Source organism: Prevotella sp. LCP21S3_D2, from assembly GCF_052118345.1.
Classification (GTDB): domain Bacteria; phylum Bacteroidota; class Bacteroidia; order Bacteroidales; family Bacteroidaceae; genus Prevotella.
Genome location: NZ_JBQKHJ010000003.1, coordinates 115,344 through 172,364, shown reverse-complemented (window position 1 = coordinate 172,364; position 57,021 = coordinate 115,344). Strand labels below are relative to the sequence as shown.

Below are 57,021 nucleotides of genomic sequence, written 5' to 3'. Positions count from 1 at the left end.
GACCAATCTGAGGTGCAGCCAGTCCGATACCATTGCTGGAATCAAGCGTCTCATACATATTGTTAATCAGTTCCTTCAATTCAGGATAATCGGGAGTAATATCTTCAGCCACTTTTCTCAAAACGGGCTGACCATATATATAAATAGGTAAAATCATCTTCTTGACTCTAAATAATCTTGTAAAATAATGGTGGCGCTGATCTCGTCCACCAATCCTTTGTTTTCTCTTCTGGTTTTCTTCTTCACCCCACCCTCTATCATGGCACGATGAGCCAGTACCGATGTAAAACGCTCATCATAATATTCGATAGGAACCTCAGGATGAGCCTTGCGCCAGCGATTGAAGAAGTTCTCCACTCGCGCCAGGTTCTCGCTAGGCTGCCCGTTGGGCTGGGTTGGCTTTCCGATGATAATACGCTCCACCTGCTCCTTTTGGATATACTGTTCCACAAAGGCGAAGAGTTCGGGTGTAGCAACAGTGATCAACCCATTGGCAACAATCTGCAATGGGTCGGTCACAGCGATACCGGTACGTTTCTTACCGTAGTCTATAGATAAAATTCGCATGAATCTACGAAAAATCCTAGTCTTTATCTTTAATATCAGAAGCTGGGATTACTTCTTGAGAAGCAACCAAGCATCAGGATACTTGCCAGCACGGAGCTGATTACGGCTCTTTACAGCACCAGACTTATCTGCGAATGTAGAAGCTACAACACGATACATGTTACGTGCGCTGTTGAATACAATCTGAGCCTCATAACCTGCGCTCTTCAATGTATTAGCCAAACCCTCTGCGTTAGCCTTGAGAGAGAAAGAGCCTACTACTACGCTGTAGTTAGAGAGACCTGAACCCATAATGAGGTCAACATTCTCCTGACGAACAGTAGCATTATCAACCTCTGTATTTGTTGACTCAGAAGGAGTAGTTGTCTCCAAAGGAGTAACAACTGGTTCCTGAGCAACTGGAACCTGCTCCTGCTGCTGAGCCTTCTCGAAAGCCTTCTTATAGGCACTTTCCTTAGAAGTACCACAACTAGCCAATGCTAAAACTGCGCACATACCTGCGCACAAAACTGATAATTTCTTCATAATTTTGAAAATGTTTTTATTGATAAATTCCTTATTAATTGCTTATTCTTATGACGCAATACGCCCCATCTTGTAATCGATTCCAACGCAATTGCACTGCGAAAATACAAAATATTTGGCAAATATGAGCATGAAAACCGCATAAAGTTTGTTAATACAGCATATTTAAATAAAAATTAAGACAAATTCACGCGGTTTTTGGAGAAAAATTAGTATATTTGCATTTGTAAAGCAGCAAAAGAGAATGGAAAGTTTACTTTCCTATCCATCATTTGCTTCGACTTTATAGGTATAAAATCGTATAACGTTTAAAACTTAAGAATTATGAAGGCATTAGGTTACATTGGTGCATTCCTCGGCGGTGCAATCGCCGGTACAGCACTCGGTTTGATTTTTGCTCCAGAAAAGGGAGAAGATACACGCAGCAAGATTGCTGGCGCAGTAGATGATTTTTGCAAGAAGCACGACATCAAGTTGAGCCGCAAAGACGTAGACGACCTGGTAGACGATATCAAGGAAGCTGCTCCTGAGGTATAATTAAAGAGGTATAAAATAAATATCTCAAGATGTTCTCTAACGATAAAAACGTAGAAACCATCGGGCAGCTCGTAGAGGTGCTCAAACATTACATCGGGCTTCAGTCAGAGTACATGAAGCTCGATGTTGTGGATAAAGTGGTAAGGCTGCTCACTGCCATCACCATGACAGTGGTGCTCCTGGGGCTCTTCCTCATCGCCATCATCTACCTTTCCTTTGCTGCGGCTTACGGATTGGCAGGCCTGACAGGAAGCACAGCCCTAGCCTTCTGCGTAGTGGCGGGTGTATACCTATTTATATTAATACTATTCATCATTTTCCGCCACCAATGGATAGAGAGACCGCTCGTCAAGTTTCTTGCCAGCATTCTGATGCAATAACTTTTTTCATTCACCTGAAAGAGCTCAGCCCTCAAGGCGAAATTTTTTCATTCATTCCAAATATTCAAAGAGATGATAGAACAAGATGAAATCATAGAATATAACTCGCTGAACGAAATTCGTCTACGCAAGGAATTACTACGCAAGGATATACAGGCTGACGATGCCAAGATCAAGGCTTTGTGGAAATCGCTTTTCACCAAGCCCGAAGCACTATCCAAGAATGCGAGCGCCAGCAAGCGTTTAAGCAGCATGATGAAAATCGGAGCTGGAGCCTTTGATGGTGCTCTACTTGCATGGAAACTTTATCACAAGTTCAAGAGAAAAAGATAAGGCATAATTGCTGAAAACAAAAGAAAGCACATCATTTTCTTCCTATAACAAGAGGAAAATGATGTGCTTTTTTATGCTGGAATTCAGACTTTCTTCCAGACTTTCGGACACAAAAAAGGGCCACCGCCGTGGCCCAACCTTGTTAACCTTAAATCTAATACTATGAAAAACACACGTGCAAATATAGAAAGAATCTATGAGTTTCACAAGCTTTTCCGTGAAAAAACTCAAATTCTAAACCATATTTAACTATTTGTGTCTTAATTTCTTATTTATTTAAATGTTGTTAAACCTATTCTATTTAGAACTTAGACAGTTATATTTAGAATAGAAATCTAAATTTCAAAGCTCATCTGATCATAACCAAAGACGAATCCCTGAGGCAGGCGCGCATTGGCATCATCATGAAAACCTATCTGATGAGTAACATGCGTGAGAATCGTCTTCCGGGCTCCTATCCGGCGCGCAACCCGTATGGCATCCTCTACCAGTTGATGACTATGATGCGGCTTATCGAAGCGGAGAGCATTGATAACCAGCGTTTCCACTCCTTCCAGATACTGATATTCCTCCTCGCCCATCGTCTTCATATCCGTAATATAGGCAAATTTGCCCAAACGATAGCCCAGGATAGGCATCTTATCATGGAGAATACGGATAGGCATGAACTCAATATCGCCAATCTGATAAGAGCGATGAGGCTCTATGGTATGGAGTTTGAGCTTCGGCGCTCCCGGATAAAGCTGCTCTACATCCTTAGGAAAACAGTAAGGCATGGTATGCGGCAAGGAACGGGTAACCAGCTCATCGCCATAAATATGAATATCACCAAACACGCAGAAGCCACGCAGGTCATCTATACCTCCAACATGGTCGTAATGAATATGCGTAATCAGCACACCATCCAACTTGCGGAACGGTTCCCTGAGCAACTGCATCCTTATATCCGGACCCGCATCTATCAGAATACGGGTTTTCTCCGTCTCAATCATCGCAGCACTTCTAAAGCGCTTATCCTTAGGATTATTGCTGCAGCAAACCTCACAATTGCATCCCAAAACAGGAACACCACTCGATGTTCCTGTTCCCAATAAAGTAATCTTCATTAATAATCAAATATTTCCTGAAAAACAAACGAATTCTTCACTCTTCGTTCTGCTCTCTTCACTTAACATTCACCTCCGGATGGATATCAATGCCAAACTTCTGCTTCACATCCTTACAGATTGTTTCACAGAGATTTACGATTTCCTGCCCCGTAGCTCCACCACGGTTCACCAGTACCAGCGCCTGCTTGTCATGCACGCCTGCACGTCCCAGACTCTTGCCCTTCCATCCACACTGGTCAATCATCCAGCCTGCAGGAATCTTCTCGTGTCCAGCATCAAGCGTATAATGAGGCATCCCCGGATACTGTGCAGCCAGCTCCTCATATTTTGCCTTCTCCACGATAGGATTCATGAAGAAACTGCCCGCATTGCCCTGCACCTTCGGGTCAGGCAATTTGGCATTGCGGATCTCGATGATGACATCACGGAGCTGCTGGGCTGTAGGATTTTCTATTCCCTTTGCAGTCAGGGAAGTACGGATGTTACCATAATCCAGGTCTGGCACAAAGTGCTTGCTCAGGCGATAGATGACATGAGTAACAAGATACTTATCCTTCCACTCATGCTTGAACCTGCTCTGACGATAGCTGTACTGGCAGTCCTGGTTGTCGAAAACCACCACTTTTCCGGTAGCAATCTCCACAGTTTCCACCTTATATATAATATCCTTCGCTTCCACGCCGTAGGCTCCGATGTTCTGGACCGCGCTCGCTCCCACTTCTCCCGGAATGATACTGAGGTTCTCTGCACCATGATAGCCATGCTCTACAGCGTATGCCACCACGTCATCAAACACTTCACCACTGCCGCAGTTCAAGAAAACAAAGTCGGGATTTTTCAGATTCTCACCACCAGCAGCAGCCAGGGTTTCATTATCAAGCACCTCGATGCCCTTGATGGCAGAATGGATCACCGTACCCTCGTAATCGCCTGTAAGCAAGAGGTTACTGCCACCACCCAGAATGAGCAGAGGCTGATCGGCAGCAGTAAGCCCAGCCACAATCTGCTGCGCCTCTTCTACCGATGAGTATTCCAGGAATCGCTTGCACCTGGCATCAATTCCAAACGTATTGTGAGCCAAAAGGCTATAGTCTCGAATATCCTTCATATCCAGCTATTTCTAAAAAACAATTAATCACTAAACAGTAATCACTAATCACTATATTTACATCTCCAGCTTGGTCAGCATCCACTTCCCTCCTATCTTCTTGAAGGTAAGCAGCGTTTCCAACCCATTGGCGATGCCACGAATCACGAATATCTTCTGGCTGCTCTCAGTATATTTCTGACCGTAAATGATGTTGTAAATCATGCCAGAAGGCAACTGAGGCGCAAAGGCAGGCCATGTCTCCGGTTCGATATCGCCCGTCATCGTACTGAAATCATCATCAGGATCAGGACCGATAAACTTCACCGGATTATGCAGATGCTCTGCCTGAAAGGCTGAATCGGTAGCAAACGAACCGTAAAACTTCAGGAAGCTGGCATTCATGTTGGCATACATCGGCTTATAGTTGATGCTGGTCATCAACCACTGACCGTTGATACGGTTGAAGAGGAACTGCTGAACGGTATTGGTCTTATAGAACACCTTTTCTACCACCACATGGTCGATGGTAGTATCCTTCACCAAATTCATCTGCTTCCGGTTGTCAAAGATCAGCGTATAATAATCTTGACGCATAAAGAAATGTTCCATCTTCCACCGGCGTTTTTCTATCTGCTTGATCACTTTTCCGTTACGATAGACAGGCAACGGGAAGTGTACACGCTGCCTCTGAAGCTTACGACTGGCAGCAAAATTGAACAGGAAGTCGTCAAACAACTCGTCTGCAGCCTTAGGCATAGGAGTCTCCTCTATGAGCTTTTCGGTAGAGTCCATAGCCTGCGTGTCAGCGACTATCGTATCGGGAGCCACTGAATCAACAAGAGTAGCAGGCTTCTTATCGTTGCACCCCACAGAGGTGAAACAAACGATGGTAAGGACCGCTAACATTACTGTTATAAAAGATAGTTTCTTCATAAACTTATTAAATTTCTCAAATTTTCATTGCAAAAGTACAACTTTCTTTTGAGATATTTCATATTTTAAGCAAAAAATATTATCTTTGCACTCAAAATAGACAATTTAATAAGATATGTTATTAGAAAAAATAGAAGAACTCTTGAAAGAAGTGGATTCTTTGACTGCTCAGAACGCAGAAGAAGTAGAACAGCTTCGCATCAAGTATCTCAGCAAAAAGGGTGAAATCAATGCCCTCATGGCCGACTTCCGCAATGTGCCAGGCGACCAGAAAAAAGAGGTTGGTATCAAAATCAACGAATTGAAGCAAGCTACCCTTGCCAAGATCAACGGACTCAAGGATCAGATGGAAGAGGCTGACGCAAGCAGCGATGACATCGACCTGACCCGTACAGCTTATCCTGTGGCTTTGGGTACACGTCATCCATTGACTGTCGTAAAGAACCAGATTATCGACATCTTCGGCCGCATGGGATTCACTCTCTATCAGGGTCCAGAGGTAGATGACGACAAGCACGTATTCACCATGCTGAACTTCGCTGCCGATCATCCAGCCCGCGACATGCAGGATACATTCTTCATCGAGAAGACCGACTCCGACGATGTTACCAAGAATGTACTTCTCCGTAGCCATACCTCTAACGACGAGGCTCACTATATGGAGACCCACGAGCCACCTATCCGCGTATTGTGCCCAGGACGAGTATATCGCAACGAGGCTATCAGCGCACGTGCTCACTGCTTCTTCCACCAGGTAGAAGGTCTCTATGTAGATAAGAACGTAAGCTTCACCGACCTCAAGCAAGTGCTCCTCACCTTTGCTCGCGAGATGTTCGGTGCAGATACAAAGATTCGTCTGCGCCCAAGCTACTTCCCATTTACAGAGCCTAGCGCTGAGATGGATATCTCATGCAACATCTGCGGCGGAAAAGGATGTAACTTCTGCAAGCATACAGGATGGGTAGAGATTCTGGGTTGCGGTATGGTAGACCCTCACGACCTCGAGGCTTGCGGCATCGACAGCAATGTCTATACCGGTTATGCCTTCGGTATGGGTGTAGAGCGCATCACCAACTTGAAGTATCGTGTCAGCGACCTGCGTCTCTTCTCTGAGAATGATACTCGCTTCCTGCGCGAATTCGAATCAGCTAAGTAACAACACATATTTTAATATAGTATATAGGTTTATATGCTAACTCATCATTAGCGTATAGACCTATTTATTTTTAAACCTCAAAACATAAAGTTATGAAGAAATTTATGGTTAATGCAGTCATTGCAGTCTCTTTAGGCGCCATGACTCTCAGCTCTTGTATCGGCTCATTCTGCCTTACCAACAACGTTTTGGATTGGAACAAGCGTGCTACTGACAACAAGTTCGTCAACGAACTGATTTTCATCGTCATCAGTCCAGCCTACGCAGTATGTTCTGTTGCAGACTTGTTCGTGCTCAACTCTATCGAGTTCTGGACAGGCGAAAAGGTGATTGCCAATGTCGGCAAGACCAAGGACGTAATGGGTAAGGATGGTCGCATGTACGCCATCAAGACATTGAAGAACGGTTATGAGATTACCGACCCAGAGGGTGAGAAATCATACTTCGTATTCAACAAGAAGAAAAAGAGCTGGTCATACAGCAAGGACGGCGATATCCGTGAACTCTTCAGCTTTAATGAGGATGGCAGCATCCAGGCTTGTCTGCCAAACGGCGAGAAGATGAACGTTCCTGCCGACGGGAATGGCCTTTTCCAGGTTCGTATGGCAATGAACGATGGCTTCTATTACGCATTTAATAAGTAAACTATAGAAAATCGATAAAGGGGTGTGCAGATATTCAAATCTACACACCCCTTCATTATTTCATATTTCCTTAAACTTTAAAGAGTTAACCTAATCCCCTCACAGCTTCTTCCAGCTGCAGAAGCGCCTGCTCCAGCACGCTTCTAGGCTCTGCCACATTCAGTCGCATGAAGCCTTCGCCACCGGGACCAAACATCTCACCGTCGTTCAAGGCAAGATGAGCCTTGTCGATGAACAGATCCTGAAGCTGGTCATGAGAGAGATTCAAATCCCGGCAATTCAGCCATATCAGGAACGAAGCCTGCGGACGGAGCGGACGGATGGCCGGAAGATTCGCCTTGCAGAAGTCCTCTACGAAGCGGATATTATCTTCGATATACGCCAGCATCTGCCTGCGCCACTCCTCCCCTTTCCGGAAGGCAGCAACTGTAGCAATAGGAGGATAGCAGCCATACCCGAATTGAAGGCTGTAACATGCTGTGCCCCGGTCAGTGCCTCGATGCGGCGTTCCAGGTTGGTAACCGTAGGATTCTCCACATGCGAATAGTCCGGAGCCTTGATCTTGTCAGTAAAGGCATCCGACATGATGGCTGCGTTGTCAAATTCGTAAGCCTGCGTATTATATACCGGAACGCTCAGCGAATCATAAGCGTCTCTGCGTTCGTATGCCACATGAATGGCCTGAGTCTGTTTCTTCATTTTCTATTAATCTCTCTTTTAATTTTGTATTTGCTATATTTTGGCTGCAAAAGTTCTAAAAAAATGCGATATAGAAATACCAAAGATTAGCTCTTTTATAATAAAAATCAACTTTCTTCGTTAAATACTACATGAAACAGAAATTTTTTATCATTATAATATGCCTGATTGCCACCCTGAAGATGATGGCACAGGAATTCACGCTGCAGGGTAGAGTCACCGATGATGACAACAACCCCGTAGAACTTGCCACGGTTTCCGTCGTAAGTCAGGGAAAGGTGGCTTTCACTTCGCTCAAGGGTGAATTCAGTATGAATCTGCATTCTGCCGACAGCGTAGCCGTCAAATTCTCGATGATCGGCTACAAGACCAAGGTGCGCGTCCTGAGAAAGCCTAGAGGAAAGCAGACCCTCCAGGTGGTGCTACATACCGATGCCACGATGCTAGGCGACGTGAACGTGACAGGCGAGAAGATACAGTCTGACCAGACGCAGGAAATCAAGATCAAGGACATCAAGATGGCTCCTTCTGCCAACGGCAACGGCGTGGAAGGCATCATCCAGCAGCAGGCTGGCGTCAGCACCCACAGCGAACTTTCCTCGCAGTACAACGTGCGTGGCGGTGCCTTCGACGAGAACTCCGTATATATAAATAATGTGGAAGTATACCGTCCGTTCCTCGTCCGAAGCGGTCAGCAGGAAGGCCTTTCCGTCATCAATCCTTACATGGTAGACCAGATTGGCTTCTCTACCGGAGGCTACGGAGCGAAATACGGCGACAAGATGAGTTCTGCACTCGACATCACCTACAAGACGCTGAAAGCCAAGGGCAAGAAGCCTGTGGTGGAAGGAAGCTTAGCAGCCAGCCTGCTGGGTACCGATGCCTATATCGGAATAGGAACCCGGAAGCTGTCATGGCTCAACAGCGTGAGATACAAGACCACCTCCTACCTCCTCGGTTCGCTGGAGACAAAGGGAGAATACAAGCCGAATTATCTTGACTATCAGACCTATCTGAGCTATCAGCCCAACAAGCGATGGAAGATAGACTTCATAGGATATATCTCTGACAATCATTACAACTTCGAACCGTCCGACCGCGAGACATCGTTCGGAACGATGGAGAACGTGAAGAGTTTCAGAGTATATTTCGACGGACATGAGAAAGACCGCTTCCTCACCTATTTCGGAACCCTCGGCATCACCCGGAACATCACCCGGAACACCAGTCTCTCGCTCCTGGGAAGTGCCTTCTACACCAAGGAACAGGAGAAATACGACATTCAGGGACAGTACTGGCTCGACCAGACAGAGACATCAGAGAACCTGGGCGTGGGAACCTATTTCGAGCATGCCCGCAACTACCTCTCTGCCCGCGTGATGAGTGCCAAGCTGATGCTGCGCCACAAGGTACAGAAGCACAACGTGGAGGCGGCTGTTACCCTGAAAAGGGAACATATCGAAGAGAATTCCATCGAATACGAGATGCGCGATTCTGCCGGATACAGCGTTCCCCACACCGGAAAGGACCTCTATATGATTTATTCCATGAAAGCCCGTAACGAGCTGAATGCCAACCGTATGGAGACCTACATACAAGACACCTACCGATTCTCAAGCGGTATTGCCGACAGCACCGGAAACGGACAGACGCATTACACGCTGAACTATGGTGTGCGCATGAGTCACTGGAACTTTAACCGCGAGACGATCCTGAGTCCACGTATCTCTCTCGCCATCATTCCGGCAAACCACGAGAACACCACGCTCCGCCTGGCAGCCGGACTATACTATCAGGCACCTTTCTTCAAGGAGCTGAGAGATACGACAACCGTCAACGGAGTGACCGTAGCATCGCTCAACGAGAAGATCAAGAGCCAGCGAAGCATCCATTTCATCGCCGGTTACGACTACCGTTTCCGCATGAACGACCAGCGGTTCAAGTTCTCAGCCGAGGCTTACTACAAGGCATTGAGCAACATCGTACCTTATTCCGTCAGTAACGTGAAGGTAGTATATTACGGTCAGAACGAGTGCAGCGGTCATGCAGCCGGACTTGATTTCAAGCTCTATGGCGAGTTTGTACCGGGTACGGATTCCTGGCTCAGCCTCTCGCTGATGGATACGAAGATGAAGCTCAACGGCAAGAGCATCCCTCTGCCTACCGACCAGCGCTATGCGGTGAACCTCTTCTTCACCGACTACTTCCCTGGCAGCAGGAAATGGCGCATGTCGCTGAAGCTTGCCTTTGCCGACGGTTTGCCTTTCGCAGCCCCTCACAAGGAGTTGGAGACCAACAGTTTTCGTGCCACCGCCTATCGCCGTGCCGACATCGGCATGAGCTATCAGCTGCTCGACAACAGCCGTCACGAGAAGAAGACCTTCCTGAAGAACGTAACGCTGGGCGTAGACTGCCTCAACCTCTTCGGCATCGACAACGTGAACAGCTACTACTGGGTAACGGATGTAACCAACCAACAGTATGCTGTGCCTAATTATCTGACAGGCCGCCAGCTCAATGCCCGTGTTCTCTTGGAATTTTAGAACCCAAAAGTGGAGATTTTTCACAATATTCTAAATATTTAACCGTAGATAGTTCGCTATCTGCGGTTTTTTTCGTATCTTTGCGGCCGAATTATGTGGTGACGGCCCGTTCCCCACCCCATCTATTCAGAAATACATTCTATAAAGAATAAAGAAATAATACATAATAATCAATTATGAGCAAACAAGTAGAAAAGATTAAGGAGCTGATCGCTAAGCGCGAACAGGCTCGTCTTGGCGGTGGCGAGAAGGCCATCGAGAAGCAGCATGCACGTGGCAAATATACCGCTCGCGAGCGTATCGAAATGTTGGTAGATGCCGGCAGTTTCGAGGAGTACGATATGTTCAAGTTGCATCGTTGCACTAACTTCGGCATGGAGAAGAAGCAGTACCTCGGTGATGGTGTGGTAGCCGGTAGCGCTACTATAGCCGGCCGTCTGGTTTACGTATATGCTCAGGACTTCACCGTAAATGGTGGTTCACTCTCTGAGACTATGGCACAGAAGATCTGCAAGGTAATGGATATGGCTATGACTATGGGAGCACCTGTTATCTGCATGAACGATTCAGGTGGTGCCCGTATTCAGGAAGGTATCTGCGCCCTCGCTGGTTACGGTGAGATCTTCGAGCGCAACATCCTCGCTTCTGGTGTCATCCCACAGATTTCTGCCATCATGGGCCCTTGCGCCGGTGGTGCCGTTTACTCTCCAGCCTTGACCGACTTCATCATCATGAAGGAGCAGACTTCTTACATGTTCCTGACTGGTCCTAAGGTTGTAAAGACCGTAACTGGTGAGGACATCGATGCAGAGCACCTCGGTGGTGCATCTGTACATGCAACCAAGAGTGGTGTAACCCACTTCGCTGCAAAGACTGAGGAAGAGGCTATCGAGATGATCAAGAGCCTGCTCTCTTTCATCCCTAGCAACAATACAGAAGAGGCTCCACGCGTTGAGTGCACAGACCCAATCGACCGTATGGACGATACTCTGAACGAGATTATCCCAGACGATCCAAACCAGGCATACGATATGTATAAGGTGATTGGCGCTGTAACTGATAACGGAGAGTTCTTCGAGATTCAGCCTAAGTTCGCCAAGAACATCATCACTGGTTTCGCCCGCTTCAATGGTCAGAGCGTGGGTATCGTAGCCAACCAGCCTTCAGCTTACGCTGGTGTACTCGATGTTAACGCTAGCCGCAAGGCAGCCCGCTTCGTTCGTTTCTGCGATGCATTCAACATTCCTATCGTATCTCTCGTTGACGTACCAGGATTCTTGCCAGGTACAGGTCAGGAGTACAACGCTGTCATCCTCCACGGTGCACAGTTGCTCTACGCTTACGGCGAGGCTACCGTGCCAAAGATCACTATCACATTGCGTAAGAGCTATGGTGGTAGCCATATCGTAATGGGTTGCAAGCAGTTGCGTGCTGACTTGAACTTCGCTTGGCCATCTTCAGAGATTGCCGTAATGGGTGCCAGCGGTGCCGTTGCCGTTCTCTGCGGTAAGGAAGCCAAGGCAAAGAAGGAAGCTGGCGAGGATGTAAAGGCATTCCTGGCTGAGAAGGAGCAGGAATACACCGACAAGTTCGCTAATCCATATCAGGCTGCTCAGTATGGCTACATCGATGATGTCATCGAGCCACGCAATACCCGTTTCCGCATCTGCCGTGGTTTGGCTCAGCTCGCAACCAAGCGCCAGAGCTTGCCAGCTAAGAAGCATGGCTGCATGCCAATGTAATATAGAAATGTTGAATGTTGAGTGTAGAATGTTGAGTTATATACAGACTCAACATAACAGAAGGGCGCAAGCCTAATTCAACACTCAACAATCAACACTCAAAATTAAAGTAAAAACGAATGGATAAGAATATTTATGCTGCGATTGCCATGGCACTCTATGAGTACCAGGGCAATAACGTACACGACAAGGAGCCTGGCATCATTACGATCAAGCCACGTCAGACGATGTGGAACGCCAAGTTCTTGAGTTTAACAGCCAAACCATAAAGATAAAGAAATGAAAGAGTTTAAATATACAATTGACGGAAAAGAATACAAGGTTCAGATTGACGCTGTTGAGGGTAACATCGCAAGCGTGAACGTAAATGGCGAAGCTTACAAGGTTGAGATGGAACAGGAAGCTGAACCAGAGAAGAAGAAGGTAGTGCTCGGTCAGCCTGCTGCTGCATCTGATGATGCTGAGGCTACTCCAGCTGCCAACGTAAATACAGCCAACGCTGTAAAGGCTCCTCTCCCTGGTACTATCACCAGCATCGAGGTGGCTGTTGGTCAGGAAGTAAAGGCTGGCGATACAGTCGTCGTTCTCGAGGCTATGAAGATGCAGAACAACATCGAGGCTGAGAAGGATGGCAAGGTTACAGCTATCTGCGTAAAGCCTGGTCAGGCTGTACTCGAAGAGGATGCTCTCGTGGTTATCGAGTAAATCAAGAATTCGAGAATTATACTTCCTGATTCGGGAATTGATGATTCGGGAATTTATAAAGAATATCAAAGGTCGCAAGCTGTTAATTGTTTGCGACCTTTTTCTATACTGCTGTATGAGCATAAACTGCTATACAAAGTATTTTTTTTACTAAAGAAAAAAGACATAAAGTACAATAAAATGATAGATTTAACAGAAGAACAGATAAAAAGATACAGCCGCCACATCCTCCTTCAGGATGTAGGCCTCGAGGGACAGGAAAAGCTCCTCAACGCCAAGGTACTCATCATTGGTGCCGGTGGCTTGGGCTCTCCGGTAGCCCTCTACCTTGCTGCGGCAGGCGTGGGACATATCGGTATCGTGGATGCCGATGTGGTTGACCTCAGCAACCTGCAACGCCAGGTAATCCACCAGACCAAGGACTTGAACACCCCTAAGGTGAAAAGCGCCAAGGAGAAGATGATTGCCATCAATCCTGATGTGGAGGTAACAACATATCATACTTTCCTCGCCTCAGACAATGCCGAGGAAATCATCAAGCCATGGGATTTCATCATCGATGCCACAGACAACTTCCCTGCGAAGTTCCTCATCAATGATGCCTGTGTGCGCTTGGGCAAGGCATTCTCGCATGGCGGCATCCTGAGATTCCAGGGCCAGACCTTTACCCACCTGCCAGGCACGGCATGTTACCGTTGCTTCTTCAAGGAACCACCTCCAGCAGGCACTGTTCCTACCTCTAGCCAGGCAGGAGTCCTTGGTGCCATCGCCGGTATGCTCGGAACCATCCAGGCTGCCGAGGCTTTGAAGTACTTCCTCGGTGTAGGCGAACTGCTCACCGACAGATTGCTCACCTTCGATGCCAAGACGATGAACTTCCGCACCATCAAGGTAAAGAAGCGTGCATCCTGCGAAATCTGCGGCGACCACCCTACCATTGATCATCTCATCGATTACGAGCAGGCAGCCTGCGATTTGAAGCACCACTAAGATTCACCTCAATTCCTTCAAAGTATTGAAAGTTCAAGGCGGGCGAGATTCAGGCGGGTCAGTTGAAGTCAAACTGCGTGCCTATGGGCATCTACGTAAGTCCATCGCAGTTTGAGGGCAATTTCATCTCCCTCTGCCACACCGATGAGATTCTCGACTATGTATTGAAGTCGATAAAAGAAAACATCGAATAGAAAAGATTTGTATAACAAAAAAGTAAAGTCACAATACTCAGCACCATCTGCCGGATATTGTGACTTTTTTTTAGAAACACCCCAAGCCCAATAAAGAGCAAAAACCATGATTATAAGATACTTTAAAAACTTTTCTCCCATTTTTCTTGCATGATTCAGATAATAATCGTATTTTTGCAGCAGATAAAATACGCAAGCTTATGAAAGAGAAAAGATATAAATTGCCAGAAGAACAGAAAGATGCAGCTTTCGCAGCAGAGCCAGCACCAGCCTATCACGGAAATGCCGCCATAGCACTTCCCGAGGATGAATGTGCAGAAGAAGATATTGACTGGAATAAGATTCCTGTTGGCTGGCATCCGGCTAATGAAGAAGAAGCCGTGGCTAGGATTGAAGCTATTGAGGCGGAGTATGAGAATGGGCAATATATTGATGCTGAAGATTTTGAAAGAGAACTAATTGCACAATATCCATGGCTAGCATAAGATTAACACTTTATTTCAAAAAGGAATTAAAGACTGTTATCGACTATGGATTAGTTGAATTCGGCAAAACCACAGTAAAGCGATTCCATAAAGAATATAAAGACATCAAGCATCGCCTGATGCTTCATCCTCTTTCTTCACCCAGAGAGCCATTGCTTAAGCGATTCCACCGCCCTTATCATAGTGCGATTATCAAGGAGAATTGGAAGATTATCTATCGTTACGACGAAGCCAACGACCTCGTCATTTTCGTAGATTTATGGGATATGAGAAGAAGCCCCAGATATCTGATCAGACAATTCAAAAGAAAACTATAAAGGAAAAAGCTTATGAAGATGAAAAGATATACATTGCCAGAAGAGCACCCGATTCCAGTTGGCTGGCATCCGGCCAATGAAGAAGAAGCCGTGGCTAGGATTGAAGCTATTGAAGAGGAATATGAAAGGACAGGTGAGGCTACAGATTTTGAAGAATTTATAGAAGAATTAAAGGCAGAAGGATTATGGCTCATATAAATTATCTATCGCGATGATGAAGCCAACGACCTCGTCATTTTCGTAGACTTATGGGATATGAGAAGAAGCCCTAGATATCAGATCAGACAATTCAAAAAAAAAACTATAAAGGAAAGAGCTTATGAAGGAGAAAAGATATCCATTACAAGAAGAGCAGCCGACTCCTATTGGCTGGCATCCGGCTAATGAAGAAGAAGCCGTGGCTAGGATTGAAGCCATTGAAGCGGAGTATGAAAGGACAGGTGTTAGCTATAATGAAGAAGAGTTTTTCAATAAACTAAATGAAGAACGAACATGGTCAAATGCAGATGACTTTGAAAAAGAACTAACGGCACAAGACCCGTGGCTAGAAGATTGGAAGCGTTCTATCAGTATAGAAGATTTTAGAAAGAACTGCAAGAATAAACTGAATAAGCTTTTTCCGTAACTTTTCTCCCGTATTCCTTGCACTATTTTTGCAGCGACATAAATAACAATATAATTAATAGGAGGATAAAATTATGGCAAGACCAATTAGAGAAACGCCAATATTATATGGCAAAGACGCAGAACGCTTTGTTGAAGAAATGAAGCGGGTAGAGAGTTTAACTCCTGAACAGCGCAAAGCTAATAGAGAAAAGCTACAAGCTGAAATCGCTGTTCTTGACAAAGAATGGAATTTAACCTATAATGCACTTCGAGGATGAAAATAGAACATCTTTCCTTGGAACACCAAGTAAATACATTCGACTGTGGGGACTCTGACTTAAATGATTTCTTACAGAATGATGCAATTCTATTTTTTGAAAAAAGAATTGCATCAACTTATGTTCTAGAAGACATGTGCCCTGCAAGGGCAAAAGCTTCGTATAATATTTTTACTCCTAGCAAGCATTCATAAATACTTCGGGATTAGTTTATACGAGTTTCCGAAGCTTACACTCCAGTATTACAGCAGACTCTCTATTAACCATTAAATCATATAATTCCTGGTCTATTTCTGCATAAGCAAAACCATCGCGCAAAGACTTTAAGCTAGAATAAAACTTCCTTTCTTTGCCGTTCTCATTTTTTACCAATCGCCAAAAGGATTCATGCTGCAAATGATAATAGGGATTCTCTATGCTACATTTAAAAGGATAACTATGAGGAATATCCATAGCCAATCCCTCTGCAACAAAAATACTACCACCTGTATTCTGTTCACCAATATACAATCTCCATAACCTTTTAAACTCCCCAACCAACTCACTTGAAAGAACGATATGATTATCTTTTATGGTACCTCGCTGGCAAAGATTTAAAATAGCCAAGAGCAAAAGGGGCTTATGCGGAGCTTTTACGCCCCGCATAAGCGCTCTTTTCATCTTTTCAAAAACACCCAGATAATAGTCTATATCTTTATCCATTATCAAATAAGATGAGTAACCTTAATTTTCTTCCAATGTTTGCCGATACCAAGGGTCATAGCCTGGGTATCCTTGGTTATCAGTTCTCCCTTCTGCAAGCCAGCAATAGTTTGCTTCAGCTCCTGGAGAGCCATGCCACTCACACCAAACAAATCCTTCAACACTCCATCATTCTGTTGCTGTTGCTTCATAATGAGAGGATATTGGGCATTGGCATAGAAATCAAAAGAGGCTTTCTTAAACGAATCCATATTCTGTGTAGCAAGGATGATGCTCATGCCCTTGTTTCTACCCACAGCTATCAAGTTCTGCAAAGGCTTGTTCTCGAAACCAAGCATATAGTGAGCCTCATCGATTATGGTGAAATGGCGCAGCTCCACCCTATCCTCATTCTTTGCCTGTGGAGGCAATTGCTCATAGATATTGTTCAACTTCGATGTCACGAAATATACGATAGCCTTTGCCATGATACCTTCCTTGTCAAACTTTCCTAAGTTGATAATATAACAACCTTTCACCAAATCTACCTTGTCTTCCTCTGCAAAAATATTATTCAGAATCAACTGGTTTAAGACTGATTTTACACTATCCATATCACCCTGTTTCTTCTCGGGCATCAACATCGTATAATGATCAAAAACTTCCTGAAAGGTGATTGGTTTCTGGTTCTTCGCCTTGTAGGCTTTGATGATAGCTTCGCTCAGTCTGTTATCCATCAAAGCACCAATCTTAGCGGAAGATATAGCACAGATGGCATTTGCCAAGGTCGTGGAATACAGGTGGATTTCATTGACAGGTCTGCCAGTAAAGTCCTTGAACGGAGTAAACGGCAAAGGTTTCTCCATCGGATTCAAGATGGCAGAGGAATCGGTCTCAAACTTCGACAGCCAATCGGCATGGGCAGGATCAGAGAACTCCCCCTTGTAATCGAACAAGAGAAAGTTGACAGGATAGTAGGTATCAGCCGATGCCATTCTGATTTGATTGATGAGGACAGCTAATAAGTTTGACTTACCCGAACCAGTAGTTCCTGCTATCAATATCTGTGTATTTGAAATAGCAGTACTGTTGATGTCTAAAGCCGCATCCATTCCATCCTCATACTGACCGATATAAAGATTCAACTCAGGAATATCCATCAACGACTTTCCACCTCTCAACGGAGAGAAGTGCAGCCATTCATCAATACCACCTTCTTCCATCAAGATACTCTTACCCCTCATCATTTCGCTAAAAAGCACCTTGCTCAGAAAAGTAGAATTCTGCCAGTCGGCATCAATATCACTATAACGCATCTTGATAAGAGCCACGAAGACCTCCTTTATATTTGACTTGGTAAAGAAAGAACCACCCAATGGCTGCATACCTGCAGAGGTTTGCAATTTCTCTACCTTTGACTTACTTCTTGGTGTCTTATCGCTCAATCCAACAAGAAGACAGATTCGCATAACCGTAGTAAAGTTCAATACTACAGGGCGAACCATATCTGAGTAATCCGAAAGGTTCAGTTTCTGCTCGATAGCATATTTCACTTCTTCAAGCAAATCATGAGTTTCTTCCAGAATTCTCATTCCCTCAAGTTTTATATCTTGTACATTCATTTCTACTAGAATTCGTAAGTTTGTAATCCAAAGTAATCATCGCTGACAGTAGTACACTGCCTTTCCTGGTCTCTATGCAAAGTATAGGTTCTTGCCACATAAGCCACTATCTTCTTGAAATCAGTCTCTGTCGTTATTTCCGTATCAGTACTTAACAGGATGGTTTGATGAGCCAAATCCGGGAAATAACGATTGATGATAACTTCACGACTCTCCTTGTCAAGAACACCCATTACAGTATCTATCATTACAGGAGGGTCGTAATCACCCAGTTCATACAGGACTTTCAGTAACACCTGCATCACAGTTTGCTTGGCACCAGCATTCAGCTGACTCAGATAAATTTCATTACCATTCTTGTGGAATATCTTGAACGAGATTTCCTCCGAATCATCTGCCGAAAGCTCTACCCTACCGATGTAACCAGCATAAATCACCAAGTTGATGTTCAACTGCTCCTTCATCATACGCTCGATACTTGCCTTCTTCGACTTGAGTAACTTACAGGAAAGCGACTTGAAGAAGCCAGGCAGTTTGCATAACATATCATACTGAGGATCTGGAACTTGTGGCATATCATAATCGTAAGTAGAAATCTTCCTCTCCATTTCCTTGATAGCATTCTTCTGTTCCACGATTTTTGCCTTCAATTCCTCTATCTTCCTGTCATTTTTTTCATAGAGTTCGATGATGCTGTAATCGTGACCTGTCAAGGCGCGTTTATATTCTTCCAATTGTTCCTGTTTCTTTGGAATATCCGCCAACTCTAAGTTTAAGCTTTCACGTCTCTCATCCAGCGAAAGATAAGGATTGGAATATGATTGCTGAACCAGGTTTCTCAACACATTGACATCAGCATCACTCAGAAAACCATATTTGTCATTATAATCATCGCTGTTGTCTTGCTCACATTTGATTTCTTTAATAATCTCGGCAATAGAAACCTCGCCTACCTGCGGATATTTCTCCTTAAGCAATCGTATTACATCCTGGGTAACCTTTTCTATCTGTTGGTCATTGAGGATATTACCCCTTGCAGAAGCCACCACCTCCTTCTCGTTCAGAATAAGTTCCACCTCTGTACTGATGCTATTGGCAACCTTTGGCATGATTACTTTCCACTCTAAATCTTTGGAGATAGCCTCAGCATCCTGTCTATAGTCCTTTTCCTTCTGATAGAAGCTGTTGATGTTCTCCTCTATCTGATGCATTTTGTCACGAATCACATCATCCGAGTTCCGTCCCTCCTTCAGTTGCTCATACTGCTGCTTATGTTCATTGGCATAGTTCAATGCCTGATTATAGGCATCGATCAGACTTGCCACATCCCTTTCCATCTCCACCTTCTGTTTGGTCAGTTTCAAGTATTCGGCACGCAGGTTTTCGTTCTCCAAGCGTTCTGCCTTCTTCTCATCAAGATAAGCCGAGGCTGCATTTTGCAACTGAGTGTATTTATTGAAACCCATCACCGAATTGATGTTCTTCATGATGAGCTTGTTGATTTGTTCTTCCTTCACGAGGTCGGAAGTCTTCATAGCATCAAAGAGGAAATAGTTGCTCAATTCAGCAGGCAGATTGGCAGAGATAATCTTGTTGACTATCGCTTCATTGGTGCTGCGTTTGATAGCCGTTGAACCAGAACCGTAAGGATAACTGTTACCATTCATATTGAGCACGTTGCTCTCCTGTATCCTGCCATCCACAAACCGATAGGCACGACGCAACCGATAAGGCGTTTCTTGCCCCAAAACCATCCCAGAGAAAGTAATCTCCAGCATGATGGTCTTGCCTTCTATACCGCTCTCGTTCTTTACCCCCGAATTGAAGATTTCCTCAAACTGTCGTTTGTTGGATATCTTCAATCCATAGAGTGCAGAATAGATGGCATCGAAGAGCGTAGTTTTTCCACAACCATTGGCACCACCTATCAAGATGATGGGACGGTCGCTCGTTACCTCTAAGTTTAAGTCCAACTTTCTGTAGGTCTTATAATTCTCTATGTAGATACGCTTCAGTTTCATTACTTCTTAATTTCTTTGAGAGCCTTCTTGAGTATTTTCGTCACCTTCTTTTCCTCAAGACTTGACTCATTTTGGTTATTACGCTCTTCATGGAAAGGCTTGAGGATATAATCCTTGAGCCATTCCGCATCTATACCCTCCGATTGGCATGCACTCTCTATGAGTTGCATGTCTTCCTGCCTGATTCCATAGTTCAGGAATGTTCTGTCCAAGCTTTTCTTCATACCTTATTATATATGATTACCTTATTATATTATAGGGTTTCAAGATGCAATGCCGACCACCCATCTATATTGTCTGTGTTCTCGATAATGCCTCCAGGATAATACCAGTTGCTCGTACCCTCGTCTTTGATGAGCACGCCACCCACAATCTTCTTGCCTGTAGCTTGATAACTGGAGATGTAATCCAAGAGGGCATTGTTCTTTTCTGGCGCATCCGCATCGCTGCCCTTGGTTTTGGTGTCGAAGAGGCAGATGGTACCCGACTTCAATCTGACGATGAAATCCACATAGAAACAACGTTTTCTACTCCCCGAATCCGTATAAGGCACGGCGAAATGCTGCTTTCCCTCGTCTCCATTCTTGTACCACCACTCCACATATTCCATCTTGTCATCCAACCAACGTGCAAACTCTTGCTCAGGTCTCGATGCCGTAATCTGCTCAAAATAAGGATACAAGGCATGGTTGAAGATTTCGCCTTCCGTAGTTCTCACCATTGCCGCATTATAGAGACGAGTCTCCGGCACTTGCCATACAGACTGCTGATATTCCATCGATACCTCCTTGGCATTTCTCTTCAGCGTAGCCTCGTAGGTAACCAACGCCTTGCGTATCAATTCCTCGAAGCGCGGACGGTTCTGATGATAGAGCACCACCTTAGGCACATCCATCGAAAAGACTTGCAGGTATTCCTCCAAGGCACTCTCGATGGCTCCTTGCAAGACTGGCGTACTGTCAAATTTGGAGAACCCACCCACATTCTTACGGCAGAAGAGCGTAAAGAGATTCTGCAATTCTGAAGCGTTCAGAGCCAGCCTTGCCTTGTCTGTTATCTCCACGATGCCCGAATCACCCGTCAATGGGGTGTCCTTCGGGATAGCCACCAAGATTCTTGATACATCGGTCTGCACACCATGTCGCTTGGCATTGTAGCGATTCAACTTGATTTTGGCATCCATGTCTGCCTCCTTTTTTTTCGCCTCGTCCGCATTCTCAGCCTCACCATCATCCTCAAAGAAATCTTCTGCAGAGAAAAGCAACAACGGGTTTTGTTCCCATTCCCGTTCCATGGTCTTATAGAAGATGCTGCGGAACTGGGAGCCCAAGCGGTTTCTTGTTGCCCCATGCTTATCCGTATAATAGGAACGGAGCGTGATGTTCGGCAAGTCTTTCTTGCGATTGGCGTAGAGGGTGCTGATATAGTTCATGTCATCTCCCACAATGCTAATCATGTCAGCCGAAAGGTCGGTATAAACATAACCGTAGTTCAGAATGTCGTTCTTATAAAAATGCTGCTCTGGCATTCGGAGTATTCGTCCCACGGTCTGAGTGGTAAAAGTCATACTCTGCAATTCTCTGAATATCAGAAGAACGGATGCACGAGGACAATCCCAGCCCAAGGCTATGGCTTGCTTGAACAGCAACACCTCCATAATATCATCAGGCTGAGTGATATTCTGAAGATTGGGCGATTTATCCTTTGATAGCCATACAGCCAACCTGCCATTTGCCACGCTGATGTCGCAAACCTGTTCTAAGTAGGCTTGCATCTCCTCGGCGATAGTCTTGTCCTTCGACGACATAGACTCGCTGCTATCATTAGGCAACTGAATGAGCAATAACGGATTGATGCCATATTCCTTGTAAGCCTCAGCCAGTTCCTTTCGCTTTTCGAGAGCCTTCTTCAAGAGACGCTGGTTCACCGTAAGCTCCGACTGTTCCTTACTGCTCTTTACATTCGGATTCAGTTCAATGCCCTTCTTAATCATCTCTTCATTGATTACATCTTGGCGTTTCACAAGAACCGCATGATAGCTTTGGGTGACTGGTGTTGCTGATACCCGAAGTTCTATGTGTGGCTGGATAGCTTGCAATACCATCTCGCTTTTCTTGGCATTACGTCCGGCAAACATGTGTTCCTCGTCTATGATAACCACCACTGGCAGATGCTGCTCTATCTTGGTCTTCCGTATCAGTTCATAGAGCGTGCGGTTCTGCTCATTGTCACGAATCATGACGGCATTATCCTTATTGATACTCTCCCAGTTTAAAAAGAGCACATCGCCAGGATGCAGACCATCCACATGATCACACTCATCAAACATAACAGGACGCAACGACCTTCGTTCACTAAAGAAATTGCGCATGGATCGATAACTCTGCTGATGCAACTTGTTAGGAGCAATCCAAACCCATGCTACACGAGAATATCGGCACTGCCCATTCATAGGTAGGTCACGAGTCAGCTCATCCAGCAAGGTACTCACCATCACCGTTTTTCCTGCTCCTGTAGGAGCCTTGAATATCAACTTTTGGCGGTCTTCAGAATCATTGAGCATGTCAATCATCTTCTGTTTCAGTTCACGCACCGCCTTTTTCTGGTAATCTCGTAGTTCTATCATTTTCGTTACCTCCTTATTCTATTATGTCATTAGTAACATTATCTTCTTTCTCCTTTGGCACATAATCATAGTCATCGCTGAGAGCTTCTTTCACAACCTCCTCGTTTTGCATGGCGAGTGCCTCGTTTTGCTGAAACTCTTTCATCATAGCCTCACTATACTTTTGCTTTGGCAGAATATCCGTTCCACCTTCTAAAGCTTGCAAGAAAGCATCTGGCATGGCACACAGTTCTATAACAGGCATGACTTTATGGAATTCGTCCTCATAAGCGTATGCGCCATCACTATAAACATAAACCTTCAAAGGATTCTGCTTGGTCGCAACCTCAGCTATCATCGGAATGATAATACTGACTACACGCTCGTCGAGGACAACAAGCATCTGTCCAGCCTCATCCTTAAAATAGCGCAATACGTTCTTCTTAAATTTCTTGCCTCCAAATGTTTCTTGCTCTTGATAGATATTGTTCTTGATGCAGAGAAGGTCAACAAGAGAAGCCATCAAGGCTCGACGACTTTTGAAGTTGCTTTGGTCACGAGGCACAAACTCCGTCTTATAATAACGAAGATTATTGCGAGTCAAGCCAGGGACTTCTTCACCCTTCTGGTTCGTATAACCATTAATGACTCGTTTGTTTCGCTCGTAGGTTACTTTTTCGCAGATGTTATTCTCGTTGTTGGTCACTAAGATACATTTGCGATGACCTCCGTCTTCTGAGTTCAATTGCATCGTTGCATGAAGAGTGGTGCCTGAGCCAGCGAAGAAGTCGAGGATAGTGGAGTCTTTAAAAGCAGATATTCTTAAGAAATCGATTATCAAATTCAACGGCTTAGGATAACCAAAAAGATTCTCCCCTAATACAGAAACCAATTCAGCCTTTCCATTACCACTACTATACTCTGGTCTATAAAATACTGATTTTGGTTTCTTTGAAGGCAAATCTCCCAACTGCGGACGTTGTTTTTTGTACAAACTAACATCAATGCCATTAATATTTACAATTATCTCATCCGCTTCCTCTTTTACTTTTTGCCATCCCCAACGCCAAGACATACCTTTTCCACCTGTTATTGGCAAAAGAAAAGTATATCCCAAACTTTCATATTTTTCTTGAAGTTGAGACAAGTACACTTCATCATGCAGTTTTAATTCCTTGTCATATATGCGCACATACTCATCTTTAGATATTGTCGAAACAACTTTTGTCTCAATATTTACTAATATCGGATAAAACAGATAAGGGCGTTTTTCCTTCGGTGCATTTACTCCAGTACTTTTCAAATTTGCTCCTTTCTTATAAAAACCTTTATCATCACTTAACCAATCATCAAGTTCCTCATCTTCTACAGGCAGATAACCTATTGAGCAGTTTTCACGAGACAAGCAATAAACGTGTGTATATTCATGAGTACCAGCAAAACCAAACTCGTCTTGATTACCTTTCAAGTTCATAATTGTTGGCAATGTAGCTATATGATTATTTTCCCCATATATTTTATCACACAACATTTTTAATTGCGCCTCTTCATTTTCATCAATTGAAATAAACATTACTCCCTTTTCCGAGAGCAACTTCTTGGCGATTCTCAATCGTCTATCCATAAAAGACAACCATTTGGAATGGCGAAAGCTATCATCTTTATCTACAAAAGAGTCATTGTAGATAAAGTCCTTATTACCTGTGTTATAAGGAGGATCAATATAAATTACATCAATCTTCCCTGCATAAGCATAAGTAAGAGCAGCAAGAGCATTGAGGTTATCACCTTCTATCAATATATGATTAGGCGAACCTTCTGGCGCAGAATCCAAACGTTTACTTTCGTCTTCAACAAAAACAGGAAGTTGGTCTTGCATGTCGTTCCAAGCCGCTTCTGAGCTTTCTTCCCATACAAGTCCATAATGCCTCTTCTCATTGATAACCTCCAACAAATCATGCTTTAACTCCTTATCTATCTGAAGTTCTAATATCTGTTGGCGCAAAGCACCCAAATCCATTTTCTTCGCCATAACGGTGTACCTTCCTCCCCTTTTCCGTGCTCCACCGACTCCCTTAGTAGAGAAGATTATTAGAAACTGGATTGCTATTATAAAATGATGGCGTAGGAATCTGATTACCTTTAGCCCCATCCTTGCCTGTAGCGGCCCTGGAAAAGCCTTTCATGTCAAAGATAAGAAGCAACAGAAGCCTACGCCAAACAGGTATATATATGATAGCACAGAGCGTACCCCCTCAGTCGAAGGGGCACACCTATGCCATGTGTATATACACAGTGGGTAGACGCCCACCGCAGTCTCATTCTGAACATGATTTGAAATTTTCCAGGTTTCTACAGGTCAGAAGAAACGTCAAGCAAACGTCTTCAATTTAAAATAGGCCAAGCCATGGACTTTTACTTAGCCAGCGACTCATCGCCAGCCATCCACGGCAAGACAACTGCAAAAGTACGAAAAAGAATTGGGATTTGCAAGAAAATCGGAAAGTTTCTTGCAAATCCCAATAAAATTGGTTATAAAGTAGCATATATTCAAGGCTTTTGCCCTTACAGGGCGCAGGGGGACAACGTCTTAATACCCAGGGTGTTGCCCTGGGCTAGGAGCTTTTGGGCCTTCAGCCCGTGCTTGAACCACATGCAAAAGTTCAATGATTTACTTCTTAACCAGGCATTTTATACTCATATCTAAGCTTCCAGATAGTTCATCATATCCTCCAATGTATCGAAGTTCTTGACATTCCCCTCCTTTACATTGAGAATAGCCTTATCTAACTCTGATTGTAACTTTTTCTTTTGTAATGTTGCATTCATAATACGATTAAACTATTAAGTTTGATACATTTATTCAGAATAAGGCGTTCTCATATGCTCATGCTTCCATTGCTCAATAGTATTTTCATCTATCAAGCCCTCATCCCACAATGCATTTGCGGCATTTATCGCTTTTTGCGCAAAATAACGGCTATCTGTCGTCATAATACTATCATTTTAAATATTTACACATGTTTTACTTATGAGTAATCAACGCTTCCATATCTTTGATAAAATTCTCTACTTTCTCAAAATACGGCAAGACCTCTTCTTCTGTAGCATCAAAGGTATCATCATAATCACCAGACTGCCGAAGTTCATATAGACGAGAGAACAACTTTCCATAAGTGCGATCCAACAAACCTGTAGCAATAAATTTCTCTCCAACTAAATGTATTACACCGGCATGAGTCTTTGCAGTAAAGCCCTTGTCAAGTAACAAAGCAGAAGCCATATGGAATACAGTATAATACAAACGATTTCCCGTCAAATTCCAATACTTCAATTTTGCCACACCCTTAGCCTCATCAAAACTCTTATAAGCTTTTTCTATCCTGTAGTGTACAAGATCTCTACGTTGTTGACCCTCTAGCATAGCATCACCCCTTCCTCTTCTACATTATTATAAAAAGGACTGCCCTTTTTGCTCTGCCAATCCTTCATCGAATACACTATCGGGTGAATCATCTGATTGATTTGCCATCCCAATTCCCAAAGAGGATAGGTGTAATTATCATGATCCTGCTCATCTATCTTATCCTTGTTCAGAAGCACAAGGATGTCCCAGTCGGAATCTGCTTTAGCATCCCTTCTAGCCCTTGACCCGAAAAGGATAACCTTGGCATCTTTCGGCATAATCGACTCCGCTTTCTTCTGAATCGACTTGAGTACCTCATCTTCAAGATGTTCCCTTGTTATTGTCGTCATAACACTATCATTTAAATTACACCGCAAAAATACGAAAAAGAATTGAAACTAACAAATATTCTGAGAGATATTTGCATTTATTCTTTCCTCTTTACCCAAACCTTATGGCTGCCACGACCTAGTGAATCTATCGGCGAAGTCTTGTCATTTGTCAGCTCCTTCAGTTCCATAGAGGCAGCAGTACGGCTCAGGTTGTTGATGGAGGCATAATCGCCTAGGGTGAGGACTCCGTTCTTCTCTATTATCTCCAGGGCTCGGGCGATGCGCTCTTCCCTGGAATAGAGCTGCTTACGGATAACCTTTACACCACCCATATCACGCTCCAGGTCACGGTCGGTTTCACGCTTCACATCCTTGATAAACTCAGGAGACGCCTTGAAGTTGATGTCTTTCACTCCCACCTTGCGGTACGTCATCTTATCATCTGGATTCAGAATTTCCCTAGGCTTCTCATCCTCGAAAGCGAGGGAGAGGGAGAAGGTGCCGAAACCTTCCAGATTCACATTGTAACCCATGGAGAGCATATCTGTCAGCATATCAACCACATCGGTCAATACAGCCTCCGTGGTACTTTCCGAAATACCGCGATGGTAGTTCTGCATCATCTTGACGAACTCTTTTCGGGATAGTGTACGGTTGGTCACCATCTTGGGATAAACTCTGCGCTTTCCATCATAGCGCATATCCCCCATTTCCTGCAATTTGTACTTAGCCATATCAGTTTCCTTTCCTATTTTAGTTTATTAGTATTTCTTATTGCAACAGCCTTTACACCCTATAGTATTTATTGTTATACTTAAGAAGAAAAGACCACAAACCTAGGAAGAAAAGTATTTAATCCTAGGAGAAATCTCCGTTCGTAGACATTGAACCGACATTCAAAGTCTATGAACCGCCGTTCAAAGACACTGAACGGACATTCAATGTTTATGAACGAAGATTTCTACCTTGCAAAGATACAACATTATCAGATATAAAACAAGACTTTTCCTGAATATCTTTACTTTTCCGGCCATAATTCTTCGTTTTTTGAGCTTATTTCTTTGCGTATCCCAAATAATTGTGTTAACTTTGTAGTCAGATTGCAAACCAAAGGCTAAAGGATTGCAAGACTAAGACAGAACTTTCACATATGGGGAAGTTAAGGGAAGTTAGAGAAGTTAGAGAAGTTAGAGGGAAGTTAAGGGACAAATGTCCTACGTTTTACGCCAAAAGACTATTGTCTCTTAACTTCCCGAACGACCGTAGGGAGTGATAACTTCTTTAACTTCAATTAATTCCCTCACTTGCGAAACTTGAATTAAGATTAGACATTCTTATGAGTATGAAGATATTAGCAACCAGCGACTGGCACCTGGGCAACCTGTTTCACGGCAACGACCGCCTGCCGGAACACAAGCATTTCCTGAAATGGCTCCTGGAGCAGATAGCTGGACAAAAACCCGATGCTCTCCTCATCGCAGGAGACATCTTCGATAACGGAAATCCATCGGCAGCGGCACAGACCGTTTATTACGAGTTTCTTGCCGATGCGACCCAACTGTGCCCTAACATGCAGGTCATCATTACCGCCGGCAACCACGATTCAGCCAGCCGACTGGAGGCTCCCCGTCCGCTGCTCACCCGATACCACGTGGAAATAAGAGGAAACGTAAGGAAAATCTGGCAGCAGGGAGAAAGCGAGGACGATGATAAAACCGGCGGACATTGGATCTATTCCTTCGATGACCTCATCATCCCCGTAACCAACGAGGAAGGAGAAGAAGTCATCATCCTCGCCATACCTTTCCTAAGAAGCGATGTGGTGCAGAATGCCAGTTACTCGCAGGGAGTCAACGACTTTCTGAGAGAACTGACGGCTGAGGCTCGAAAGAAATATCCGGGCAGGAAGTGCATCATGATGGCACACATGTATGCCAAGGGTTCGGATATCGCCAAGAAGGATGCGAGCGAGAAAATCATCATCGGCGGACAGGAGGAAGTGGACCTGGAAGGATGGAACGACCATCCCGACTATATGACTTGCGGACACATCCACAAACGGCAACATATCTGGAACACCGACTGGGCAAGATACACGGGAAGTATCCTCCCGATGTCGTTTGCCGAGAAAGACTACACTCACGGAATCGACCTCATCACCATCGGATGTGACAAGGGAGAAAAGGAGGAAATGGAAGCGAAGGAGGAAGAAGAAGAGGGAATGAAAAAGAAAGAAGAGGGAATGAAGGAAGAAGTAGAGAAAGAAAAGGAAAACTGCAAAGGCAAGAGCAAGGAATGGAAAGTAGATTTTCTGGAATACAAGCCTCAGCATTCCCTCCGCATCCTGCCCGAAGATGAGGAAGAGCTGACCTTCAAGAAATGGCAGAAACTCATCAATTTTGAACTCTCGGAGAGAAGAGACGGCGAACTGAGCGACCATTTCGACTACGTGATGCTGAAGGTGAAACAGGAGAAACTGACCAGCGATGACATCAAGGAACTGGAGAAACTCGTCAACGAAAAGGATGCCGTGCTCTGCAAAATCCAGCGCATCATCCCGCAACTGGACCTCTCCACCATCCAGGGTTCCCAGCACATCACCAGCATAGAAGACATTATCAACCGTCCTCCGCTCGACACGCTGAAGGAAGCCTTCACCATCAGACACAACGCTCCGATGAACGAAAGACAGGAGAAAATGTTATCCGATTTATTAACGACATCATCATTATGAAATTCCTACAACTCGAAATACTCAACCTCGCTTCGCTTGACAAACAGGGAGGCGAGGTCATCAACTTTGAAGAAGGTGCCTTAGGCGAAAGTACCATCTTCAGCATCGTAGGTCCGACGGGAAGTGGCAAGTCTACCCTACTCGACGCTATCTGTCTGGCTCTCTACAACCGCGCCCCTCGCTACCCCAGGAAGAAAGGCGACAAGAACCAGAACATCGAGATTTTCGGAGCTGCCGATGCCAGCGAAAGTAACCGTCTGGCTCCTACCGACAGTAGAAACATCCTGACACGTGGCAAGAAGGAAGGCTACAGCAAACTCACCTTCCTTGCCAACAACGGCAGCATCTACCGCGCAGAATGGCACGTCAGATTCCAGAGAGTGCGCTACGAGAACGCCAAGACTGCGCTTTATAAAATCACGAGAAACGGCGAAGAGATAACAGAGGAAGCTGCCGACTGGAACGAGCTGCCGAATATCATCGGACTCGACTACGACCAGTTTCTCCGTACCGTACTCATCGCCCAAGGCTCGTTTGCCAACTTCCTGACGGCGAAGGAAAACGAGCGGTACGAACTCCTGGAAAAACTCATCGGATGCGAGGAAACTTATACGAACATCGCTACTGAAATCAAGAAGGCGAAAGACCAGGCGACGGATGCCTACAACAAGATGGCTGCATCGGTGGAAGCCGTAAAACAGAACCTGCTGAACGATGAAGAACTCGCCCAACTGAAGGAGGAAATCGACCACCTGGAAAAGGCTGAGAAGGAACTCGACAGCCAGTTGCAAGCCATCTCGAAAGACCTGCAATGGTTTGAGGAAAACGATAAGCAAACCAAACAAATCGCTATCTGCCAGACTGATATGGAGCAAGCAGCAGATGCCATTAAAGCGATGCAAGCCCAGATTCTCCGTCTGCAGTTGCACGATGAAGTACAGCCTGCCGTCAACCAGCTGCAGGAAGTAGAGCGACAGACGCAAAGCATCCACGAACAGGAAGAAAACATCCTGAAAGCGGAAGGAAACATCAAAAGCCAAGAGTCTGCCATCAGCGAAAGCGAGAAAACTCTCGCCAGTCTGAAGGCAGCAGTCGGCAAGGCACAGGAACAGCTGGAAATGACCCTGCCGGTCATCGCTGAAGCAAGGGCGCTGAAAACCAAAATGGAAGCGGCTATGCCGAATCTGAAAGAAAAGAAAGAGGCATTGGAGTTGACTCAGAAAGAGAATCAATCTACCCAGAAAGACGTGGAGGAAAACGCCCGAAACATCAAAAAATGGGAAGCAGAAACGGAGAAAGCGAACCTTGCTCTCAAAACGACACAGGAAGAGATTGCCAAGCAGAAACAGGTTCTGCACGAAGCGACGCAAGCCGCAGAACAGGCTTGGGAGACGGAAAGAAATAAGACTGCCGGACAGAACATAGAGGAACTGCAGAACAGCAAGACTGTAGCTGACAGGAAACTGCAGGATGTCCAGCAAGCCATCAAGGTTGTGGCTCATCTCGATACTGCCACAACAGAAAAGCAGAAGAATGAGGAGCGGATTCAGCTCTTGGGCAAGAGAAATGCGGAGATAGATGAAGCCCTGAGCAAGTTGACCATCGAGGCTCTGACCCAAGAGACCCTGACGCTGAGAAATGCCTATACCCTCATGGTGAGCGAGAAATGGGAGATTCATCGTGCCAACCTGACCGAAGGCAAACCTTGTCCGCTCTGTGGCAGCACGACCCATCCTTATCATACCGACAACAGACAGTTTGAGGAAGCCACCACGGAACTCTCGCAACTTCTGAAAATCAAGGAGAATCTGCTGAAACTGCAGCAGAAAGAGGAGAAGGATCTTTCCGGCGAGAGAAAACAGAACGACGGCGAAGTACAGACGCTCCAGAAACAACAGGAAAAACTGTCGGGAGAAATCGCCAGTTACGAAGAGGAATGGAAGGCACTCATCGCCCAGTATCCAAAGATTCCAAAGGCAGAGACAGAACTGAAATCGCTCTTGCCTATCTATGAAAACAAGGCGAAAGATGCGAGCAGCAAACTGAGCCTCTTTAACAAGATTCAGAAAGAGATAGAACGGCTGACCCAACTCAAGGATAAGGCTGTAAAGGATGAAGCTGCGTATGAAAGCAAGGCTTCTACTATACAGAACAAAGTCCAGGAAAATACTTCAACCTGCGCAACAAAACTGGCTGAGCAAAAAGCACTTACCACCAACCTCATCTCACAGCAGAAGAGCAAGGAGGAGGCTTACGGGAAAGCCCTTCAGGCATGGAATAGTGCCAAGAAGGAAATGGAGGAATGGCAGGAGAAATATAAGCAGATTCTGAATGGAGAAGAACCTGATGCGGCAGAACAAAGACTGACAGCAGCAAAGGATGAGGCTACGAAAGCAGCAGATAAGCAGAACGAGAACATTAACAAACTGAAGGCGGAACTCGCCAACAGTAAAGGTTCGCATCAAACCATGCTGTCTCAGAACAAGACGATGAAAGAGAATCTGCTGGCGAAGGAAAAGAAACTCGACCTTTGGATTGAGGAATATAACAAACAGCTTGAAGAAAAGAGCATCGAAGGAAAAGACTCCGAAGAGACTGATTCTAAAGAAAAAGGCATCGAGGAAAGAGGCATCAGACCACGCTTCATCGACAGAAATACCATCGGAGAGATGCTTCACTCTGCCGAAGATTGGAATGCTATCCGTCGGGAAAAGGACGAAAAGGAGAAAGCCGTGGCTTCAACTACCGCTCTTTACCAGAGTGCAGAAAAGGCGCATCAGCAGCATTTGGAACATCAGCCTGCCCAAAGCCGTGATGCTCTCCTAGCCATTCAGCAGGAGTATCTGGAGAGAAGCCAGCGCAACGAACTGATTGCTGCCAACGCCAAGATGCAGAACCATCAGGAAGCCGTGAAGCGGTTGGGTGACAAGGCTGAGGCTCTGAATCTCGTAACACAGGAAAAGGACGACTGGACAGCCATTGCGGATGCCATCGGAGCAGACGGCAAGACGCTGCGCAAGATAGCCCAATGCTATACGCTCAGTTTCCTGATAGCGCACGCCAACCAGGAAATCAGAAAGTTCAACAGCCGTTACGAACTGCAGCAGGTAAAGCATTCGCTGGGCATCAGAGTCATCGACCACGACCGTGCCGACGATATCCGAGACACCACCTCCCTATCAGGTGGCGAAACCTTCATCGTGAGTCTGGGTCTCGCCCTGGGCTTGTCGGCGTTGTCTTCCCGCAACATCTCCTTCGAGAACCTGTTCATCGACGAAGGCTTCGGAACCCTCGACCCCGATACCCTAGCCACGGTCATCGACTCCCTCGCCATGCTGCAAAGTTCGCAAGGCAAGAAGGTGGGCGTCATCAGTCATACCGACACGATGAGCGAGCGCATCACCACCCAGATAAGGATTATCAAGAATGGCAACTCCGGCAGCAGCCATATCGAGATCTATCCGTAATTACACCTTATTATATATAGGATACACATCCTTATCCATCATACATACCATACGTTTGGCAGCCTTATACCAAATGTATGGTATGTTCTTTACTCCTGTATGGTAGTCTTTTTACACCCCATGTGGTATTGTCCAAGTGGGGAAATCGCAGTACCTTTGCACCCAGAAAAGCGAACAGGGCATCACAATCGATGTGGCTTACCGCTATTTCGCCACACCGAAACGCAAGTTTATCGTTGCTCGGCATACCACATATCCTGGTGGCTATCAACAAGATGGACCTGGTTGATTTCAGTAAAGATGTATACGACAAGATTGTTGCCGACTACAAGAAGATGTAGGAGGCATTGGATATCAAGAACGTGGTGTTTATCCCTATCAGCGCCAAGGATGGCGACAATGTGGTGAACAAAAGCGATAAGACTCCTTGGTATGATGTAATTCGTCCTATCAGCAGCCAGTTCCCTGACTACCGAGGTTATGCGGGCAGAGTGAGCGGCGGCATCATCCGTCCGGCGATAAGATCAGAGTATTGCCATCGGGCACGGAGAGCACCGTGAAGAGCATCGACTTCGTAGAGGAACACCTGGCGGAGGCGTATGCCCCAATGAGCGTTACCCTGACGCTGAACGATGATATCGACATTTCGCGTGGCGACACCCTCGTGAAGGCAGATGAGAAGCAGCCTGGCATCGAACAGGATATCACGCTGGATGTATGCAGGTTCAATGAGCGCCCAGCTGCCGTAAGAAACAAATACGTAATCCGTCAGGCAACCTTCGAAACTCAGGGCTTGATTCGCAGCATCAACTATCGCCGCAACATCAACACCTTGGAGAAGGAAGAGGGTGTATCGGAATTGAAGATGAACGATATTGCCGAAATCACCATCCACACCGCCAACCCATTGGTATTCGATAAATAGACGGAGAATAAGGTAACAGGCAGTCTCATCTTCATCGACCCGGATACAAACGAGACCGTGGGAGCGGGACTTATTAAGTGAAGAATAAGGGCGGATTGCAAATCCGCAAAATAAAGAGGTTAAGACGTTTTTTAACGACGGATTTCTCTTAGAGAATCTCGGCTGCATTCGGCAATTATCAAGCGAGCTTGAATTGCTCTCATTTGCACGAGATTTGCAAATCCGTCGGAACGCCTAACGGGGTAAACGAAAGAATCCGACGGATAAAGCGGATTGCAAATTCTGGCTTCCATCAGGCGTTCCGCCGGATTTGAAATCCGGCGTCAAAAAAGGTTCGACCTATTTACCGGGGGATTTGCAATCCCCCACATTATAAAATACGAGTATGGATTATAGAATAGCAAAGGATAAGATAGCAGGACAGGTGATGTTTCTCTTGACCATCGCCTCCATATTCCTGGTAATCATCATGGCGGTGGGACTGTTTATCAAGTCGGAACCGATATTGAGCCAATAGATACTCATCCGTTCGATGGACGAAGTGGCAAAGACGATTCCGCAGGAGATACTCGATTCATCCTACAGTCTGGGTGCCACGAGGATAGAAACCATCGGCGATTGTGCCGGAGTGATGTTTACGGCAGGATTCTCCGATCATATTCCTCATGGACTGAACCAGCAGGCAGCCACCCTCCCCCTGAGCGTGTTCTTCCAGTTGAGCGCCCCGCAGGAGGATGTTCAGAACAGAGCCTACGCTGCAGCCGTGGTACTCACCATCATCGTATTGGTGTTGAGTTTCGGCGGCAGATACATGATGGCTCATTTCTCTAAAAACAAGGTATAAACAGAAATCTAAACAAGGCTCTTCTGGAGTTGGTTTAAGGCTTAGATAAACGTTACGTAAGACTTAAACCAACTCCAAAAGAGACTTAAACCAACTCCAAAAGAGACTTAAAGCAAATATGCGTTCCTACGGATTCATCTATCCACAGGAACGCATATTCATTTCTCATCATAGGAGATAACCAATCATTATACGATACTATATCATCCATACGATATTTAAACCTTGTTTCCCTCTTTTGGGAAAACCACGGTAGGCTTGAAGGTCTTAGCCTCCTCAAAGTCCATCAGGGCATAAGCGATGATGATGACGGTATCACCCACCTGCACCTTGCGGGCTGCAGCACCGTTCAGGCAGATACAACCGCTGCCACGCTCACCCTTGATAATATAGGTCTCCAAGCGCTCACCATTGTTGTTGTCTACAATCTGAACCTTCTCGCCTGCTATCAGATTAGCAGCGTCCATCAAGTCCTCATCGATGGTGATGCTGCCCATATAATTCAGGTTAGCCTCAGTTACGGTCACACAATGGAGCTTACTCTTCAATACTTCTATCTGCATTGTTCTGTTATTACTTGATCTGTTACGGATTAAACTTAATAAAGAAATCTATCGAGGAATTATCCCTTATACTTGATATGGTCGATGAGACGGATAGGAGTCTTACCGCAATAAACGGTGATGCAACCTACCACATAGGCGCTATCCTCCCATGAAGCGACATCCTGCAGGCTGTCGCCATCCACAATCTGGAAATACTCTACCTCCAGACCCTCTACAGCATTGATGTCGGCAACCACCTTATCGTGAGTTTCCTGTACGGTATGAGACTTGGCATACTCCACACTCTCCTTCAGAGCCTTATAGATGTTTGGCGCAATGGCACGCTCATCAGGAGCCAGCAAAGTATTGCGGCTGCTCTTAGCCAAACCATCCTCATCACGGATGATAGGACACTCCACAATCTTCACATCGCTGTTGATATACTTCACGAGCTGCTTGATGACAGCAATCTGCTGCCAATCCTTCTCACCGAAATAAGCACGGGTCGGACGAACGATATAGAACAGGCGGCTTACCACCTGGCAAACACCATTGAAATGGCCTGGACGCTTGGCACCCTCCATCACGGTAGAAACCGGAGGAAACTCGAAGTGGCGGGTATCAGGTGTGGGATACATCTCCTCTACAGAAGGAGCAAAAACATAGTCAGCACCACAAGCCTCGATGAGCTTGCAGTCGGCATCAAGAGTGCGAGGATAACGTTCCAGATCACCCTTGTCATTAAACTGAGTAGGATTCAGGAAAACAGACACCACAGTAACACCGTTTTCCTTTACACTGCGCTTCACCAAAGAGGCATGACCCTCATGAAGAGCGCCCATAGTTGGCACGAGGCCGATTTCCTTTCCCTCCTTGCGACGATCGAAGAGTTCGTTCTGGAGGTCAACAATCTTATTGAATACTTTCATCTTCTTAATTCTGTTTCGGGGTGCAAAATAACAACTTTTTTCTGAAATAAGAAAGAAAAAACCTAAAAAAAAGCGAATAATCGTCGAAAAACCCCTTTTTAAAAGAAAAAATGCCAATATTTGGATTTTTTTTTGTACCTTTGCACGTAATTCGTAAGAATAAAATTTAAGTTTTATGGCAAAGAAAGTACTATTTATCAATCAGGAGGTCGACCCATACGTAGCCGAGACTCACATGTCTATCATGGGACGCGAACTACCTCAGAAGATGCAGGAAGCAGGTTTTGAGATTCGCACATTTATGCCTAAATGGGGCACAATCAACGAGCGTCGCGGACAATTGCATGAGGTGATCCGCCTGTCTGGTATGAACCTTATCATTGATGATTCTGATCACCCTCTGATCATCAAGGTAGCATCTATACCAACAACACGTCAGCAAATCTATTTCATAGATAACGATGACTACTTCAACCGTCGACAAATGAGTACCGACGAGAAGGGCGTGGAATACACAGACAATGGTGAGCGTGCCATCTTCTTCGCACGTGGCGTACTGGAAACAGTCAAGAAGCTGCGCTGGCAGCCAGATGTCATCGTTTGCCAAGGATGGGTAAGCGCAGTGGTTCCTTTCTATATCAAGACTGCATATGCTGAAGAACCTTCATTTGCTGATTCAAAGGTGATTTGTGCTATCTACCCTAGCGAACTGAAGGGCTCATTAGGTCACAACTTCAAGCAGTGCGTGGAGTACCGCGAAGCTACACCAGACAAGCTCACAGAATATGGTGACAACTTCAACTTCGTTGAACTCGCCAAAATGGCCATCGACTACAGCGACGGCGTGGTAGAAGCAGCAGAAGGCGTCAATGCAGAGCTCATCAAGTATGCAGAAGACAAGAACAAGCCTTTACTCCGTTTTCCTGGCGATGACTTTGCTGAACCATATGCCAAGCTCATCAACGAGGTATGCCCAGACGAGGAATAAAGTTTAGGTATTAGTATACAATTTATCAAGGATAATGAAAATTCTTAGATTATTTACGGTTATGATGATAGCAGCGATAACTTTCGCTGCATGTGATGACACCACCGAGAACATCGGTGGTAGCATCACTAACAATGTAGACAACATCAACATCTCTAACGCTGTTTTCGATGTTGCTACCAATTCTCTAGTTGCAGGTCCGGTGCTCAACAGAAGCAACTCCGGCTTGATAGGAAAAGTAAAGGACCCGGAGACGGGTACATACGTTTCGGGCGATTACATGAGCCAGTTTGGCGTACTTCCTAATTTCGACATCGACACCCTGCAGTATATCCAGAATGCCAACGGTGGCAGAATAGAAGCAGACTCCTGCTACCTGCTCGTCTCTTACAAGAGCACATACGGCGATACCCTCGCCCCTATGAAGGTGACAGCTTACGAGATGACCAAGGCGATGCCGGAGAGTTCCAACTATCTCTCAGACTTTGATGCCTTTGCCGATGGATATGTAAACAAAGACAATTTCCAGGCTAGTGCCACCTATCGGCTCAGCGATTATGTAACTTACTTCAAGATTTATCTCAATAAGCCATATACCAAGGACGGCAAGACCTACAAGAACTACGGTTCTTACATCATGCAGACCTATTATGAGCATCCTGAGTATTTCGAGACCAGCTACCGCTTCATTCACAACGTATGCCCAGGCTTCTACATCAAGAGCGTGGGCGGTGTAGGCAACGTGGCTAACATCTGGAACACCGAGCTTCAGTTCTATTGGACCCGCAGTAAGCAGATCAAGGCTTCTGATGGCGTTACAGACAGTACAGCCGTAGGTCATGGCTATCATCGTTTCGATGGAACCGAGGAGGTATTGCAGCTGAACAAGATTACCAATGATGCCAGCAAGCTGGCTCAGTTGGCTGCTGAGGAGTCGTGCACTTACATCAAATCACCTGCAGGAATCTTCACCGAAGTCACCCTGCCTGTAGAGGAAATCATGAAGGGACATGAAAAAGATACGCTCAACACAGCTACCATCTCGTTCCCACGACTCAACAATACTGATAACAACAACAAATATCAGTTTGATGTGCCTTCTACCATCCTGATGGTACAGAAAGATAGTCTGAACAGTTTCTTCGAGAAGAACAAGATTACAGACAACCGTACCTCGTATACAGCCAGCTACAGCAAGACCGGTTCTACCGTGAACAATGCCTTTACATTCAACAACATCAGTAACCTCATCTCTGTGATGTACAAGAACAAGGCTGAGGGCGAAAAGAAGAATGCCAACTGGGCGAAAGAGCATCCTAACTGGAACAAGGTGGTACTGGTACCGGTAACGGTAACAACCAGCACACTGAACAACGCTACTGTAATCACCAAGATCAATCATGATATGGCACTTACTTCTACCCGCCTCCAGAAGGGTACGAAGCAGAACAGCCCTATCAAGATCAAGGTAATCTATAGTAAGTTTAAGGAAGAATAATCAGACGACATGGCAGACAATTTTCTTGAGCGACATCGCGAGGACTACGAGAAGCGAAAGGCAGCATGGCTCAGAAGGAAGAAGCACCTTCCCAAGATAAAGCAGCCAGCCCTTCAGCGACCGGACGATGAAGCACTGTAAAATACAAAATCACATTCAACAATAAAATGAAATCCCGATAGGCGATTACGACTATGGCTCGCAACTGCTTATTGGGATTTTTTGTTGTTCTTATCTTCCATCCCAGATATCATTCTTTCCCTATTCATGATATCAGTTTTTTCTATATATAATAAGGTGTACGTACACAATTATACGACATTAACCTTTACGAAAAGTTAAAAAAGTGACTTTTTTCTACTTTTTCTTTATTTTTTCTTTCTTTTTGTTGGTTATTCCAAGAAAAAACTATATCTTTGCAAACAGAAATAGGAAAAATAGATTTAAACACAATAAAAGATAAAAAGATTATGAAAGCATCTGAAGTAATCGCGAATCTCCAAAGAAGATTCCCAAATGAGCCTGAGTATATTCAGGCAGTTAGTCAGGTTCTCGGTACTATCGAGGAAGAATACAACAAGCACCCTGAGTTTGAGAAGGCAAACCTCATCGAGCGCCTTTGCATTCCAGATCGCGTGATTGAGTTCCGCGTATCATGGGTAGACGACAAGGGCAACGTTCAGACTAACATGGGTTACCGCATACAGCACAACAACGTGATCGGCCCTTACAAGGGAGGTCTTCGCTTCCACAAGTCTGTAAACTTGGGTATCCTGAAGTTCCTTGCTTTCGAGCAGACTTTCAAGAACTCTCTTACTACTCTCCCTATGGGTGGTGCAAAGGGTGGTTCTGACTTCTCTCCACGTGGCAAGAGCAACAACGAAGTGATGCGTTTCTGCCAGGCTTTCATGACTGAGCTTTACCGTCACATGGGTCCAGACGAGGACGTTCCTGCTGGAGACATCGGTGTTGGTGGCCGTGAGGTTGGTTATCTCTTCGGTATGTACAAGAAGTTGACTCACCAGTTCCAGGGTGTCTTGACCGGTAAGGGTCAGGAGTTCGGTGGTTCTCTCATCCGTCCTGAGGCTACAGGTTACGGTAACGTTTACTTCCTCTGCAACATGCTCGCTACAAAGAACATCGACATCAAGGGCAAGACAGTCTTGGTTTCAGGTTCTGGTAACGTAGCTCAGTACACCATGGAGAAGTTGCTCCAGTTGGGTGCTAAGCCTGTTACATGTTCTGACTCTGACGGTTACATCTACGATCCAGACGGTATCGACCGCGAGAAGCTCGACTACATCATGGAGCTCAAGAACGTAGAGCGTGGACGTATCAAGGAATATGCTGAGAAATACGGCGTTAAGTATGTAGAGGGTGCTAAACCTTGGTTTGAGAAGGCAGACATCGCTCTCCCATCAGCTACTCAGAACGAAATCAACGAGGAGGCTGCTAAGGCATTGGTTGCCAACGGCGTTATCGCTGTAAGCGAGGGTGCTAACATGCCAACTACTCCAGAGGCTATCAAGGTATTCCAGGATGCTAAGATTCTCTACTCTCCAGGTAAGGCTGCCAACGCTGGTGGTGTTGCAGTATCAGGTCTTGAGATGAGCCAGAACTCTGAGCGCTTGAAGTGGTCTCGTGAGGAGGTTGATGCCAAGCTCCACGATATCATGAACGATATCCACGCTAACTGCGTGAAGTATGGTACAGAGCCTGATGGTTACATCAACTATGTAAAGGGTGCTAACGTAGCAGGCTTCCTGAAGGTGGCTAAGGCTATGATGGCTCAGGGTATCGTATAAAATAGAATACATAAGAGAGATTAAGGTCAAATCATCAACATAAAACAGTTGGTCAATAAATAACTAGATAGAAAAAAAGGATAGTAAGTCGCAAGACTTACTATCTTACGATAAAAGCTCCATCTGCAATGTGCAGATGGAGCTTTTATTATTTAGCAAGAGAAGTTTCCTATTATACCGGAGTATCCTCTGGATTATCCTTGAAGAGCTCATCGATGGCAGGGATTTCATCCTCATCAAACCATCTGGAAAGCTTTTCCTGTGCTTTCTTCTTGGCATCCTCTGAAACATCGCCCCAAACCTTATGGAGCACATAGAGCAATACAGCCAGATCATCGCCCAAACCAGCGATAGGAATGGCATCAGGAATCACGTCCAACGGACTAATCAGATAACCCAAGGCTGCAATAATAATTGCCTTATCCTTAAAAGCCACCTTATCGCTCTCCAATGTATAATACAGAATGAGTGCGGCATATACCATCTTGGCACCCGCACGCTTAGCGATATGCGAAATCTTCTCGACAAATGCACTCTGAGTGAACTTGTCCTTGTAATCCATAAAATCTGGTAATGTCATATTAATTTATAATTATTAATTAACAATTTATAGTTTTTACAAGGCTATGCTTTCGGCTCGTAGAAGAGTACAGCCTTGATGTAAGTTTCCATCTTTGCATCCTTGTGCTTGTTGACACGGAAAAGGATGATCATCTGGAGAAGCGACTTGGCAAAGCAAGCCAGCAGCAAGCCGATGATGATGGCAATGACGGTGGTAAGCGCCTTGCCATTCTCATAGATAGGCGACTTATCAGGGAAACATGACAATATCAATACAGGAATCACGGTGATGAAACCACCCACAGTGAGCTGGGTACGCTTGGAGCCACCCATATCCAATATCGCCTGCTTATCAAAAAGGTAATCGTCAAGATCCATGCGGGTGATGCCGTAATTCTCCAACTTAGGGAAATCAGGCTCATCGCCATACTTGTCAATCTTTCCAGTCACCTTGTGTTCAAAATCATCTAATATCTGCTTCTCCGGTTCTTTGAGTTCCATAATCTTGTTTGTGTTTTAAATTGTTTGAAATACAACATCATGCTTGTTATTATATAATAAGGTATTACACCTTCAGATATAAACAGGTAATGATGCAAAAGAACTAAAATAAAGAAAGCAGTGCCCCTATAAGCCGAGTTCTGTACCTGCAATAAATGGTAAGAGAACAAAGAAATGCAGGCGCTTGTCATTTATCTAGTCCCAGAGTCACCCCTGGGCTCAAGCACTCTACCCTCCACAGCAGTTCCCGAAGGAACAATCGGACGAGCCGCCCTCAATCTGCGGTATACATGAGCTTACAGCTCCCAGATGGTACAGCCTGACGATTACCCGCCAGCTGGTGGTCTCTTACACCACCTTCTCACCCTTACCCGACACTAAACCACGATGAAGCAAGCTTCACCGCTACGGAATAAGTTTCGGGCGGTTATTTTCTTCTACCGACACCTACTGTCACCAATAGCTTCTAGTTTCGGAAGTGGGATGCCCTATGCTGCCCGGACTTTCCTCTCGCACGCCAATAACGGAATGCCAGCGACAAGCCGGAGCACTGCTTTCGATATGCAAAGGTAAGAAAAAAAAAGAAGAAAGGAAAATTTATCTCCATTTTTTATATCTCTTTTGCCTTTTTTGCCTCTCTTTTCGAACAAAGAGAACGGAAGGAAGGGGAAAGAAGCTCAAATAAACAGAGATTTCTGCGGGTTTTAATTTGCAAATATTAAGGTATTTCTATTTTTTAATTTCGTATGCAGAAGTAAGAAAAACTACAGAAGTACTGAATATTTGTAAAAATAGGGCATTCCTTGTTTAACAGCCGTTAAAGTGTTAATTTTAAATGTTAAAACCGAATAAAAAACGAAGCAGAAATGAACGTATATCAGAAAATGACTCTATATTTGCAACCGAAAAGCAACAGCTATTGCCACAGAAACAGATTGGCACACTTTTAGCTACTGCTTAAAACAAAGAATAGAAAATAAAAAAAAATAAGAGATATGAAAAAAGTAACAAATTACGTAATCGCTGCATTGTGCGTAGGTTCACTCGCATTCTCTGCAGGTTCATTCATGAAGGTTAACGCAGCAACATCAGCTACAGCAACAACTCCTGGTCAGCCAGTTGACTTGACATTCGCAGCAGAAAAGGCTCTGCCTGCCGTGGTACATATCAAATACGTACAGAACTCTAAGGTAAAGACCGTAGAAGTTGAAAGCGATCCGTTCGGAGGATTCTTCGACCCATTCGGCTTCTTCGGAAATCCAGGTCAGGGAGGCACACGCAAGCAGCAGGTTCAGACCCCTAAGCGCGAAGCTACCGGTTCGGGTGTCATCATCAGTACTGACGGCTATATCGTGACCAACAACCACGTTGTAGAAGGTGCTGACGAATTGACAGTAACATTGAACGACAACCGTGAGTTCTCTGCCCGCATCATCGGAACCGACAAGACTACCGACCTTGCCCTGATCAAGATTGAAGGAAAGAACCTCCCTACTCTTCCTATCGCCAACAGCGATAACGTAAAGGTTGGTGAGTGGGTTATAGCAGTGGGCAATCCATTCGGCCTCAACAATACTGTAACAGCAGGTATCATCTCTGCCAAGGCACGTACACTCGGTGCCAACGGCGTGGAGAGCTTCATCCAGACCGATGCTGCCATCAACGCAGGTAACTCAGGTGGTGCTTTGGTTAACACTAAGGGCGAACTGGTAGGTATCAATGCCATGCTCTATTCCCAGACCGGTTCATACGCAGGTTACGGTTTTGCCATCCCAACCTCTATCATGAACAAGGTGGTTGATGATATCAAGAAGTATGGCAGCGTACAGCGCGTCATGCTGAGCATCCAGGGCAGCGATGTCCTCAATTACATCAATGCACAGAAGGAGAATGGCAAGGAAGTGGATCTCGGAACCAACGAGGGTGTATATATTGCCAAGGTAGACGAGGACGGCAACGGTGCAGCTGCCGACTTGAAGGAAGGCGATGTCATCACCAAGGTAGACGGCAAGAAGGTAACCAAGATGGCAGAGCTGCAGGAGGCTCTCAACGGCAAGCGTCCTGGCGACAAGATGAGCATCACCTACCTGCGCAACAAGAAGACCATCACCAAGACCATTACCTTGAAGAATGCCCAGGGCAATACTTCAGTCATCAAGAGCGCAGACCTCGATGTTCTCGGTGGAACCTTCCGTCCTGTCACACAGAGCATGAAGGATCAGCTCAACATCAAGTATGGCGTAGAGATAATGAAGGTGAGCAACGGTGCTCTGAAGGATGCCGGCATTTCACGCGGATTCATCATCCAGCGCATCAACGACAGCAATATCAGTTCACTCGACGACCTGCAGAAGGCAGTGAAGAGTGCTTCAACCAGCAAGGATCCTGTGCTCTATATCCAGGGCATCTGGCCAACAGGCAAGAAAGCATACTTTGCAGTTCCATTGCAGAAAGACTAAATATTGCAAACAGCTTTTAGGAGAAGAGAAAAGAAATTACCTCTTCTGAAATGATAAAAAATGACAAAATAGCAGGTATTTTCAAAAATATCTGCTATTTTTTTTGTTATTTCAAACAAAAAGCGTACTTTTGCAATAACATAAAATTAAACTCTACCATGAGACAGCTTAAAATAACAAAATCTATAACGAATCGTGAAAGCGCATCGTTAGAAAAATATCTCCAAGAGATTGGTCATGAAGAGCTTCTTACTACGGAACAAGAAGTAGAATTGGCTCAAAAAATAAGGAAAGGTGATAAAAAAGCGTTGGAAAGACTATGCAAAGCTAATCTGAGATTCGTGGTTTCCGTAGCTAAGCAATATCAAAACCAGGGCTTGAGTTTGCCAGACCTTATCAACGAAGGTAACCTTGGTCTCATTAAGGCTGCCGAAAAATTTGATGACACCCGTGGCTTTAAGTTCATTTCTTATGCTGTATGGTGGATCAGACAGAGTATTCTGCAGGCTATCGCCGAGCAGAGCAGATTGGTGCGCCTGCCCCTCAATCAGGTGGGAAGCGTAACCAGAATCATGAAAGAAGCATATAAATTTGAACAGGAATACGAACGCAAACCTAGCATCAACGAGATGGCTGAACGCATCGACATGCCGGAAGATAAGATTGCGGATGCCATGAATGCCAACAGCCACGAAGTCAGCGTGGATGCTCCTTTCGTCAATGGCGAAGAAGGCAGTATTGTTGACTCCATGACAAACCCAGACTATCCTACAACGGACAATGAGCTGGTCAAGGAATCACTCAGAACGGAAGTGGAGCGAATGATCAAGCTTCTCGGTGATAGGGAGCAGAAAGTCATAAAGGCCTTCTTTGGTATCGGTGAACCCGAACTGACACTGGAAGAAATAGGCGTAAAATATAACCTGACCCGAGAGCGCGTGCGCCAAATCAAGGAGAAGGCCATTCGCCGAATACGTCATAATACGAAAAATAAACTGCTGAAATCTTACTTGGGATAAGCATGAGAAAGGCTGAATCCTATAGAAGACAGCATCTGAAATAGGAATATGAAAATGAATATTAGAAAATTAGCTTTAGCAGCAATGGTAATGGCTGTGGGGTTTTCGTCCATGGCCAACGCTGCAAAAAATGATCCGAAAACCGCATATATCTTCGGTTTCGCATCATCATTCAATGATTCTACAGTATACATTACTGGAGTTCAACAAGTAGACTCAGCCTACTTCGTAGGAAGAGCAAATTTCCTGGTAAGCAGAGACAACTATTCTTTCCAGTTGAGAGACTATCTGGAGCAGCAGGGTGCTGGATACAGAACCTGCGCTGTCATCTATGACATCAACAAGAAGAAAGCGGAGAAGAAATGGCTGAAACTTTACAGTAAATATACTCGCAAGCCAAAGGCTCAGCGCCTGAAGAGCGGTGAGAAGCCAAAGGATCTACCTACTCCATGGTTGGTTAAGACCATCGAAAAGGAGAATTTCCATTTCGTAGGTATTGCCCCTACTTCCTTTGAAGAGCCTAAGACCAAGGCTGAAATCAAGGCAGAAAAGCTGCAGGCAAAGGCTGAAGCTAAGAAGCACAAGGCTGACATGAAGAAGCAGAAGCAGAAAATCAAACAGGCTAATGCTGAACTGAAGAAAGCCAAAGCTGAGGCAAAACTGGAAAAGAAAATGCAGAAGAAAATGCAGAAAGAAAAGAAATAATAATAACAATATAGGAAAATGAAAGGCCCAGGGTTCTTTACCCTGGGCTATTTTGTTTTACCCCATTCGAGGCGCGCTTACTTCTGCATATGCTGCTTAAACCAATTGCAAATCTGGCGCAACAGATGATTGCGGGTATTGCCACCAGAGATACCATGGTTACGGTTGGTATACCAGATTTCCTTGAAGTCCTTGTCTGCCTGAACCAATGACTCGGCATACTCGAAGGTATTCTGTGGATGAACATTATCATCTGCCAGACCATGACAAATCAACAAGGCTCCATGCTGCTGGGCAGCACGCTCTATCGGATTCACCTTATAGCCATCCTCATTCTCCTGAGGAGTGCGCATATAACGCTCGGTATAAACACTGTCATAGTAACGGTAACAGGTAGGAGGCGCTACAGCCACACCAGCCTTGAATACAGGACGACCTTCACTCATACTCATCAAGGTATTGAAACCACCATAACTCCAACCCCAGATACCGATATTATCCTTGTCTACGTATGGCAGACTGCCCATATAGAGAGCTGTCTCAACCTGGTCCTTTGACTCCAGATCACCCAAACGGAGATAAGTACACTTTTCAAATTCAGCACCACGGCCACCGGTACCACGACCGTCAACACATGCTACGATGAAGCCCTCCTGAGCCAGGTAATAATCGAAGGCGCCACCGCTACCCATGCTGCCGGTGCTCCAAGCATCAAGAACCTGCTGACTGCCCGGACCAGAATACTGGAAGAGGATAACAGGATACTTCTTGCTGGCATCAAAATCTACAGGCTTAACCATCCATCCATCGAGCTTCACGCCCTCGGAAGTGGTGAAAGAGAAAGTCTCACGCTTACCCCAGTTATACTGCTTGGTCTTTTCGAGGAGTTTCTTGTTATCTTCCAACATCTTGATGACCTTACCCTTGTTGCTGCGAACCGTGAAGACATAAGGATGGGCATAAGAGCTCCATGTGTTCACGAAGTAACGGTAATCACCAGAGAAGATAGCGGCATTGGAACCCTCTGCATCAGTGAGGCGCTCAACCTTGCCATTCTTATGAGCCACATAAACCTGACGGTCGTGAGCGTTCAACTTGGCTGCCTGGAAATAGACATCGCCAGTCTTCTCGTTCATACCATAGATACTGGTTACATCGTAGTTACCCTTCTCTACCTGACGAATCAGCTTACCGTTCATATCATAGAGATAGAGGTGCATATATCCATCGCGGTCGCTAGGAAGCAGAATATTCTTCTTGCCCACAATACTGTTCTCTACCACTTCTTCCTTGACAAACTTAGGCACGCTTTCCTTAATCAGCTGCTTACTCTTGCCTGTGAAAGGATTCACGGAATAGAGACGCATATCGTCCTGATGACGGTTCATGGTGTAGACAATCAGACTGTTGGCATCAGGAGATGTCTTGATACGTGGATAATAGCCGTCTGAATCAACAGGAACATCGAGCGAAATCACCTTACCGCTCTTCAGATTATAGCTCCAGAGACTCACCTTGGAATTGTCCTGACCAGCCTTAGGATACTTGTAGGAATACTCACCAGGATAGACATGATACTGACTGTTGGTAGGATGACTGCCCTCGAAGAGCTGCAGGGAATAAGTCTTCACATGGCTCTCATCAAAGCGGATCCATCCGATAGAAGTACCGTCAGCATTCCATGCAAAAGCACGGTTGAAGGCAAACTCCTCTTCGTAAACCCAATCAGGAATACCATTGATTACCTCGTTAAACTTACCGTCCTTGGTAACCTGAACTTCCTTCTCTCCATCCGAGATAAAGATGTTGTTATCCTTGACGAAAGCGATATGGCGTGAATCAGGCGACCATGTAGCTACCTGCTGTTCAGCACCTTCTGAGAGTTTCTTAAAACTCTTGGCAGCCACGTCATAAATGAAATATTCAGCCTTGAAAGAACGGCGATATACCGCCTTTCGGTTTGTCATCACCAGGATTTTCTTGCTGTCTGGGCTCATCACGTAGCCGTCGATATAATTGAAAGGAGCATTGGAAGCATCCAGATCGAGCAATACAGCTACCTGCTTACCAGTCTTGAATGAATAACTTACCACCTGCTTGCCATTACTGCTGATATTAGCATACAAGTCGGTGCCCTCAATAGGGTTGATACCTGATACATAAGCAGGATTAAATGCGCCGGAAGTAATTGACTTCAAATCCAATTTCTCGGCTGCCTGCAGGGCAGATACCATCATGATTGTTGCGATAAATGTTGTTATTTTCTTCATTTTAATCTTTATGTAAAGCCTCGATAGGCGAGTAATCCTCGTCTTCGAGCAACTGTTTCACGGTTACCTTTGGATAACGTTTTGTAAATGAATTGATCGTTCTTACGTATTTTGACTGAAATACCGTCTTACCCATTGCCTTATTCACTACCCACATGATCTTGCCCATATGCAAGTCACGGTCTAGCTGCGGACGGTTATCAAAGTTTGCCATCGGATACAGACTGAGCAGATAGAACGTCAGACAGTCGGGCACGATATATTCTCTTGTCATCGTACTGCGCTGCTGCACAGTATAGTATTTCTTATAAAGCGGATAGTCACTTCCCATATACTTATCGAGCGAGATTCCAACCGAATGCTCACCCACGACGATGCTCTGGTCCAACGCACCTATCTGTGAATAGAAGATAGGCGGATGTAATTCGGGAATCCAATGTCGCAGACGCTCGAAAGAGGAAACCAGCTGCTTGTTGATATCATCCATATTGGCATAGGCTGCCTCGGCATCAGCTATCAGCGACTGAAGGGTGGAATCCTGATAAAACATCAGGAAACGGTTGCTGATATTGGCTTCGGTAATGGTACCTAGCTGCAACATCTTCTCTATAAGGGTACGGGTTTCTATCGGATAGTCGGTATTCATCTGCTGGAGTGCAGAGAAATCACCAGTAGTCAGATATCGGCTTTGCAAACGGTCATAGCGGTGCACCGTGAGCGGTGCAGCGTCACCCCCCTCGTTCGACTTGAACTTATATTCACAAGCCGAATGCAGAAGCAAAATTGCTAATATGACAATATAATAAAAAAATCTTTTCACTTAAATTCACTGTCTTCTGATTACGTCTGCAAAAATACTAAAAAAAATGATAAAAACCAAGCGTTTTAGCTAAAAAAATAAAAAGAAAAGCCAATAATGGGCAAAACGCTTACATTTTTACCCATTATTGGCTATTTGTGCAACATTCCGGCTATCGGATAGTGCAAGATACAGAAACCTTAACAGGTTCTTCTATCTGCTTCTTCCAGTCTTTCAACCACTGATACCATTCCTTTTCACCCTTGAAACCATAGGTTTCATTGGCACTGGTATAGGCTAGCTTATAGCTCAGGCGGTTGCCTGCTGGCTTTACTACCTGGGTATAAACATCCTTGTTGGCAGGCTCCTGACTGACCAAAGATGTCTGAGGAACATAGATGCCCAAGCCTACCGTTTCCAACTTATGCTTGCCATCGTCCTTGCCTGTTGGCCAGTCGCTGCCATAGCATCCTCGCAACCCCTTATTGTCAGAAAACTCGCTAGAACCCTTCACATTGATAAGTCCCGTAGCAAAGAGATAATCAGAGGCATCCTTATTGAAGAATACATCCACATCGAAATCGCGATGACCCGCATAGATGGTATATCGGATGATTGCATTCACCGGCTTCAATCCCGGAGCCGGAACCCATCCATTATCTACCACCTCTACGATGGCACGAAGCGGACCCTCGGAGATGACACGCTGCTCCTGATATTTCACATCGTTCAGCAATACCTGATTGGTTCCATCCCAACCACGCAAGGCACCGAGTCCGTAGGTATTACCAACCCAGAGACAGTCATCACCCGAACCGGCAGCCAACTGTTCATCGCTTGGATAGAACTGGGTATCATAAACTACCAATCCCTTATTGATCTTTCCATAGAGGTCGATAGTCTGGCGGTTATCGAAATAAACGCGCATAGCCACCAGATCGCTCTCAAAGCAGACACCATGAGAATGAACATAGTGATAGCAATCCTTGGTTTTCTTGTCGAAGGAGATACTACGCAGATAGATGTCCTGCTTGTTCTTGGCAAGCTTCTTGTTCTTGCTAGGCAGGCAGAGTTCTGCAAAGGTACGGGCTGGATACTTCGCCTGCACACCCTCCTGGAAGAGCTGCACCTGATAGGTCTTAGTCTCTTTCTTGCCGAGATCAACCAGGAAACAGAGTTCATCGTTGGTACAATCACGGTTGGTGTCATCGAGCTGAGAAGGTATCTCCTTACCGTCAACGGTTACCACGGCGCGCTGAATATCACCAATAGCTCCCAACTTACTGAGGTCGATAACCACCGGAGCATCGGTCTTAGCCGACTTGGAAGGATTGGATACCGACACTTTGAAGTTTGCCTGCGCCTGGACAGATAAGGCAAAGAGCGATACCAGCGCCAGCATCATTTGTTTCTTCATTGTTTGTTTCTTCATCATAGATTCTTATTTTAAGTTTGTTTATAATTCCGTTTATAACTGCGAGAAGAACTTCTTACCCCTTGCATAGTATTGCCACAGAATAGAACAGTCCAGAATCTGAGGAATATTCTCCTCCACCCTGCTCTCCTGAATCTTCTTTCGGTCCTGGTCAAAGTCGTGCTTCCATGCCTGGAAAGCCTTTCGCGCCTTGAAGATTGCCTTGCAGTCACCCAGGTTACGATTCAGGATAAGCGTCTGGAATGCAGCGAGATAATCCAGGAACCAGCGCTTGCGCATTACAGTCTTCAAATCCCTATCACTCAGGTTCTTATAAAGCATCGTTAAATTATTTCTGAAATTCAGATAGGTCTTCATCGGATTGCTTTTCGGCAAGGTTCCACCACCTACATGATACACCTCGCTCTCAGGAATACAGTATATCTTTCGGCCCATCAGGCGCAATCTCCAGCAGAGATCAATCTCCTCGTTATGAGCAAAGAATCTGCCATCCAGTCCACCTGCATTCCAGTAATCTTCCGAACGGATCATCATGCAGGCTCCCGTAGCCCAGAGTATCTCCTGCTGATAATCATACTGTCCGTTATCACGCTCTACGGTATCAAAGATTCTACCCCTACAGAAAGGATAACCCAACTTATCGAGATAGCCACCACATGCACCGGCATACTCAAACATATCCTTATCATATTCAGCAAGCAACTTAGGCTGGCAAGCAGCCACCAGAGGATGGGCATCCATAAACTCGATGAGCGGAGTAAGCCAATGATGCGATACCTCTACATCACTGTTCAAGAGAACATAATAATCAGCCTCTATCTCTTTCAAGGCACGGTTATATCCCTCGGCAAAGCCGAAGTTCTGCTCCAGGACGATGGTCTTAACATGAGGAAACTGAGTCTCCAGGAGATGCATGGATTGGTCTGAAGAACAGTTGTCGGCTACCCATATCTCAGCATCCTGCCGCGAATACTCCACGACATTAGGCAGATACTTAGCCAGCATCTTCTGCCCATTCCAATTTAATATAACGATTGCTACCTTTGCCATATTTTATTGTAAACTCTTTAACTTATTATTCAGGAGATTGGTGAACTCATAGTTCTTGAGTCCCCATTTGGGAGCGATAAGCAGGTCTTTAGGCGATTGACTGACAAAGCGTTCCAATACCAGATCCTTCCTCAAGAGTCGGATGTACCTGACAATGACATCAATGTACTCCTCCACCGTATATACATGGAAAGGATGCTCGGCATACTCTTGCGCCAATCGGGTACCCTTGATAATCTGCATCTGATGAATCTTCAGGATATCAAGAGGCAGAGAAGAAATGACAGGTGCCTGTCTGAGACTTTCCTCCGCATCCTCTCCGGGCAGTCCGATGATGATATGCCCGCCCGTCAGAATACCTCTCGCATGAGTCCGCTCTACCGCATCACGGCAGCAGGCGAAATCATGACCGCGATTGATTCGCTTCAAGGTCTCATCATTGGCACTTTCGATGCCATATTCCACAAGTACGAAGGTATGCCTGTTCAGTTCCTCCAGATAATCCAGGAGTTCATCGCTCACACAGTCAGGACGGGTACCAATCACAATGCCTACCACATCCTTTAACCGCAGCGCCTCCTCATACATTTCCCGCAGAAGTTCCACCTTGGCATAGGTATTGGTATAAGCCTGAAAATAAGCCAGATACTTCATATCAGGATATTTTCTACTGAAGAAGGCCTTGCCCTCCTCCAACTGTTCCGTTATCGACTTTCTACGGTCGCAATAGCTGGGATTGAACGTACGGTTGTCACAATACGTACATCCACCGCTCGAGATTTTTCCATCCCTGTTAGGACAGGAGAATCCTGCATCTATCGAAATCTTCTGAACCCGGAAGTCAGGAAACTGCTTCCGGATCCAGGAACCAAAATCGTTGTAGTACATTGAACTTTGAAGTTTGAGCTTTGAACTTTATGATTAGCCCTATTAACTATAAACTATCAACAAGCTCTGCTTTCAATGCCGTCTTGTCGTGATTGAAATCACCCAGGCGAACCTTGATGAGCTGATTGTCATATTCTTCCTTGGCGAAAGCTGGCGAAAGCTCCACGCGCACATAGTTCTTGGTAAAGCCGTGCATAGCCTTGCCTCTTGGCGCCTTTTCGAAAAGCACCTCAGCCTCAGTACCGATATACTGGGCATAGAATTCCTGTGTCTTCTGGTCGCTCAACTCCAGCAGACGCTTAGAGCGCATCTTCTTCTCCTTCTCGTCTACTACGTATGGAATCTTCAATGCTGCTGTTCCCGGACGCTCTGAATATGGGAAGACATGGAGTTGGGTAACAGGCAGACTCTTCAGGAACTCATAACATTCCTCAAAACACTCTGGAGTTTCACCGCGACAGCCCACCATTACGTCTACACCGATGAAGGCATCCGGCATCTTCTCCTTGATGAGATTCACCTTATGGGCAAAGAGCGCCTTGTCATAACGGCGATGCATCAGCTTCAGCACCTCATCGCTTCCGCTCTGCAACGGAATATGGAAGTGAGGCATGAAGGCACGGCTCTCTGCACAGTAAGCAATGAGATCATCATCACAAAGATCCGGTTCCAGACTGGAGATGCGAAAACGCTTGATACCCTCCACCTTGTCCATCGCCTTCACAAGATCCAGGAATCGCTCATGGGTAGTCTGACCGAAATCACCGATGTTCACACCGGTGATGACAATCTCCTTACCTCCCTCAGCTGCAGCCTGCTCACACTGAGCCACCAAAGACTCGATGCTAGGATTACGGGAATTTCCACGGGCGAAAGGAATGGTACAATAGGTGCAGTAATAGTTGCAGCCATCCTGTACCTTCAGGAAATAGCGGGTACGGTTGCCGCGGGAACATGAAGGCTGGAAGGTTCTGATTTCCTTCGTCTTCACGCTATGATGCTGATGAAGGGCAGAATCCGACAGCTCCTGAGCTTCGCCATTTGTAGGCAAACCATTCTCAGCAGCAAACTTCTGCGCCCAGGCATCACTGAGATATTGAATCAAGTTCGCCTTCTCATTGGCACCCAACACCAGGTCTACTCCCTCTATTTTACTCACGTTTTCTGACTCCAGCTGTGCATAGCAACCGGTGACGATGACAAAGGCACCAGGATTCTGTCGCACCATGCGATGAATGGCCTGTCGGCACTTATGATCGGCAACCTCAGTAACGGAGCAAGTATTGATGAGACAAATGTCAGCATTCTCCCCCTTTTTGGCAGTAATCACGCCCATATCTTCGAGCATCTTGCCAAAAGTGGAAGTTTCAGAGAAGTTGAGTTTGCAACCTAAAGTGTAATAGGCTGCCTTTTTGCCTTGGAAGGCACTTGAATCTATCATATATTTATCTTATTCTTTGGTTTCTTTAAAGTTTCTGCCCTTACAGGGCGTATAGGGGATGTGCAGTTGCTACTGGTCTTTACCTTACCCTTCGAGCAGCGACCATTGGTTTAGGGAGTGTAGCTAGCAGAAAAGGCGTTCACCTCCCCCAAGACTCCAGGTCTATAAAACGAAAAAAGCCGCTAGACCAAGGTCCAGCGGTTGTTTCTCTCATTTCTGTTCGTCAGTAATTCTAAATTACTTAGCAGAATCAGCAGCAGCTGTATCAGCAACAGTTGTATCAGCAACAGTTGTGTCTACCTGAGCTGTGTCAGAATCAGCAGAAGCTGTGTTCTGAGCTGTTTTGTTACCACATGATGCGAAAGAGATAGCTGCGATAGCTACGAACATAAAAACTAATTTCTTCATTTTCTTTGCTTTTTAAATCTGTAAAACAATCATTCGTTTATTAAAACTGATGCAAAGGTAAGCATTTTTTTGATATGTTGTTCTTTTTTTTGCGACTTTTTTTAGGGGTATTTTGTAACAAAATCACAATAACCTAATAATCAGTAACTTACAAAGTGCTAACAAAGGTTAAAGTTTTTGGTGTGCTCGGAAACACCAAGATTTTAACACTTTTCATGCATTTTAAGTGCATTTTCAAGATGCCATACTCCCATCCTCCTGAAGCCCCAAAATCGTAAAATGTGTGCCCGAACATCGATTTTTTCCTGTCCAGGCTCTTGACTATCGAAAAATTCTACATATATAATAAGGTACGCGCGAGGGAAAGCGGGAAGAACGCATAGAAGAATATACAAAGGAAATGGCATAAACAGTCAGCAGATTTTTGAGAAAAGAAAAAGTTTTCGTAACTTTGCACTATGTTTCAGAGGAATTTTCCCTGAATACAAACAGATTGCGGAACAGAACAGAAGAAATAACTGAAAGAAAAATGATACAACTGAAAGAAAACAATGGAATACCTCGCAGTCTCTTACTGACGATGGCTGTGATAGCAGGACTAACTGTAGCCAACTGCTACTATAATCAGCCCCTACTGGAAATGATACGCCATGACCTGGGCATCAGCCAGCATAGTGCCAACCTCATCACCGTAGCCACACAGATAGGTTACGCCCTGGGCCTATGTTTCCTCATTCCCATGGGCGATCTCTACTCGCGTCGCCGCATCATCGTTACCAACATGACGGTGGCAGCCATCATGGCCATCATCATAGCCTTGGCACATAACGTATGGCTCCTCTGGGGTGCTTCCCTCTTCCTGGGAGCCTGTTCGGTGATTCCGCAATTCTTCATCCCTATCGCCGGACAGTATTCTGCGCCCAAGAACAAAAGCAGGAATATGGGAATCGTACTATCCGGACTCCTCACCGGCATCCTGGCTTCACGAGTCATCAGCGGATATGTAGGTGACTGGCTAGGCTGGAGAGAAATGTTTCTCATCGCAGCTGTCGTGATGCTGATCTGCATGGCACTCACCCTCAAGATTATTCCAGAGATGAAACGCAACTATATCGGAAGTTACAAGGGATTGATGGTTACCGTCTTCGAAATCTTTGCCTATCATCCCCGCATCCGTCTCTACTCCATCCGTGCCGCCTTTGGTTTCGGCAGCATGATGGCTATCTGGTCCTGTCTGGCTTTCCATCTGGCTCAGGCACCTTTCTTTTCAGGTAGTGAGATGGTAGGAACTTTAGGTGCCTGCGGTATCGCCGGAGCCCTTGCTGCCAGCGGTATCGGCAAACTGGTTCCGCGATACGGCATCAGAAAACTGAGTCTTTACGGAGCAGTACTCCAGATTGTCGCATGGAGTATTGCCAATCTCTACGGAGATACATACGCAGGTCTCATCATCGCCATTATTCTGGTAGACATCGGTCTGCAATGTCAGCAACTCAGCAATCAGAGTGGCTGCATCCAGGAAATCCCCGAAGCAGCCAACAGAGCCAACACCATCTTCATGACCACCTATTTCATTGGTGGATCATTAGGAACCTACTGTGCCGGTATTGCCTGGACCCAGATAGGATGGCTGGGAGTCTGTACAGTAGGAATGGTCTTTGCTATCATCTCGCTCTGCATCTCCGTCTGCAACAGAAAATAAAAAATGCAATAGCAGATAGAAAAATTCTGTCTATCTGCTATTGCAAACAAAAAAGTTTAATTAAGAATGGTATACTTCGCATATTTCAGGAGCAACTGCTTGACACCGGAATTCTGAAATTCTACAGTAGCCTTCGCATTCTCGCCCTGACCTTCAATCTTCCGGACAATGCCTACCCCGAAACGCTGATGCTCTATCTTGCAACCTTCCTTCAAAGCACCGAAAGAAGAACCGGCAGAAGAAGACACCGAAGAGGTTGAAGATACCGATGAACTTCTGTTATTCCCCAATATACGACGAGCAGCATCCAAAGCTCTTACCGACTTGAAATTACCTGAAGATAATGACTCACGGGAAGAAGATAATGACGATGAGGTATCCGATGCCGGTTTAGGATCCGGACGGAACTGCGATGTCACACGCTTCCATTCCGGAACATCCTCATCTCTATCGCTTCTTCTGCGCTTCTGGTCCCAAGGCATCCGTTTGCCATATCCACCGCCATAAGAAGAACGTTCACCATAAGAAGCACTTCTATCATAAGAAGAGCCACCACCAAAGTAAGAACCACCCATTTCATCCTGTGCCTCTATCAGACTGTCATCAATCTCATCAATAAACCGGCTAGGATTATCAAACTCCATCTTGCCATAACGGAAACGGTTCTTGGCATTTGTCAGAATACAATGTTTCTCGGCACGGGTGATTGCCACATAAAGCAGACGGCGCTCTTCCTCCAGTTCCCTGACAGACATGGCAGCCAGCGGACTCGGGAAGATATTCTCCTCCAATCCTACAATGAAGACAGTAGCAAATTCCAGACCCTTAGCCGCATGAACGGTCATCAGGGACACACGAGGTTCATCCTTGGCTCCCTCACTATCCGCATCTGTAAGCAATGCCACATCCTGAAGATAATCCGTAAGAAAGGCTTCATTCATCCTACCCTCTTCCCTGCGCTCCTCGACGAAGGCAGACATACCGCTCAGGAATTCCTCCAGGTTCTCCTGTCTTGCCAGGTCATCGGCATCTCTGCCACTCATGATATCCTGACTGATGCCACTCTCCTTGATGATAGCATCACCCAGTTCATATACATCCGTAGTATGAGAACGCTCGATAAACGAAGAAATGAGCAGTCGGAAATTATCCAGTTTCGTCAATGTACCCTTGTTTACATTGAGTCCATAATGTGCAGGCTCGCCTATCACTTCCCAGAAACTCACCTGATTCTGATGCGCACAGTCAGCAATCTTCATCACCGTTGTTGCACCGATACCGCGAGCCGGATAGTTGATGATACGCTTGATGGCTTCCTCATCATCCGGATTAGCCACCAGTCGGAAATAGGCAATGATATCCTTGATTTCCTTGCGCTGATAGAAGCTCAATCCTCCATAGATGCGATAAGGAATGCCCTGCCTTCTGAACTCCTCCTCGAAGCTGCGGCTCTGGGCGTTGGTACGATACAGAATGGCGAAATCATGATATTCGCAATTATCCTGACGCTTGATGCGCTTGATGTCCTTAGCCACGATTACCGCCTCT

General features: G+C 45.4%; 60 protein-coding genes, 1 other RNA gene and 2 pseudogenes (2 of these 63 running past the window's edge). 31 read left to right on the top strand and 32 right to left on the bottom strand.

Features of this window, described 5'->3' with window-relative positions; all coding sequences use genetic code 11:
- The 3 genes in view from def to ACTQ16_RS04060 are tightly spaced (at most 48 nt apart) and all read right to left on the bottom strand, a layout consistent with a single transcriptional unit that may run on beyond the window.
- Window positions 1–157, bottom strand: the 5' portion of a protein-coding gene (gene def, locus ACTQ16_RS04070) for a peptide deformylase (RefSeq protein ID WP_294970430.1). Its footprint begins 404 nt before the window's first position; the window shows 157 of its 561 coding nt (coding positions 1–157); it begins with the start codon at window positions 155–157; its stop codon lies beyond the left edge, outside the window.
- On the bottom strand, window positions 154–567 hold the full coding sequence (gene ruvX, locus ACTQ16_RS04065) for a Holliday junction resolvase RuvX (protein WP_441936210.1): 414 nt from the start codon (window positions 565–567) through the stop codon (window positions 154–156). The genes def and ruvX overlap by 4 nt, the downstream gene beginning before the upstream one ends.
- 48 nt (window positions 568–615) lie before the next feature.
- A complete protein-coding gene (locus ACTQ16_RS04060; protein WP_294970426.1) occupies window positions 616–1,092 on the bottom strand; it encodes an SPOR domain-containing protein in 477 nt (158 codons plus the stop codon).
- A gap of 324 nt (window positions 1,093–1,416) precedes the next feature.
- Here ACTQ16_RS04060 and ACTQ16_RS04055 point away from each other — a divergent pair, with 324 nt between their 5' ends.
- The 3 genes from ACTQ16_RS04055 to ACTQ16_RS04045 all read left to right on the top strand — a co-directional run bounded on the left by ACTQ16_RS04055 (window position 1,417) and on the right by ACTQ16_RS04045 (window position 2,342).
- Complete coding sequence (locus ACTQ16_RS04055) at window positions 1,417–1,629, top strand: YtxH domain-containing protein (protein WP_153123427.1); 213 nt, start codon at window positions 1,417–1,419, stop codon at window positions 1,627–1,629.
- A gap of 29 nt (window positions 1,630–1,658) precedes the next feature.
- Entirely contained in the window at window positions 1,659–2,009 is a 351-nt protein-coding gene (locus tag ACTQ16_RS04050; protein ID WP_294970424.1) for a phage holin family protein, read from the top strand.
- Window positions 2,010–2,081: 72 nt separating this feature from the next.
- The gene (locus ACTQ16_RS04045) at window positions 2,082–2,342 is read left to right on the top strand and encodes a hypothetical protein (RefSeq protein ID WP_295348463.1); all 261 of its coding nucleotides are present in this window, start codon (window positions 2,082–2,084) and stop codon (window positions 2,340–2,342) included.
- 335 nt (window positions 2,343–2,677) lie between these two features.
- Here ACTQ16_RS04045 and ACTQ16_RS04040 read toward each other — a convergent pair whose 3' ends face one another.
- Genes ACTQ16_RS04040 through ACTQ16_RS04030 form a run of 3 tightly spaced genes read right to left on the bottom strand, consistent with a single transcriptional unit; the run spans window position 2,678 to window position 5,474 of the window.
- A complete protein-coding gene (locus tag ACTQ16_RS04040; RefSeq protein ID WP_264950307.1) occupies window positions 2,678–3,448 on the bottom strand; it encodes an MBL fold metallo-hydrolase in 771 nt (256 codons plus the stop codon).
- 58 nt (window positions 3,449–3,506) lie between these two features.
- Complete coding sequence (gene murB / locus ACTQ16_RS04035; RefSeq protein WP_441936208.1) at window positions 3,507–4,559, bottom strand: UDP-N-acetylmuramate dehydrogenase; 1,053 nt, start codon at window positions 4,557–4,559, stop codon at window positions 3,507–3,509.
- 57 nt (window positions 4,560–4,616) lie between these two features.
- Window positions 4,617–5,474 carry a DUF4348 domain-containing protein gene (locus ACTQ16_RS04030; RefSeq protein WP_294970416.1) on the bottom strand — a complete coding sequence of 286 codons (858 nt, stop codon included), beginning with the start codon at window positions 5,472–5,474 and terminating at the stop codon, window positions 4,617–4,619.
- A 115-nt stretch (window positions 5,475–5,589) separates the two neighbouring features.
- Here ACTQ16_RS04030 and pheS point away from each other — a divergent pair, with 115 nt between their 5' ends.
- Complete coding sequence (pheS, locus tag ACTQ16_RS04025) at window positions 5,590–6,630, top strand: phenylalanine--tRNA ligase subunit alpha (protein ID WP_441936206.1); 1,041 nt, start codon at window positions 5,590–5,592, stop codon at window positions 6,628–6,630.
- A 92-nt stretch (window positions 6,631–6,722) separates the two neighbouring features.
- The gene (locus tag ACTQ16_RS04020; RefSeq protein WP_441932421.1) at window positions 6,723–7,274 is read left to right on the top strand and encodes a DUF3332 domain-containing protein; all 552 of its coding nucleotides are present in this window, start codon (window positions 6,723–6,725) and stop codon (window positions 7,272–7,274) included.
- Window positions 7,275–7,359: 85 nt separating this feature from the next.
- On the opposite strand, the pseudogene ACTQ16_RS04015 reads toward ACTQ16_RS04020, so the two are convergent.
- A pseudogene (locus tag ACTQ16_RS04015) lies at window positions 7,360–7,719 on the bottom strand (cystathionine beta-lyase); the annotation flags it as partial.
- Window positions 7,683–7,973 (bottom strand): annotated as a pseudogene (locus tag ACTQ16_RS04010) (PLP-dependent transferase); the annotation flags it as partial. The pseudogenes ACTQ16_RS04015 and ACTQ16_RS04010, both read right to left, overlap by 37 nt.
- Before the next feature lie 131 nt (window positions 7,974–8,104).
- Here ACTQ16_RS04010 and ACTQ16_RS04005 point away from each other — a divergent pair.
- The 11 genes from ACTQ16_RS04005 (at window position 8,105) to ACTQ16_RS03955 (ending at window position 15,833) form a co-directional block, all read left to right on the top strand.
- A complete protein-coding gene (locus ACTQ16_RS04005; RefSeq protein WP_441936204.1) occupies window positions 8,105–10,516 on the top strand; it encodes a TonB-dependent receptor in 2,412 nt (803 codons plus the stop codon).
- Window positions 10,517–10,692: 176 nt separating this feature from the next.
- A complete protein-coding gene (locus ACTQ16_RS04000; protein ID WP_441936202.1) occupies window positions 10,693–12,258 on the top strand; it encodes an acyl-CoA carboxylase subunit beta in 1,566 nt (521 codons plus the stop codon).
- A gap of 119 nt (window positions 12,259–12,377) precedes the next feature.
- Window positions 12,378–12,527 carry a hypothetical protein gene (locus ACTQ16_RS03995; protein ID WP_176425588.1) on the top strand — a complete coding sequence of 50 codons (150 nt, stop codon included), beginning with the start codon at window positions 12,378–12,380 and terminating at the stop codon, window positions 12,525–12,527.
- Between the two features lie 10 nt (window positions 12,528–12,537).
- Window positions 12,538–12,963 carry a biotin/lipoyl-containing protein gene (locus ACTQ16_RS03990; protein ID WP_022120280.1) on the top strand — a complete coding sequence of 142 codons (426 nt, stop codon included), beginning with the start codon at window positions 12,538–12,540 and terminating at the stop codon, window positions 12,961–12,963.
- A 180-nt stretch (window positions 12,964–13,143) separates the two neighbouring features.
- Window positions 13,144–13,953, top strand: a complete 810-nt coding sequence (locus ACTQ16_RS03985; protein ID WP_296971262.1) for a HesA/MoeB/ThiF family protein — start codon at window positions 13,144–13,146, stop codon at window positions 13,951–13,953.
- Between the two features lie 62 nt (window positions 13,954–14,015).
- Window positions 14,016–14,147, top strand: coding sequence for a hypothetical protein (locus tag ACTQ16_RS03980; protein WP_441210076.1), 132 nt, complete (start codon window positions 14,016–14,018; stop codon window positions 14,145–14,147).
- A 200-nt stretch (window positions 14,148–14,347) separates the two neighbouring features.
- Window positions 14,348–14,632: a hypothetical protein gene (locus ACTQ16_RS03975; protein ID WP_441936201.1), complete on the top strand. Its 285-nt coding sequence runs from the start codon at window positions 14,348–14,350 to the stop codon at window positions 14,630–14,632.
- Window positions 14,620–14,949: a type II toxin-antitoxin system RelE/ParE family toxin gene (locus tag ACTQ16_RS03970; protein WP_118151897.1), complete on the top strand. Its 330-nt coding sequence runs from the start codon at window positions 14,620–14,622 to the stop codon at window positions 14,947–14,949. The genes ACTQ16_RS03975 and ACTQ16_RS03970 overlap by 13 nt, the downstream gene beginning before the upstream one ends.
- Before the next feature lie 12 nt (window positions 14,950–14,961).
- Window positions 14,962–15,147: a hypothetical protein gene (locus ACTQ16_RS03965; RefSeq protein ID WP_441936199.1), complete on the top strand. Its 186-nt coding sequence runs from the start codon at window positions 14,962–14,964 to the stop codon at window positions 15,145–15,147.
- Window positions 15,148–15,268: 121 nt separating this feature from the next.
- Window positions 15,269–15,574, top strand: coding sequence for a hypothetical protein (locus tag ACTQ16_RS03960; RefSeq protein ID WP_441936197.1), 306 nt, complete (start codon window positions 15,269–15,271; stop codon window positions 15,572–15,574).
- A 73-nt stretch (window positions 15,575–15,647) separates the two neighbouring features.
- The gene (locus ACTQ16_RS03955) at window positions 15,648–15,833 is read left to right on the top strand and encodes a hypothetical protein (RefSeq protein WP_235390153.1); all 186 of its coding nucleotides are present in this window, start codon (window positions 15,648–15,650) and stop codon (window positions 15,831–15,833) included.
- 210 nt (window positions 15,834–16,043) lie between these two features.
- Here the strand turns inward: ACTQ16_RS03955 and ACTQ16_RS03950 are convergent, their stop codons facing one another.
- The 11 genes from ACTQ16_RS03950 to ACTQ16_RS03900 form a co-directional block, all read right to left on the bottom strand.
- The gene (locus ACTQ16_RS03950) at window positions 16,044–16,535 is read right to left on the bottom strand and encodes a hypothetical protein (RefSeq protein ID WP_441932425.1); all 492 of its coding nucleotides are present in this window, start codon (window positions 16,533–16,535) and stop codon (window positions 16,044–16,046) included.
- Window positions 16,536–16,537: 2 nt separating this feature from the next.
- Complete coding sequence (locus ACTQ16_RS03945) at window positions 16,538–18,136, bottom strand: ATP-binding protein (RefSeq protein WP_441936195.1); 1,599 nt, start codon at window positions 18,134–18,136, stop codon at window positions 16,538–16,540.
- A gap of 5 nt (window positions 18,137–18,141) precedes the next feature.
- Window positions 18,142–20,157, bottom strand: coding sequence for an AAA family ATPase (locus tag ACTQ16_RS03940; protein WP_441936193.1), 2,016 nt, complete (start codon window positions 20,155–20,157; stop codon window positions 18,142–18,144).
- Window positions 20,157–20,381 carry a hypothetical protein gene (locus tag ACTQ16_RS03935; RefSeq protein WP_119249270.1) on the bottom strand — a complete coding sequence of 75 codons (225 nt, stop codon included), beginning with the start codon at window positions 20,379–20,381 and terminating at the stop codon, window positions 20,157–20,159. The genes ACTQ16_RS03940 and ACTQ16_RS03935 overlap by 1 nt, the downstream gene beginning before the upstream one ends.
- Window positions 20,382–20,410: 29 nt before the next feature.
- Entirely contained in the window at window positions 20,411–22,783 is a 2,373-nt protein-coding gene (locus ACTQ16_RS03930) for a DEAD/DEAH box helicase (protein WP_441936191.1), read from the bottom strand.
- 13 nt (window positions 22,784–22,796) lie between these two features.
- The gene (locus ACTQ16_RS03925) at window positions 22,797–24,794 is read right to left on the bottom strand and encodes a site-specific DNA-methyltransferase (protein ID WP_441936189.1); all 1,998 of its coding nucleotides are present in this window, start codon (window positions 24,792–24,794) and stop codon (window positions 22,797–22,799) included.
- Between the two features lie 671 nt (window positions 24,795–25,465).
- Complete coding sequence (locus ACTQ16_RS03920; protein ID WP_256614020.1) at window positions 25,466–25,591, bottom strand: hypothetical protein; 126 nt, start codon at window positions 25,589–25,591, stop codon at window positions 25,466–25,468.
- A gap of 30 nt (window positions 25,592–25,621) precedes the next feature.
- Window positions 25,622–25,756 (bottom strand): hypothetical protein, encoded by a 135-nt coding sequence (locus tag ACTQ16_RS03915; protein ID WP_441936187.1) that lies wholly within the window; start codon window positions 25,754–25,756, stop codon window positions 25,622–25,624.
- A 31-nt stretch (window positions 25,757–25,787) separates the two neighbouring features.
- Window positions 25,788–26,186: a HEPN domain-containing protein gene (locus ACTQ16_RS03910; protein WP_118079099.1), complete on the bottom strand. Its 399-nt coding sequence runs from the start codon at window positions 26,184–26,186 to the stop codon at window positions 25,788–25,790.
- On the bottom strand, window positions 26,180–26,518 hold the full coding sequence (locus ACTQ16_RS03905; protein WP_118079100.1) for a nucleotidyltransferase domain-containing protein: 339 nt from the start codon (window positions 26,516–26,518) through the stop codon (window positions 26,180–26,182). The genes ACTQ16_RS03910 and ACTQ16_RS03905 overlap by 7 nt, the downstream gene beginning before the upstream one ends.
- A gap of 77 nt (window positions 26,519–26,595) precedes the next feature.
- Window positions 26,596–27,234: an HU family DNA-binding protein gene (locus tag ACTQ16_RS03900; protein ID WP_441936185.1), complete on the bottom strand. Its 639-nt coding sequence runs from the start codon at window positions 27,232–27,234 to the stop codon at window positions 26,596–26,598.
- Window positions 27,235–27,842: 608 nt separating this feature from the next.
- Here ACTQ16_RS03900 and ACTQ16_RS03895 point away from each other — a divergent pair.
- From ACTQ16_RS03895 to ACTQ16_RS03865, 7 genes are all read left to right on the top strand, one after another.
- Window positions 27,843–29,234 (top strand): exonuclease SbcCD subunit D, encoded by a 1,392-nt coding sequence (locus ACTQ16_RS03895; RefSeq protein ID WP_441936183.1) that lies wholly within the window; start codon window positions 27,843–27,845, stop codon window positions 29,232–29,234.
- Window positions 29,231–32,701, top strand: a complete 3,471-nt coding sequence (locus ACTQ16_RS03890; RefSeq protein WP_441936181.1) for an AAA family ATPase — start codon at window positions 29,231–29,233, stop codon at window positions 32,699–32,701. The genes ACTQ16_RS03895 and ACTQ16_RS03890 overlap by 4 nt, the downstream gene beginning before the upstream one ends.
- 77 nt (window positions 32,702–32,778) lie before the next feature.
- Window positions 32,779–33,042: a hypothetical protein gene (locus tag ACTQ16_RS03885; protein WP_441936179.1), complete on the top strand. Its 264-nt coding sequence runs from the start codon at window positions 32,779–32,781 to the stop codon at window positions 33,040–33,042.
- Between the two features lie 6 nt (window positions 33,043–33,048).
- Window positions 33,049–33,261, top strand: coding sequence for a hypothetical protein (locus ACTQ16_RS03880; RefSeq protein WP_441936177.1), 213 nt, complete (start codon window positions 33,049–33,051; stop codon window positions 33,259–33,261).
- On the top strand, window positions 33,234–33,626 hold the full coding sequence (locus ACTQ16_RS03875) for an elongation factor 1-alpha C-terminal domain-related protein (RefSeq protein ID WP_441936176.1): 393 nt from the start codon (window positions 33,234–33,236) through the stop codon (window positions 33,624–33,626). The genes ACTQ16_RS03880 and ACTQ16_RS03875 overlap by 28 nt, the downstream gene beginning before the upstream one ends.
- Before the next feature lie 385 nt (window positions 33,627–34,011).
- Entirely contained in the window at window positions 34,012–34,143 is a 132-nt protein-coding gene (locus ACTQ16_RS03870; RefSeq protein ID WP_294970356.1) for a hypothetical protein, read from the top strand.
- Window positions 34,144–34,158: 15 nt separating this feature from the next.
- Window positions 34,159–34,470, top strand: coding sequence for a hypothetical protein (locus ACTQ16_RS03865; RefSeq protein ID WP_441936174.1), 312 nt, complete (start codon window positions 34,159–34,161; stop codon window positions 34,468–34,470).
- A 218-nt stretch (window positions 34,471–34,688) separates the two neighbouring features.
- Here ACTQ16_RS03865 and panD read toward each other — a convergent pair whose 3' ends face one another.
- The gene (gene panD / locus ACTQ16_RS03860) at window positions 34,689–35,033 is read right to left on the bottom strand and encodes an aspartate 1-decarboxylase (RefSeq protein ID WP_117692769.1); all 345 of its coding nucleotides are present in this window, start codon (window positions 35,031–35,033) and stop codon (window positions 34,689–34,691) included.
- Between the two features lie 59 nt (window positions 35,034–35,092).
- Window positions 35,093–35,944: a pantoate--beta-alanine ligase gene (panC, locus tag ACTQ16_RS03855; RefSeq protein ID WP_217760165.1), complete on the bottom strand. Its 852-nt coding sequence runs from the start codon at window positions 35,942–35,944 to the stop codon at window positions 35,093–35,095.
- Window positions 35,945–36,119: 175 nt separating this feature from the next.
- On the opposite strand from panC, the gene ACTQ16_RS03850 reads away from it, so the two are divergent.
- From ACTQ16_RS03850 to ACTQ16_RS03835, 4 genes are all read left to right on the top strand, one after another.
- Entirely contained in the window at window positions 36,120–36,932 is an 813-nt protein-coding gene (locus ACTQ16_RS03850; protein WP_295348403.1) for a glycogen/starch synthase, read from the top strand.
- 61 nt (window positions 36,933–36,993) lie between these two features.
- A complete protein-coding gene (locus tag ACTQ16_RS03845; RefSeq protein ID WP_294970887.1) occupies window positions 36,994–38,430 on the top strand; it encodes a DUF4270 domain-containing protein in 1,437 nt (478 codons plus the stop codon).
- Between the two features lie 9 nt (window positions 38,431–38,439).
- On the top strand, window positions 38,440–38,571 hold the full coding sequence (locus ACTQ16_RS03840; protein WP_153121841.1) for a dehydrogenase: 132 nt from the start codon (window positions 38,440–38,442) through the stop codon (window positions 38,569–38,571).
- Between the two features lie 329 nt (window positions 38,572–38,900).
- A complete protein-coding gene (locus tag ACTQ16_RS03835) occupies window positions 38,901–40,235 on the top strand; it encodes an NADP-specific glutamate dehydrogenase (protein ID WP_294970885.1) in 1,335 nt (444 codons plus the stop codon).
- A 172-nt stretch (window positions 40,236–40,407) separates the two neighbouring features.
- Here ACTQ16_RS03835 and ACTQ16_RS03830 read toward each other — a convergent pair whose 3' ends face one another.
- From ACTQ16_RS03830 to rnpB, 3 genes are all read right to left on the bottom strand, one after another.
- Window positions 40,408–40,815: a YkvA family protein gene (locus ACTQ16_RS03830; protein ID WP_294970883.1), complete on the bottom strand. Its 408-nt coding sequence runs from the start codon at window positions 40,813–40,815 to the stop codon at window positions 40,408–40,410.
- A 44-nt stretch (window positions 40,816–40,859) separates the two neighbouring features.
- Window positions 40,860–41,297: a hypothetical protein gene (locus ACTQ16_RS03825; RefSeq protein ID WP_295346194.1), complete on the bottom strand. Its 438-nt coding sequence runs from the start codon at window positions 41,295–41,297 to the stop codon at window positions 40,860–40,862.
- Between the two features lie 113 nt (window positions 41,298–41,410).
- Window positions 41,411–41,851: RNase P RNA component class A (gene rnpB / locus ACTQ16_RS03820), an RNA gene on the bottom strand.
- Between the two features lie 441 nt (window positions 41,852–42,292).
- Here rnpB and ACTQ16_RS03815 point away from each other — a divergent pair.
- From ACTQ16_RS03815 to ACTQ16_RS03805, 3 genes are all read left to right on the top strand, one after another.
- On the top strand, window positions 42,293–43,756 hold the full coding sequence (locus tag ACTQ16_RS03815) for a trypsin-like peptidase domain-containing protein (RefSeq protein WP_294970879.1): 1,464 nt from the start codon (window positions 42,293–42,295) through the stop codon (window positions 43,754–43,756).
- A gap of 158 nt (window positions 43,757–43,914) precedes the next feature.
- Window positions 43,915–44,775, top strand: coding sequence for a sigma-70 family RNA polymerase sigma factor (locus ACTQ16_RS03810; RefSeq protein ID WP_264950333.1), 861 nt, complete (start codon window positions 43,915–43,917; stop codon window positions 44,773–44,775).
- 48 nt (window positions 44,776–44,823) lie between these two features.
- Window positions 44,824–45,480 carry a hypothetical protein gene (locus ACTQ16_RS03805; protein ID WP_295346190.1) on the top strand — a complete coding sequence of 219 codons (657 nt, stop codon included), beginning with the start codon at window positions 44,824–44,826 and terminating at the stop codon, window positions 45,478–45,480.
- A gap of 77 nt (window positions 45,481–45,557) precedes the next feature.
- Here the strand turns inward: ACTQ16_RS03805 and ACTQ16_RS03800 are convergent, their stop codons facing one another.
- The 7 genes from ACTQ16_RS03800 to ACTQ16_RS03770 all read right to left on the bottom strand — a co-directional run bounded on the left by ACTQ16_RS03800 (window position 45,558) and on the right by ACTQ16_RS03770 (window position 53,771).
- On the bottom strand, window positions 45,558–47,750 hold the full coding sequence (locus ACTQ16_RS03800) for a S9 family peptidase (RefSeq protein WP_294970874.1): 2,193 nt from the start codon (window positions 47,748–47,750) through the stop codon (window positions 45,558–45,560).
- Window position 47,751: 1 nt separating this feature from the next.
- Window positions 47,752–48,570 carry a gliding motility protein GldB-related protein gene (locus ACTQ16_RS03795; protein ID WP_441936171.1) on the bottom strand — a complete coding sequence of 273 codons (819 nt, stop codon included), beginning with the start codon at window positions 48,568–48,570 and terminating at the stop codon, window positions 47,752–47,754.
- 151 nt (window positions 48,571–48,721) lie between these two features.
- Window positions 48,722–49,984 (bottom strand): DUF4861 domain-containing protein, encoded by a 1,263-nt coding sequence (locus ACTQ16_RS03790; RefSeq protein WP_441936170.1) that lies wholly within the window; start codon window positions 49,982–49,984, stop codon window positions 48,722–48,724.
- Between the two features lie 33 nt (window positions 49,985–50,017).
- Entirely contained in the window at window positions 50,018–51,034 is a 1,017-nt protein-coding gene (locus tag ACTQ16_RS03785; RefSeq protein WP_441936169.1) for a glycosyltransferase family 2 protein, read from the bottom strand.
- A gap of 3 nt (window positions 51,035–51,037) precedes the next feature.
- Entirely contained in the window at window positions 51,038–51,922 is an 885-nt protein-coding gene (locus ACTQ16_RS03780) for a TIGR01212 family radical SAM protein (protein ID WP_441936168.1), read from the bottom strand.
- 46 nt (window positions 51,923–51,968) lie between these two features.
- Window positions 51,969–53,363, bottom strand: a complete 1,395-nt coding sequence (mtaB, locus tag ACTQ16_RS03775) for a tRNA (N(6)-L-threonylcarbamoyladenosine(37)-C(2))-methylthiotransferase MtaB (protein WP_441936166.1) — start codon at window positions 53,361–53,363, stop codon at window positions 51,969–51,971.
- A 237-nt stretch (window positions 53,364–53,600) separates the two neighbouring features.
- Window positions 53,601–53,771, bottom strand: a complete 171-nt coding sequence (locus tag ACTQ16_RS03770; RefSeq protein ID WP_194256806.1) for a PG1828 family lipoprotein — start codon at window positions 53,769–53,771, stop codon at window positions 53,601–53,603.
- A 529-nt stretch (window positions 53,772–54,300) separates the two neighbouring features.
- Here ACTQ16_RS03770 and ACTQ16_RS03765 point away from each other — a divergent pair.
- Window positions 54,301–55,473 (top strand): MFS transporter, encoded by a 1,173-nt coding sequence (locus tag ACTQ16_RS03765; RefSeq protein WP_293629581.1) that lies wholly within the window; start codon window positions 54,301–54,303, stop codon window positions 55,471–55,473.
- A 56-nt stretch (window positions 55,474–55,529) separates the two neighbouring features.
- Here the strand turns inward: ACTQ16_RS03765 and ACTQ16_RS03760 are convergent, their stop codons facing one another.
- Window positions 55,530–57,021, bottom strand: partial view of an ATP-dependent helicase gene (locus tag ACTQ16_RS03760; RefSeq protein WP_441936164.1) — the 3' portion only. 995 nt of this gene lie beyond the right edge of the window; the window shows 1,492 of its 2,487 coding nt (coding positions 996–2,487); its start codon lies off the right edge, out of view — the gene reads right to left on this strand; the stop codon is at window positions 55,530–55,532.

Coding starts and splice junctions, on each gene's coding strand:
- ruvX (WP_441936210.1), bottom strand. CDS start 567: ATGCGAATTTTATCTATAGACTACGGTAAGAAACGTACCGGTATCGCT.
- ACTQ16_RS04060 (WP_294970426.1), bottom strand. CDS start 1,092: ATGAAGAAATTATCAGTTTTGTGCGCAGGTATGTGCGCAGTTTTAGCA.
- ACTQ16_RS04055 (WP_153123427.1), top strand. CDS start 1,417: ATGAAGGCATTAGGTTACATTGGTGCATTCCTCGGCGGTGCAATCGCC.
- ACTQ16_RS04050 (WP_294970424.1), top strand. CDS start 1,659: ATGTTCTCTAACGATAAAAACGTAGAAACCATCGGGCAGCTCGTAGAG.
- ACTQ16_RS04045 (WP_295348463.1), top strand. CDS start 2,082: ATGATAGAACAAGATGAAATCATAGAATATAACTCGCTGAACGAAATT.
- ACTQ16_RS04040 (WP_264950307.1), bottom strand. CDS start 3,448: ATGAAGATTACTTTATTGGGAACAGGAACATCGAGTGGTGTTCCTGTT.
- murB (WP_441936208.1), bottom strand. CDS start 4,559: ATGAAGGATATTCGAGACTATAGCCTTTTGGCTCACAATACGTTTGGA.
- ACTQ16_RS04030 (WP_294970416.1), bottom strand. CDS start 5,474: ATGAAGAAACTATCTTTTATAACAGTAATGTTAGCGGTCCTTACCATC.
- pheS (WP_441936206.1), top strand. CDS start 5,590: ATGTTATTAGAAAAAATAGAAGAACTCTTGAAAGAAGTGGATTCTTTG.
- ACTQ16_RS04020 (WP_441932421.1), top strand. CDS start 6,723: ATGAAGAAATTTATGGTTAATGCAGTCATTGCAGTCTCTTTAGGCGCC.
- ACTQ16_RS04005 (WP_441936204.1), top strand. CDS start 8,105: ATGAAACAGAAATTTTTTATCATTATAATATGCCTGATTGCCACCCTG.
- ACTQ16_RS04000 (WP_441936202.1), top strand. CDS start 10,693: ATGAGCAAACAAGTAGAAAAGATTAAGGAGCTGATCGCTAAGCGCGAA.
- ACTQ16_RS03995 (WP_176425588.1), top strand. CDS start 12,378: ATGGATAAGAATATTTATGCTGCGATTGCCATGGCACTCTATGAGTAC.
- ACTQ16_RS03990 (WP_022120280.1), top strand. CDS start 12,538: ATGAAAGAGTTTAAATATACAATTGACGGAAAAGAATACAAGGTTCAG.
- ACTQ16_RS03985 (WP_296971262.1), top strand. CDS start 13,144: ATGATAGATTTAACAGAAGAACAGATAAAAAGATACAGCCGCCACATC.
- ACTQ16_RS03975 (WP_441936201.1), top strand. CDS start 14,348: ATGAAAGAGAAAAGATATAAATTGCCAGAAGAACAGAAAGATGCAGCT.
- ACTQ16_RS03970 (WP_118151897.1), top strand. CDS start 14,620: ATGGCTAGCATAAGATTAACACTTTATTTCAAAAAGGAATTAAAGACT.
- ACTQ16_RS03965 (WP_441936199.1), top strand. CDS start 14,962: ATGAAGATGAAAAGATATACATTGCCAGAAGAGCACCCGATTCCAGTT.
- ACTQ16_RS03960 (WP_441936197.1), top strand. CDS start 15,269: ATGAAGGAGAAAAGATATCCATTACAAGAAGAGCAGCCGACTCCTATT.
- ACTQ16_RS03955 (WP_235390153.1), top strand. CDS start 15,648: ATGGCAAGACCAATTAGAGAAACGCCAATATTATATGGCAAAGACGCA.
- ACTQ16_RS03950 (WP_441932425.1), bottom strand. CDS start 16,535: ATGGATAAAGATATAGACTATTATCTGGGTGTTTTTGAAAAGATGAAA.
- ACTQ16_RS03945 (WP_441936195.1), bottom strand. CDS start 18,136: ATGAATGTACAAGATATAAAACTTGAGGGAATGAGAATTCTGGAAGAA.
- ACTQ16_RS03940 (WP_441936193.1), bottom strand. CDS start 20,157: ATGAAACTGAAGCGTATCTACATAGAGAATTATAAGACCTACAGAAAG.
- ACTQ16_RS03935 (WP_119249270.1), bottom strand. CDS start 20,381: ATGAAGAAAAGCTTGGACAGAACATTCCTGAACTATGGAATCAGGCAG.
- ACTQ16_RS03930 (WP_441936191.1), bottom strand. CDS start 22,783: ATGATAGAACTACGAGATTACCAGAAAAAGGCGGTGCGTGAACTGAAA.
- ACTQ16_RS03925 (WP_441936189.1), bottom strand. CDS start 24,794: ATGGCGAAGAAAATGGATTTGGGTGCTTTGCGCCAACAGATATTAGAA.
- ACTQ16_RS03920 (WP_256614020.1), bottom strand. CDS start 25,591: ATGAATGCAACATTACAAAAGAAAAAGTTACAATCAGAGTTAGATAAG.
- ACTQ16_RS03915 (WP_441936187.1), bottom strand. CDS start 25,756: ATGACGACAGATAGCCGTTATTTTGCGCAAAAAGCGATAAATGCCGCA.
- ACTQ16_RS03910 (WP_118079099.1), bottom strand. CDS start 26,186: ATGCTAGAGGGTCAACAACGTAGAGATCTTGTACACTACAGGATAGAA.
- ACTQ16_RS03905 (WP_118079100.1), bottom strand. CDS start 26,518: ATGACGACAATAACAAGGGAACATCTTGAAGATGAGGTACTCAAGTCG.
- ACTQ16_RS03900 (WP_441936185.1), bottom strand. CDS start 27,234: ATGGCTAAGTACAAATTGCAGGAAATGGGGGATATGCGCTATGATGGA.
- ACTQ16_RS03895 (WP_441936183.1), top strand. CDS start 27,843: ATGAAGATATTAGCAACCAGCGACTGGCACCTGGGCAACCTGTTTCAC.
- ACTQ16_RS03890 (WP_441936181.1), top strand. CDS start 29,231: ATGAAATTCCTACAACTCGAAATACTCAACCTCGCTTCGCTTGACAAA.
- ACTQ16_RS03885 (WP_441936179.1), top strand. CDS start 32,779: ATGGTATGTTCTTTACTCCTGTATGGTAGTCTTTTTACACCCCATGTG.
- ACTQ16_RS03870 (WP_294970356.1), top strand. CDS start 34,012: ATGGATTATAGAATAGCAAAGGATAAGATAGCAGGACAGGTGATGTTT.
- ACTQ16_RS03865 (WP_441936174.1), top strand. CDS start 34,159: ATGGACGAAGTGGCAAAGACGATTCCGCAGGAGATACTCGATTCATCC.
- panD (WP_117692769.1), bottom strand. CDS start 35,033: ATGCAGATAGAAGTATTGAAGAGTAAGCTCCATTGTGTGACCGTAACT.
- panC (WP_217760165.1), bottom strand. CDS start 35,944: ATGAAAGTATTCAATAAGATTGTTGACCTCCAGAACGAACTCTTCGAT.
- ACTQ16_RS03850 (WP_295348403.1), top strand. CDS start 36,120: ATGGCAAAGAAAGTACTATTTATCAATCAGGAGGTCGACCCATACGTA.
- ACTQ16_RS03845 (WP_294970887.1), top strand. CDS start 36,994: ATGATGATAGCAGCGATAACTTTCGCTGCATGTGATGACACCACCGAG.
- ACTQ16_RS03840 (WP_153121841.1), top strand. CDS start 38,440: ATGGCAGACAATTTTCTTGAGCGACATCGCGAGGACTACGAGAAGCGA.
- ACTQ16_RS03835 (WP_294970885.1), top strand. CDS start 38,901: ATGAAAGCATCTGAAGTAATCGCGAATCTCCAAAGAAGATTCCCAAAT.
- ACTQ16_RS03830 (WP_294970883.1), bottom strand. CDS start 40,815: ATGACATTACCAGATTTTATGGATTACAAGGACAAGTTCACTCAGAGT.
- ACTQ16_RS03825 (WP_295346194.1), bottom strand. CDS start 41,297: ATGGAACTCAAAGAACCGGAGAAGCAGATATTAGATGATTTTGAACAC.
- ACTQ16_RS03815 (WP_294970879.1), top strand. CDS start 42,293: ATGAAAAAAGTAACAAATTACGTAATCGCTGCATTGTGCGTAGGTTCA.
- ACTQ16_RS03810 (WP_264950333.1), top strand. CDS start 43,915: ATGAGACAGCTTAAAATAACAAAATCTATAACGAATCGTGAAAGCGCA.
- ACTQ16_RS03805 (WP_295346190.1), top strand. CDS start 44,824: ATGAAAATGAATATTAGAAAATTAGCTTTAGCAGCAATGGTAATGGCT.
- ACTQ16_RS03800 (WP_294970874.1), bottom strand. CDS start 47,750: ATGAAGAAAATAACAACATTTATCGCAACAATCATGATGGTATCTGCC.
- ACTQ16_RS03790 (WP_441936170.1), bottom strand. CDS start 49,984: ATGATGAAGAAACAAACAATGAAGAAACAAATGATGCTGGCGCTGGTA.
- ACTQ16_RS03785 (WP_441936169.1), bottom strand. CDS start 51,034: ATGGCAAAGGTAGCAATCGTTATATTAAATTGGAATGGGCAGAAGATG.
- ACTQ16_RS03780 (WP_441936168.1), bottom strand. CDS start 51,922: ATGTACTACAACGATTTTGGTTCCTGGATCCGGAAGCAGTTTCCTGAC.
- mtaB (WP_441936166.1), bottom strand. CDS start 53,363: ATGATAGATTCAAGTGCCTTCCAAGGCAAAAAGGCAGCCTATTACACT.
- ACTQ16_RS03770 (WP_194256806.1), bottom strand. CDS start 53,771: ATGAAGAAATTAGTTTTTATGTTCGTAGCTATCGCAGCTATCTCTTTC.
- ACTQ16_RS03765 (WP_293629581.1), top strand. CDS start 54,301: ATGATACAACTGAAAGAAAACAATGGAATACCTCGCAGTCTCTTACTG.